50 protein-coding genes and 1 riboswitch are annotated in these 56,623 nt (G+C 59.2%); of the genes, 32 read left to right on the top strand and 18 right to left on the bottom strand.

Going from position 1 to position 56,623, the window contains the following annotated elements; all coding sequences use genetic code 11:
* Positions 1-512: 512 nt before the first annotated feature.
* The 3 genes from VE934_RS01045 (at position 513) to VE934_RS01035 (ending at position 2,720) form a co-directional block, all read left to right on the top strand.
* A complete protein-coding gene (locus VE934_RS01045; RefSeq protein WP_324883440.1) occupies positions 513-1,334 on the top strand; it encodes an alpha/beta hydrolase in 822 nt (273 codons plus the stop codon).
* A 266-nt stretch (positions 1,335-1,600) separates the two neighbouring features.
* Positions 1,601-2,239: a hypothetical protein gene (locus VE934_RS01040; protein ID WP_324883438.1), complete on the top strand. Its 639-nt coding sequence runs from the start codon at positions 1,601-1,603 to the stop codon at positions 2,237-2,239.
* 115 nt (positions 2,240-2,354) lie between these two features.
* Complete coding sequence (locus VE934_RS01035) at positions 2,355-2,720, top strand: hypothetical protein (protein WP_324883436.1); 366 nt, start codon at positions 2,355-2,357, stop codon at positions 2,718-2,720.
* Here VE934_RS01035 and VE934_RS01030 read toward each other — a convergent pair.
* The 4 genes from VE934_RS01030 to dnaA all read right to left on the bottom strand — a co-directional run bounded on the left by VE934_RS01030 (position 2,717) and on the right by dnaA (position 10,345).
* Positions 2,717-4,702, bottom strand: coding sequence for a DUF2075 domain-containing protein (locus tag VE934_RS01030; RefSeq protein WP_324883434.1), 1,986 nt, complete (start codon positions 4,700-4,702; stop codon positions 2,717-2,719). The genes VE934_RS01035 and VE934_RS01030 overlap by 4 nt on opposite strands.
* 50 nt (positions 4,703-4,752) lie before the next feature.
* Positions 4,753-7,380, bottom strand: a complete 2,628-nt coding sequence (gyrB, locus tag VE934_RS01025; RefSeq protein ID WP_324883432.1) for a DNA topoisomerase (ATP-hydrolyzing) subunit B — start codon at positions 7,378-7,380, stop codon at positions 4,753-4,755.
* A gap of 181 nt (positions 7,381-7,561) precedes the next feature.
* Positions 7,562-8,668 carry a DNA polymerase III subunit beta gene (dnaN, locus tag VE934_RS01020; protein ID WP_324883430.1) on the bottom strand — a complete coding sequence of 369 codons (1,107 nt, stop codon included), beginning with the start codon at positions 8,666-8,668 and terminating at the stop codon, positions 7,562-7,564.
* A 282-nt stretch (positions 8,669-8,950) separates the two neighbouring features.
* The gene (gene dnaA / locus VE934_RS01015; protein ID WP_324883428.1) at positions 8,951-10,345 is read right to left on the bottom strand and encodes a chromosomal replication initiator protein DnaA; all 1,395 of its coding nucleotides are present in this window, start codon (positions 10,343-10,345) and stop codon (positions 8,951-8,953) included.
* Positions 10,346-10,674: 329 nt separating this feature from the next.
* Between dnaA and rpmH the strand changes: the two genes are divergently transcribed.
* The 7 genes from rpmH to VE934_RS00980 all read left to right on the top strand — a co-directional run bounded on the left by rpmH (position 10,675) and on the right by VE934_RS00980 (position 16,540).
* Complete coding sequence (gene rpmH / locus VE934_RS01010) at positions 10,675-10,809, top strand: 50S ribosomal protein L34 (protein ID WP_007862708.1); 135 nt, start codon at positions 10,675-10,677, stop codon at positions 10,807-10,809.
* A 54-nt stretch (positions 10,810-10,863) separates the two neighbouring features.
* On the top strand, positions 10,864-11,274 hold the full coding sequence (locus VE934_RS01005; protein ID WP_324883692.1) for a ribonuclease P protein component: 411 nt from the start codon (positions 10,864-10,866) through the stop codon (positions 11,272-11,274).
* 65 nt (positions 11,275-11,339) lie between these two features.
* The gene (yidD, locus tag VE934_RS01000) at positions 11,340-11,609 is read left to right on the top strand and encodes a membrane protein insertion efficiency factor YidD (protein WP_414693792.1); all 270 of its coding nucleotides are present in this window, start codon (positions 11,340-11,342) and stop codon (positions 11,607-11,609) included.
* Positions 11,606-13,330, top strand: coding sequence for a membrane protein insertase YidC (yidC, locus tag VE934_RS00995; protein ID WP_324883418.1), 1,725 nt, complete (start codon positions 11,606-11,608; stop codon positions 13,328-13,330). Before yidD ends, yidC begins: the two co-directional genes overlap by 4 nt.
* A gap of 40 nt (positions 13,331-13,370) precedes the next feature.
* Positions 13,371-14,819 (top strand): tRNA uridine-5-carboxymethylaminomethyl(34) synthesis GTPase MnmE, encoded by a 1,449-nt coding sequence (gene mnmE, locus VE934_RS00990; RefSeq protein ID WP_324883416.1) that lies wholly within the window; start codon positions 13,371-13,373, stop codon positions 14,817-14,819.
* 104 nt (positions 14,820-14,923) lie between these two features.
* A complete protein-coding gene (locus tag VE934_RS00985; protein ID WP_324883414.1) occupies positions 14,924-15,415 on the top strand; it encodes a cyclic nucleotide-binding domain-containing protein in 492 nt (163 codons plus the stop codon).
* 285 nt (positions 15,416-15,700) lie between these two features.
* The gene (locus tag VE934_RS00980) at positions 15,701-16,540 is read left to right on the top strand and encodes a hypothetical protein (protein WP_324883412.1); all 840 of its coding nucleotides are present in this window, start codon (positions 15,701-15,703) and stop codon (positions 16,538-16,540) included.
* A 144-nt stretch (positions 16,541-16,684) separates the two neighbouring features.
* Here VE934_RS00980 and VE934_RS00975 read toward each other — a convergent pair whose 3' ends face one another.
* Positions 16,685-18,694 carry a monovalent cation:proton antiporter-2 (CPA2) family protein gene (locus VE934_RS00975; RefSeq protein WP_324883690.1) on the bottom strand — a complete coding sequence of 670 codons (2,010 nt, stop codon included), beginning with the start codon at positions 18,692-18,694 and terminating at the stop codon, positions 16,685-16,687.
* A gap of 71 nt (positions 18,695-18,765) precedes the next feature.
* On the opposite strand from VE934_RS00975, the gene VE934_RS00970 reads away from it, so the two are divergent.
* The 4 genes from VE934_RS00970 to VE934_RS00955 are packed head-to-tail and all read left to right on the top strand — an operon-like array spanning position 18,766 to position 21,862.
* Positions 18,766-19,758, top strand: coding sequence for a KpsF/GutQ family sugar-phosphate isomerase (locus tag VE934_RS00970; RefSeq protein ID WP_324883410.1), 993 nt, complete (start codon positions 18,766-18,768; stop codon positions 19,756-19,758).
* On the top strand, positions 19,758-20,369 hold the full coding sequence (locus VE934_RS00965; protein ID WP_324883408.1) for a KdsC family phosphatase: 612 nt from the start codon (positions 19,758-19,760) through the stop codon (positions 20,367-20,369). The genes VE934_RS00970 and VE934_RS00965 overlap by 1 nt, the downstream gene beginning before the upstream one ends.
* The gene (lptC, locus tag VE934_RS00960) at positions 20,366-21,043 is read left to right on the top strand and encodes an LPS export ABC transporter periplasmic protein LptC (RefSeq protein WP_324883406.1); all 678 of its coding nucleotides are present in this window, start codon (positions 20,366-20,368) and stop codon (positions 21,041-21,043) included. The genes VE934_RS00965 and lptC overlap by 4 nt, the downstream gene beginning before the upstream one ends.
* Positions 21,044-21,064: 21 nt before the next feature.
* Entirely contained in the window at positions 21,065-21,862 is a 798-nt protein-coding gene (locus VE934_RS00955) for an SDR family oxidoreductase (RefSeq protein WP_324883404.1), read from the top strand.
* A 74-nt stretch (positions 21,863-21,936) separates the two neighbouring features.
* On the opposite strand, the gene VE934_RS00950 is transcribed toward VE934_RS00955, so the two are convergent.
* From VE934_RS00950 to VE934_RS00940, 3 genes are all read right to left on the bottom strand, one after another.
* On the bottom strand, positions 21,937-22,398 hold the full coding sequence (locus VE934_RS00950; RefSeq protein ID WP_324883402.1) for an RNA-binding protein: 462 nt from the start codon (positions 22,396-22,398) through the stop codon (positions 21,937-21,939).
* A gap of 467 nt (positions 22,399-22,865) precedes the next feature.
* A complete protein-coding gene (locus VE934_RS00945) occupies positions 22,866-23,093 on the bottom strand; it encodes a zf-HC2 domain-containing protein (protein ID WP_324883400.1) in 228 nt (75 codons plus the stop codon).
* A 9-nt stretch (positions 23,094-23,102) separates the two neighbouring features.
* A complete protein-coding gene (locus tag VE934_RS00940) occupies positions 23,103-23,666 on the bottom strand; it encodes a sigma-70 family RNA polymerase sigma factor (RefSeq protein ID WP_324883398.1) in 564 nt (187 codons plus the stop codon).
* 234 nt (positions 23,667-23,900) lie between these two features.
* On the opposite strand from VE934_RS00940, the gene VE934_RS00935 reads away from it, so the two are divergent.
* From VE934_RS00935 to VE934_RS00920, 4 genes are all read left to right on the top strand, one after another.
* Positions 23,901-24,191: a DUF2282 domain-containing protein gene (locus VE934_RS00935; protein ID WP_324883396.1), complete on the top strand. Its 291-nt coding sequence runs from the start codon at positions 23,901-23,903 to the stop codon at positions 24,189-24,191.
* Positions 24,192-24,258: 67 nt separating this feature from the next.
* Positions 24,259-25,134, top strand: coding sequence for a DUF692 domain-containing protein (locus VE934_RS00930; protein WP_324883394.1), 876 nt, complete (start codon positions 24,259-24,261; stop codon positions 25,132-25,134).
* Positions 25,131-25,979 carry a DNA-binding domain-containing protein gene (locus VE934_RS00925; RefSeq protein WP_324883392.1) on the top strand — a complete coding sequence of 283 codons (849 nt, stop codon included), beginning with the start codon at positions 25,131-25,133 and terminating at the stop codon, positions 25,977-25,979. The genes VE934_RS00930 and VE934_RS00925 overlap by 4 nt, the downstream gene beginning before the upstream one ends.
* The gene (locus VE934_RS00920; protein ID WP_324883390.1) at positions 25,976-26,443 is read left to right on the top strand and encodes a DoxX family protein; all 468 of its coding nucleotides are present in this window, start codon (positions 25,976-25,978) and stop codon (positions 26,441-26,443) included. The genes VE934_RS00925 and VE934_RS00920 overlap by 4 nt, the downstream gene beginning before the upstream one ends.
* 84 nt (positions 26,444-26,527) lie before the next feature.
* Here VE934_RS00920 and VE934_RS00915 read toward each other — a convergent pair whose 3' ends face one another.
* Together VE934_RS00915 and VE934_RS00910 are read right to left on the bottom strand one after the other, a co-directional pair.
* Positions 26,528-27,193 carry a glutathione S-transferase family protein gene (locus VE934_RS00915; RefSeq protein WP_324883388.1) on the bottom strand — a complete coding sequence of 222 codons (666 nt, stop codon included), beginning with the start codon at positions 27,191-27,193 and terminating at the stop codon, positions 26,528-26,530.
* A 162-nt stretch (positions 27,194-27,355) separates the two neighbouring features.
* Positions 27,356-28,558, bottom strand: a complete 1,203-nt coding sequence (locus tag VE934_RS00910) for an ammonium transporter (RefSeq protein ID WP_324883386.1) — start codon at positions 28,556-28,558, stop codon at positions 27,356-27,358.
* A gap of 154 nt (positions 28,559-28,712) precedes the next feature.
* Positions 28,713-28,839: riboswitch (yybP-ykoY riboswitch) on the top strand.
* A gap of 80 nt (positions 28,840-28,919) precedes the next feature.
* Between VE934_RS00910 and VE934_RS00905 the strand changes: the two genes are divergently transcribed.
* From VE934_RS00905 to otnI, 7 genes are all read left to right on the top strand, one after another.
* Positions 28,920-29,486, top strand: coding sequence for a TMEM165/GDT1 family protein (locus tag VE934_RS00905; protein WP_324883384.1), 567 nt, complete (start codon positions 28,920-28,922; stop codon positions 29,484-29,486).
* 207 nt (positions 29,487-29,693) lie between these two features.
* Positions 29,694-30,848, top strand: a complete 1,155-nt coding sequence (gene metX, locus VE934_RS00900; protein WP_324883382.1) for a homoserine O-succinyltransferase MetX — start codon at positions 29,694-29,696, stop codon at positions 30,846-30,848.
* Complete coding sequence (gene metW, locus VE934_RS00895) at positions 30,842-31,441, top strand: methionine biosynthesis protein MetW (RefSeq protein ID WP_324883380.1); 600 nt, start codon at positions 30,842-30,844, stop codon at positions 31,439-31,441. The genes metX and metW overlap by 7 nt, the downstream gene beginning before the upstream one ends.
* Positions 31,442-31,572: 131 nt before the next feature.
* Positions 31,573-32,478, top strand: coding sequence for a chromate resistance protein ChrB domain-containing protein (locus tag VE934_RS00890; RefSeq protein WP_324883378.1), 906 nt, complete (start codon positions 31,573-31,575; stop codon positions 32,476-32,478).
* On the top strand, positions 32,478-33,848 hold the full coding sequence (gene chrA / locus VE934_RS00885; protein ID WP_324883376.1) for a chromate efflux transporter: 1,371 nt from the start codon (positions 32,478-32,480) through the stop codon (positions 33,846-33,848). The genes VE934_RS00890 and chrA overlap by 1 nt, the downstream gene beginning before the upstream one ends.
* A gap of 45 nt (positions 33,849-33,893) precedes the next feature.
* Positions 33,894-35,726 carry a SulP family inorganic anion transporter gene (locus VE934_RS00880; protein WP_414693788.1) on the top strand — a complete coding sequence of 611 codons (1,833 nt, stop codon included), beginning with the start codon at positions 33,894-33,896 and terminating at the stop codon, positions 35,724-35,726.
* Positions 35,727-35,733: 7 nt separating this feature from the next.
* The gene (gene otnI, locus VE934_RS00875; RefSeq protein ID WP_324883373.1) at positions 35,734-36,567 is read left to right on the top strand and encodes a 2-oxo-tetronate isomerase; all 834 of its coding nucleotides are present in this window, start codon (positions 35,734-35,736) and stop codon (positions 36,565-36,567) included.
* Here the strand turns inward: otnI and VE934_RS00870 are convergent.
* Entirely contained in the window at positions 36,542-37,363 is an 822-nt protein-coding gene (locus VE934_RS00870; RefSeq protein ID WP_324883688.1) for a DUF72 domain-containing protein, read from the bottom strand. The two genes, otnI and VE934_RS00870, sit on opposite strands and share 26 nt — an antisense overlap.
* A 173-nt stretch (positions 37,364-37,536) precedes the next feature.
* On the opposite strand from VE934_RS00870, the gene VE934_RS00865 reads away from it, so the two are divergent.
* A complete protein-coding gene (locus VE934_RS00865; RefSeq protein WP_324883371.1) occupies positions 37,537-39,009 on the top strand; it encodes a M20 family metallopeptidase in 1,473 nt (490 codons plus the stop codon).
* Positions 39,009-39,935, top strand: coding sequence for a lysophospholipase (locus tag VE934_RS00860; protein ID WP_324883369.1), 927 nt, complete (start codon positions 39,009-39,011; stop codon positions 39,933-39,935). Before VE934_RS00865 ends, VE934_RS00860 begins: the two co-directional genes overlap by 1 nt.
* A gap of 65 nt (positions 39,936-40,000) precedes the next feature.
* On the opposite strand, the gene VE934_RS00855 is transcribed toward VE934_RS00860, so the two are convergent.
* The 3 genes from VE934_RS00855 to VE934_RS00845 form a co-directional block, all read right to left on the bottom strand.
* Entirely contained in the window at positions 40,001-41,164 is a 1,164-nt protein-coding gene (locus VE934_RS00855) for an MFS transporter (protein WP_324883367.1), read from the bottom strand.
* 3 nt (positions 41,165-41,167) lie between these two features.
* Positions 41,168-41,902 (bottom strand): 16S rRNA (uracil(1498)-N(3))-methyltransferase, encoded by a 735-nt coding sequence (locus VE934_RS00850; protein WP_324883366.1) that lies wholly within the window; start codon positions 41,900-41,902, stop codon positions 41,168-41,170.
* 97 nt (positions 41,903-41,999) lie between these two features.
* Positions 42,000-43,157, bottom strand: a complete 1,158-nt coding sequence (locus VE934_RS00845) for an aminoglycoside phosphotransferase family protein (RefSeq protein ID WP_324883364.1) — start codon at positions 43,155-43,157, stop codon at positions 42,000-42,002.
* A 110-nt stretch (positions 43,158-43,267) separates the two neighbouring features.
* On the opposite strand from VE934_RS00845, the gene VE934_RS00840 reads away from it, so the two are divergent.
* The 3 genes from VE934_RS00840 (at position 43,268) to rsmA (ending at position 48,012) form a co-directional block, all read left to right on the top strand.
* Positions 43,268-45,730: an LPS-assembly protein LptD gene (locus tag VE934_RS00840; RefSeq protein ID WP_324883362.1), complete on the top strand. Its 2,463-nt coding sequence runs from the start codon at positions 43,268-43,270 to the stop codon at positions 45,728-45,730.
* Entirely contained in the window at positions 45,723-47,126 is a 1,404-nt protein-coding gene (locus VE934_RS00835; protein WP_324883360.1) for a peptidylprolyl isomerase, read from the top strand. The genes VE934_RS00840 and VE934_RS00835 overlap by 8 nt, the downstream gene beginning before the upstream one ends.
* A 91-nt stretch (positions 47,127-47,217) precedes the next feature.
* Complete coding sequence (rsmA, locus tag VE934_RS00830) at positions 47,218-48,012, top strand: 16S rRNA (adenine(1518)-N(6)/adenine(1519)-N(6))-dimethyltransferase RsmA (protein ID WP_324883359.1); 795 nt, start codon at positions 47,218-47,220, stop codon at positions 48,010-48,012.
* Positions 48,013-48,252: 240 nt separating this feature from the next.
* Here the strand turns inward: rsmA and VE934_RS00825 are convergent, their stop codons facing one another.
* The 4 genes from VE934_RS00825 to VE934_RS00810 form a co-directional block, all read right to left on the bottom strand.
* Positions 48,253-48,654 (bottom strand): barstar family protein, encoded by a 402-nt coding sequence (locus VE934_RS00825; protein ID WP_324883357.1) that lies wholly within the window; start codon positions 48,652-48,654, stop codon positions 48,253-48,255.
* Between the two features lie 44 nt (positions 48,655-48,698).
* On the bottom strand, positions 48,699-49,112 hold the full coding sequence (locus tag VE934_RS00820) for a ribonuclease domain-containing protein (RefSeq protein ID WP_324883355.1): 414 nt from the start codon (positions 49,110-49,112) through the stop codon (positions 48,699-48,701).
* A gap of 181 nt (positions 49,113-49,293) precedes the next feature.
* Positions 49,294-51,606 (bottom strand): NADP-dependent malic enzyme, encoded by a 2,313-nt coding sequence (locus VE934_RS00815; protein ID WP_324883353.1) that lies wholly within the window; start codon positions 51,604-51,606, stop codon positions 49,294-49,296.
* A 327-nt stretch (positions 51,607-51,933) separates the two neighbouring features.
* A complete protein-coding gene (locus VE934_RS00810) occupies positions 51,934-52,137 on the bottom strand; it encodes a hypothetical protein (RefSeq protein ID WP_324883351.1) in 204 nt (67 codons plus the stop codon).
* Here VE934_RS00810 and VE934_RS00805 point away from each other — a divergent pair.
* Together VE934_RS00805 and VE934_RS00800 are read left to right on the top strand one after the other, a co-directional pair.
* Positions 52,136-53,818 (top strand): ShlB/FhaC/HecB family hemolysin secretion/activation protein, encoded by a 1,683-nt coding sequence (locus VE934_RS00805; protein WP_324883350.1) that lies wholly within the window; start codon positions 52,136-52,138, stop codon positions 53,816-53,818. The genes VE934_RS00810 and VE934_RS00805 overlap by 2 nt on opposite strands.
* A 21-nt stretch (positions 53,819-53,839) precedes the next feature.
* Positions 53,840-56,623, top strand: a 2,784-nt coding sequence (locus VE934_RS00800) for a filamentous hemagglutinin N-terminal domain-containing protein (RefSeq protein ID WP_324883348.1), incomplete at its 3' end; no start/stop codon positions are given.

Below are 56,623 nucleotides of genomic sequence, written 5' to 3'. Positions count from 1 at the left end.
GGGGATCCATGCCCGCTGACCGTACTGCCCGGTCCACCAGCAAGCAGTGGCTCGCTTGCATCACACTGCGCCGCCAGTTTGCCTCCCACACTGGTCGGCGCCACGCCCACCACGTCGCTACTATATTGATAGCTATCCGCGCCCGCCGTTACTGGGCAAAGCGCCCATTTGACTAACAAACACCAGCGGGACGCCCCATCTCTGTCATCCCCGACTCGATCGGGGATCCATGCCCGAAGACCCGTAACGTCGGGTCTGCCAGCAACCCGGATCTCGCCCACATCACGCCGCACCACTGGTTCGCTCCCACACACTCGGCCCGCCCCCACCGCACGCTCCTATATTCATAGCTATCCGCGCCCGCCGTTACTGGGCAAAGTGCCGATTTAACTCACAACCCCCAGCAGCGCCCTCCATTCCCGTCATCCCGGACTTGCCCCGGGATCCATCCCCCAAAGACCTCCAGCCGTGCATAGAATCGTCCCCAGCCCCCATCAACGCAAGGACGCCCCATGCAACGCCGCCTTTTCTCCACACTGGCCCTGGCAACACTCGCACTCAGCGCCATCTTTGCCAGCCCGCCGGCTGACGCGCAACAGCCGCAGCGCATAGGCGTCCTGATGCTCCACGGCAAAAACCCGGGCAGCGCCCAGGACCCCAGCTTCGCCCCGCTCAAAACCACACTCCAGCGTGAAGGCTGGCTGGTAACGCTTCCCGACATGCCCTGGTCGCGCTTTCGCTACATCGACGGCCATTGGGACAAAGCCATGGCCGAAATAGGCGGCCACATCAAAACCCTGCGCGACAACGGCGCAACCAAAATCGTTGTGGTGGGCCACAGCATCGGCGTGCCCGCTGCCCTGAGCCATGCCGCCCGCGGCGGCGATGTGCAGGCCCTGGTGCTGCTGGCGCCCGGCCATGTTCCCAAAAATTACTACAACGTGCCCTTTATGAAAGTGGTGCGCGACAGCGTTGACGAAGCGCGCGCTCACGTTGCCGCAGGCAATGGCGACACCACAGGGCGCTTCAACGACATCAACCAGGGCAGACCACTCCAGGTGACAACAAGCGCCAAAAACTTTTTGTCCTACTTCGACCCAGTGTCAGACGCGGAGATGGGCGTCACAGCCCCGCGCGTGCCAGCCACCACACCCGTGATGACAGCCATCGGCCAGAACGACTCCCTGTTCCCTTATATTCGCGCCTACTACGTCGACAAATTGCCGGCAAATCCCAAAAACAAGTATCTGGAAGTAGGCGGCGGCCACACGGACACACCCCGCATGGCCAGCGACGAAATCATCCAGTGGATCAAGACGGCAGTGGCTGAATAGAAAGCTCGCCGAGCCCCGTGCCCCTCCCGCGTCATCCCGGGCTCGACCCGGGATCCATGCCTCATTCACAACGAACGGCCCAAGCGGCATACCCACCCTCGGTAAAAAACATAGCCTCAATCTTGTGCCCATCCACGTTCACAAAGCCAGGATACGGCGGCTCCAACCATTGGGAAGACTCAAAGGGTTAGGGAGACAAAAACCATAGCGAAGAAAAGTGCACTGCGGTATCGTTCAGCCACAAATACAACGCAGGGGAGATCATGATGGACTTGAACGAGCGCGAATTCATGCACGAACAGGAGCGCCAAAGTCCTTTCAGTCCTCCGCCTGAACGATTCGGCACGGCGAGCAAAGTCCTAGTCTTTATCGTTGTGCTTTTCCTGCTCTACAAGCTGACAGACTGGAAGCTAGGCCAGCGTTCCGCCGACCCCGTCATCCCACCGGCGCCGACAACTGGAGCGACGGTTTCACGATCCGCCGAATATGCAGCGCCATCTACCTTGCAAACACCGAGGGAATCAAATCCACAGGAAGCGCAGGAAAACATACGTACTGTCTCCAAATGCATTGTCGATGGCAAAACCAGTTACGGAGACGCAAGCTGCGCCGTCGGTGCGAAAGCTACCCAGCTTGTCACCAAAGAAAATCACAATCTCATGGCAGCCGTGCGCGTACCAGCGACACCACCAGAAGATGTGCCCGCCCCGCCTCAATCTGTAATCACTCAAAACGAGCCTGGGGTTGGGCCTGCGGTCATAAAGGCCGAATGCAATGCTTTGGAGGAGAGAATTAAATATCTCGATTCGCTGGCGCGTCAACCGCAAAGCGGACAAACGCAGGACTGGATTCGCGAAGAGCGAAAGAGTGCGCGGGATCGACAGGTACGGATCCCCTGTAGATAAGAGGATCAATCATCTAATCTTGCCTCTCCCATACGCGACCCCAGGAAAAGCCCTGGGTCACAAATCACGGTGAGGCAACTACGCTCGAGCGTGCAATAACTCCAACGCACACATCATGAGCAACGCCGTCACAGAGCTTCCCGGCTGGGGCGAGATGCCCACACGTCCTGGGCTTTATCTATCCCTTTCACACGGGAGAGACTTTCCACAACAAGCAGTCAAGCAAAGAGGTTTCGCGGGACCAAAGATCGGACCGCTTCTCTACGTACAGACGCACTACGCGCAACGACTTGTGCTTCGCTTCGCAAACAAGCGAGACACGATCAAATATTTTCCGAGCGCCTCTGCCACTGTGGGCGAGTTGGATGTGGTTGAAGGGACTTTGGTCTATGAAAACAAGTGCTATGGAGATTGGGATGTTTGCTATATCGCACAGCAATTCTGCAGAGTCAAAGCAAAGGTTGGCCGCACCAAAACCTAGATGACTTGGAATCCAATGCGCTCTAAATAGTCGAAGGTTGGATCGTAGTAAGTGGAAGAGCGCGTTGCATCGCTCAGATCTCCTTCGGGAATAACGAGAACCATCCCCTGTCGTGCTCGCGTGAGCAAAACGCGATAAGCGTTTTTCAGATAGGTCTGGCGATCACTCTTACGAATGCAATTCCAACGGCTTCCCACAAACGAATAGTGCTGCCACCCTTCCGGCGCAAAGCGAAAGTCGGCGTCCCAAACGACGCAGGACCAATCTAACTCAAGGCCCTGCACATGAAACTCAGTTGCAACGTCTTCGAGGTAGTAGGACGACCGGATATCCTCTTTGCCGTCCAAAAACCAATGAATGGGGTCCATCGGAGATCGGACATCAATGGCATGAGGTTTTAGCCGTTGTGCCTGCGATGAAACCACCATTCCATACCGCTCCGATCCCCTGGCGCGACCTCGCATCCAAGCCTTCGCTCGACTCAAACTGCGTGTAATAACAATTGGATATTTGGATTCCACTTTTCTAAGCGTCTGCCTAGCCACATCTGCTTCCAGGTCTAGTATCTGTTTGACAAGCGTCGACACGTGCTCAGCTCGAAATGACCGCATTGAAACACCGAGATGTAGGTGTTTTTCGAAGTGCACATTTGCCCTGTTCGCCACGTCACTGACCGCATGCCCCGCGCCATACTCTTCATCATTCAGCTCCGGCGATATATGGACATGCCACTCGCGAAAAGATCGATTAAGCGAAGCAACCCATTCGGCAATGCCTGCCTCACCGGTGTTGATCTCCTGCCCGCCGCCAACCAAACAAACGACCACGGCCCAATCACTATGTCGGTCTAAGCACGACATCAGAAATTCTGGCTCTGATTGCTTAAAGTCAGGTCGCTGCTTTTTACGAAGCATAAATGCGGCCGTTTGCTCAAGATTCCACGCGCGCTGAGCCTCATCAAAAATCGCTACGTGCTCGATCGGTGGACTGGCTAAGTTCACCAAACAGTCGTCACGAAAATGATGAACGTTTTGGATAAACGCCTTGACTCGACTCAAGGCCTCGCCCTTTTTCAACTTCCCACCCGCAGCCTTAATACGACGCACCTCGTCCCGCGCTAAAGCCTCCCTAAGTATGTCGACCAAAGGGCCATTTCCAGACAAAAACACGCTATAGAGTTCGCTGTCTTTATCAATATGTTTCGTCGCTATGTTGAGTCCTACGAGCGTCTTACCCGCACCCGGCACGCCTGTGACAAAACAAATCGACTTCCTCGACAACTCCCGGGATGAGCGAATGATCTCAGCGACGGTCTCAGATGTTTGGCTTAAGTTGATCGCTCCTGCGTCGCTGCGGGATATTTCTGAGACATCGTGCCCGCTGTAGAGGGCGACAGCGGCTTCAACGATTGTTGGGGTTGGGTGATATCTGCCAAGATCCCATTGCAAAGGGTCAATCTTTGGCCCATCACAAAACAACAATGTCTGTTCAAAGATGCCGCCGAGCTGAGAAGGCGCTGCATGTATCGGCAGCAGCACCAAATCATAATCTTGCGTTGTTGAAATTGAATATACTGCGTCCTTAGCCCGTGTCGCTACGAGTACCGGCGCAATGGGCTTGTCATGTGTCGTTTCATGAAAGTTCTTAAGGTCTAGGGCGTAGTCCCAAACCTGATCTGTGGCGCTAGCGGTGAAGTCCTTCTCACCCACCTTGAACTCGATGATGAAAACGACATGATCGATTAATACAACAACGTCAATTCGCTTACCAAGCCGAGGAACCGCATATTCAAAATACACCTTCCCACGACCTTGATAAGGCTCAAGGGGACCACGAAGGAGATTGATCTGCTCCAACCATGCATCTCGTTGCGACGCTTCGATCGAGAACCCACTATTTCGTGCGAGATTGCCGAGAATTTCGTCCGAAGATCGAGCTGGGAAATGCTCGATCAGATCCGCGTAATAGGCTCGGCTAGTCACAACGCTCGAGCTATTGAGTTTGCAATTGCAAAGACGGATCGATCGATCGCCTAAACGTCGATATTCGCAGCCCGCAACGCATTCGTCTCAATAAACTCGCGGCGCGGCTCCACCTCGTCACCCATCAGCATCGTAAACACGTGATCGGCTTCAATCGCGTCGTCGATCTGTACGCGCAGCAGGCGGCGCACGGTTGGGTCCATGGTGGTTTCCCACAGCTGAGCCGGGTTCATCTCGCCCAGGCCTTTGTAGCGCTGGCGTGCGGTGGCGCCTTCTGCCTGGGTGATCAGCCAGGCCATGGCTTCGCGGAAGGTTTCTACTTTTTCTTCCTTCTGGCGCTCGCCTTCGCCGCGCAGCACTTTGGCGCCTTCGCTCATCAGGCCCTTGAAGGTGGATGCCGCTTCGGCCAGGGCCGCGTAGTCAGCGCCGTGCACAAAGTCTTGTGTCAGCACGCTGCTTTTCACGTTGCCGTGGTGGCGGCGGCTGATGCGCAGAATGGGTTTGTCGTTGCGGGCGTCAAACTCACCAGCCACTTCGGCTGTAGGCAACTGTGCCTGCAGCATCACAGCTGAGCGCTCGGCGTCTTCCACGGTGTCCAGGTTCAGGGCAACACCGTCCGCAATGGCTTTGAGCGCTTCTGCGTCCATGTAGCCACGCAGGCGGCCAATCACCGACTCAGCCAGCTGATGCTTGCGTGCCAGCTCGGCCAGTGTGTCGCCAGTCAGCAGCGTGCCCTTGCCTGCTGCAGGGTCAGCGCCGGTTTGCACCGATGCGTCTTTGAGCGCAATCTTCAGCAAGAAGCTGTCGAGTGCCGCGCTGTCTTTCAGGTACTGCTCTTCCTTGCCAGACTTGACCTTGTACAGCGGTGGCTGCGCAATGTAGATGTGGCCGCGCTCGACCAGCTCGGGCATCTGGCGGTAAAAGAAGGTCAGCAACAGTGTGCGGATGTGGGCGCCGTCAACGTCAGCGTCGGTCATGATGATGATGCGGTGGTAACGCAGCTTGGCCACGTTGAAGTCGTCATTGCCGGTGGTGCCGCCGGCCTTGCCGATGCCGGTGCCCAGGGCGGTGATCAGCGTCAAGATTTCGTTGCTGGTCAGCAGCTTTTCATAACGCGCTTTTTCAACGTTAAGAATCTTGCCGCGCAGCGGCAAGATCGCCTGAAACTTGCGGTCACGTCCCTGCTTGGCAGAGCCGCCGGCGGAGTCACCCTCGACGATGTAGATTTCGCACATGGCCGGGTCTTTTTCCTGGCAGTCAGCCAGCTTGCCGGGCAGGCCCATGCCGTCCAGCACGCCCTTGCGGCGCGTCATGTCGCGCGCCTTGCGGGCGGCTTCACGCGCGCGCGCGGCTTCAATGATTTTGCCGACGATGATCTTAGCATCGTTGGGGCGCTCTTGCAGGTAGTCGGCCAGCAGCTTGCTGACGATGTCTTCCACCGGGCCGCGCACTTCAGAGCTCACCAGCTTGTCTTTGGTCTGGCTGGAGAATTTGGGCTCGGGCACCTTGACGCTCAGCACGCAGGTCAAGCCTTCGCGCATGTCGTCGCCGGTGACTTCAACCTTGGCTTTTTTGGCCAGCTCGCTGTCGTCAATGTATTTGTTGATAACACGTGTCATCGCGGCGCGCAGGCCGGTCAGATGGGTGCCGCCGTCGCGCTGCGGAATGTTGTTGGTAAAACACAGCACCTGCTCGTTGTAGCCACTGTTCCACTGCATGGCAACTTCAACACCGATGTTGGTGTTCTGGTCGCTCTGACGGTCGCCCATGGCATGGAAGACGTTGGGGTGCAGGACTGTCTTGCCCTTGTTGATGAAGTTGACAAAGCCTGTGACGCCGCCGGCGCCAGCAAAGTCGTCTTCTTTGCCGCTGCGTTCGTCCTTCAGGCGGATCTTCACGCCGTTGTTCAAAAAGCTCAGCTCGCGCAGGCGCTTGCTCAGAATCTCGTAATGAAAATCGTTGTTCTGCTGAAAGATATCGGTGTCTGGCAGAAAGTGCACCTCGGTGCCTCGCTTTTCAGTGTCACCCATCACTTGCATGGGAGAGACCTCAACACCGCCAACCTTTTCAATGATGCGGTTTTGCACAAAGCCTTTTGAAAACTCCATCACATGGACTTTTCCTTCGCGCCGAATCGTCAGGCGCAGCATTTTTGACAATGCGTTCACGCAGCTCACGCCCACGCCGTGCAAGCCGCCAGACACCTTGTAGCTGTTCTGGTTGAACTTGCCGCCGGCATGCAGCTCGGTCAGGGCAATTTCGGCTGCAGAGCGCTTGGGCTCGTGCTTGTCGTCCATCTTGATGCCGGTCGGGATGCCGCGGCCGTTGTCCACCACGCTGATGGAGTTGTCCAGATGGATGGTGACCATGATGTCGTCGCAATGGCCGGCGAGCGATTCGTCAATCGAGTTATCAACCACCTCAAACACCAGATGGTGCAAGCCTGTGCCATCCGACGTGTCGCCGATGTACATGCCAGGGCGCTTGCGCACAGCCTCCAGGCCTTCCAGAATCTGGATCGAGCCTTCGCCATAACCTTCAGACGCGCCGGCCTGGTTGGTATCAATTTTGGGCTGGAAATTGGAGCTTCCCTCGCCGCCTTCACCGGAATTGACACCTTCATTTCCGCGACCTGGTTCGTCGGGAGTAGCTTCGTTGGTTTGGTTTTCTTGGGTCATAACTAACTTTTACCTGCGGTGAAACTATGTTTTCTCAATCTCTTGAATGACCAAACCCGCTTTTTCAAGCGGGTTCAGCTTTACTTGTCATCCCGGACTTGATCCGGGATCCATGCCACATCGACCTTATTGCGGTTTGTGAAACATGGATTGCGGGTCAAGCCCGCAATGACCCTCATCATCAAATCCGCATTGGCATCACAACGTATTTAAACGCTGCGTTGTCCGGAATGGTCAACAGCGCGGAGCTGTTGGAGTCAGCCAGCTCAATCTTTACCATGTCCTGCTCCATGTTGGCGAGAGCGTCGATCAGGTAGGTCACGTTAAAGCCAATCTCGATGGCGTCACCGCCGTAGTCGATGTCGAGCTCGTCGACAGCTTCTTCCTGCTCGGCATTGTTGGACGCCACACGCAGGGTGCCGGGTTCGATGTTCAGGCGCACACCCTTGAACTTCTCGCTGGTGAGAATCGCCGTGCGCTGCAAAGACGCCAGCAGTGGCACCCGGCCCAGGGTGATGATGTTCTTGTGGTTTTTGGGGATGACACGGTTGTAGTCGGGAAACTTGCCCTCAACCAGCTTGGTGACAAACTCCATGCCTTCAAAACTGAACTTGGCCTGGTTACCGGCAAACTGCATTTCGATCGCGCCTTCTTTGTCGCTGAGCAGGCGCTGCATTTCCAGCACGGTCTTGCGCGGCAAGATCACTTCCTGGCGCGGCACTTCCACATCGAGCGTGGCCGATGAGAAGGCTAGGCGGTGACCGTCGGTGGCGACCAGGCTGAGCTGTTTGCCTTCGGCGACGAACAGGATGCCGTTGAGGTAGTAACGGATGTCATGCACCGCCATCGCAAACGAAACCTGATTCAGCAGCTCTTTAAGAACTTTTTGCGGCACAGAAAAGCTGGGGCCAAAGTTGGCGGCTTCCTGCACCAAGGGAAAGTCTTCCGCCGGCAGCGTCTGCAGCGTGAAGCGGCTCTTGCCACCTTTGAGGATCAGCTTGTTCTGGGCCGACTCCAGCGACACGGTCTGGTCGCTGGGCATGGAGCGCAGGATGTCGATGAGCTTGCGGGCGCCCACCGTGGTGGTGAAGTTGCCGCTGTCGCCATCCAGCTCGGCCGTGGTGCGGATCTGGATTTCCAGATCGCTGGTGGTCAGCTGCAATTGCGAGCCCGTCTTGCGGATCAGCACGTTGGCCAGAATCGGCAGGGTGTGCCGACGCTCCACGATGCCTGCAACCGATTGCAATACCGACAAAACTTTATCCTGAGTGGCTTTGAGAACAATCACTGTCTTAACCTCTTATTTCTTTAATTCAAATTAGTAGTAGTAGATAAGGGCAGCACATTTCTGTGGACATCCCTATTTTCTTCTTTTTGATCAACTACTTGGCGCTTGTTTAACCTTGTGGTCAGACATCCCCCCAACCCTGCTGCCCAATATGAACAACTTTTGAGAATCCACTGTCCCTGTGGATAAGCCATGGGTTGTTCAAAAGTTGTCCCCAGTGTTGTCAGACGCATCTGAAACTTGGGAAAAGCGGCTGAGGTCATGTCCGTTTGCGGATTCATCTCAGCCTTTCAGGGTTTGTTCCAGCACATGCAGTTGCTGGTTGAGCTCAGTCATCTGCTGACGCTCTGCAGACATCTTGCGCACGGCGTGCAGCACAGTGGTGTGGTCACGGCCACCAAACAGCTCACCGATCTCTGGCAGGCTCTTCTGGGTGAGCTCCTTGGCCAGGTACATGGCAATCTGGCGCGGCCGGGCAATGCTGGCGGGCCGCTTTTTGGAATACATGTCAGCGACTTTGATCTTGTAATAGTCAGCGACGGTTTTCTGGATGTTCTCAACCGAGATTTGCCGGTTCTGGATGGACAGCAGGTCGCGCAGTGCCTCGCGCGCGAGCTGGATGGAGATTTCCTTGAGGTTAAAGCGCGAGTAAGCCAGGATTTTGCGCAGCGCGCCTTCCAGCTCACGCACGTTGGAGCGCACGTTCTTGGCAACAAAAAACGCGACCTCTTCCGGCATGACGGCGCTTTCGGCCTCGGCCTTGCGGATCAAAATGGCTACGCGCATTTCAAGCTCAGGGGGCTCGATGGCAACCGTCAGGCCCGAATCAAAACGCGAAACCAGGCGCTCATGAATGTCCGTCAGGCCCTTGGGATAGGTGTCGCTGGTCATCACGATGTGAGACTTTTTGGTCAGCAAGGCCTCAAAGGCGTTGAAAAACTCTTCCTGGGTGCGGTCCTTGTTCGCCAGAAACTGAACGTCGTCAATCAACAGCAAATCCAGCGAGTGGTAACGCTCTTTGAACTCGTCAAAAGTCTTGCGCTGATAGGCCTTAACCACATCCGAAACAAATTGTTCAGCGTGGATGTAGAGAACTTTGGCGGCGGGGTTGTCTGCGAGCAGTTTGTTGCCGATGGCGTGCATCAAATGGGTCTTACCCAAACCGACGCCACCATAGATAAAAAGGGGGTTGTAAAGCTGGCCCAGGCTGCTGGACACGTGCATGGCCGCAGCGCGGCCCATGCGGTTGGCAGTGCCTTCAATCAGGGTTTCAAACGTCAGCGCGGTGTTGAGGCGGTTTTTGAAAGGCGCACCTGCGGCATCCTCAGGCACCCCCAAACCGGCAGGCTCAACCACACCCGTGCCTTCGAAGCTACGCGTAAGCGGAGTCGATCGCGTGGTGGTTTCCCGCTGAGCGAGCGCTAACTCAAGGTGAATATTGTGGCCGGAAATTTTCTCAAGCAAGGCCGAAATACGGCCGGCGTATTGCGCCCGGACCCAGTCCAACTTGAAGCGGTTGGCGACTTGAATGGTGACTTTGGAGAGGTCGGCGGCGACCTCTGCGACCAGCGGACGGATCCAGGTATTGAACTGCTGCTCGGGCAATTCCTGCGCCAGATGGTCAACGCAGCTTTGCCACAAGTCTTCGCTGGAGATGTATGCGGCGCTCTCACTCATGGGCTGAAGGGGCGAGGCGGCTGCCGCTGCAAGCACATGCCTGCTTGTGGATATTATTAATTTTTGGCACCCGTTATTGTAGGCGTCTGAGGTAGTTATCCACAAAAATTTTCGTTCGGGTTTTAACCTAGAATGCGCCCACTTGGCCGCCGCCGCTCATCTGACCCTTTACCGCCAATGAGACGTCTAACTTGTTGCCACGCCTCATAAATCTGCGATAATCATGGGTTTCCCTGATTCACAGCGGGATTCATGGCGGCGTTTTGCACGCGTGAAACTGGCGTGAAGACTATTTAAGCAGGGAGCTTTTCAAGCCCGTAGGACCCATCATGAAACGCACATACCAACCTTCCAAAGTCAAGCGCGCACGTACGCACGGCTTTCTGACACGCATGAAAACACGTGGCGGCCGCGCAGTGATTGCTGCTCGCCGCGCCAAAGGCCGCAAGCGCCTGGCTGTCTAACAAGCCTGTTTCTGCTGGCTGTTGCTTTCGAGCAGATGCTTGGCTGCAGCACCCATGCAGCGGCTTAAAACCCGACCCCAGTTCCAGGCAGTTCTTGCCGGTGCCATTGTTGCCAGGACAACGCATTTCGCATTGCACCGCAATGCGCTTGATGCCATGAACGCGCTGACCGTGCCCGCCAAAACCCATGACACCCCGGATTTGTTTCCGGCCCAGGACACCTGGGTTGGCGCGATGGTGCCCAAGCGCTGGGCCAAACGAGCCGTTACGCGCAACGCCATCAAAAGACAGATTTACACCTTGAGCGCAGACCTTTTGCACGATTTGCCGCCTGCCGCCTGGGTGATTCGCCTGCGCCGTGATTTCTCGCGCAAAGAGTTTGTCAGTGCCAGCTCGGACGCCCTCAAGCTGGCCGTTCGTACCGAAGTATCTGTATTGATGCAATCAGGAGCCCGGTCCGCATGAGCACCCAGTCCACCCTGCTTCGCGCCTTTCGGGCCGTGGCCCGCCTTCCCCAGAAAACGCTGGTGATGCTGGTCAAAGGCTACCGCCTGTTGCTCAGTCCTTCGCTGGGCTCGTCCTGCCGCTTTGAGCCAACCTGCTCTGCCTACTCCCTGCAAGCCCTGCAGCAGCATGGCGCCACCAAAGGCAGCTACCTCACGCTTTACCGCCTCGCCCGTTGCCACCCCTGGTGCAACGGCGGCTTTGACCCGGTGCCTTCATCGGCAGGCCGGACTTCCCTTTTCACCCGTCTGGTCACGCCCGTGACCTCGCTCTCCTCTAAAAAGAAACTGTCATGAACGACATCCGTCGCACCATCCTGTGGGTGATTTTTGGTTTTTCCATGATTCTGCTGTGGGATCAGTGGCAGGTTTTTAACGGCAACAAAGCGACCTTTTTCCCCTCCCCTGCCAAGCCAGTTGCCAGTGCCGTGGCGCCAGCCAGCGCGGCCGCCGGGTCTGCAAGCGTGCCAGCGAGCGTCGGTTCCGTCCCTGTGCCTACACCCGCTGCTACGCCAGCGGCGGTTGTGCCCGGCGCGCTGCCGGCCGCAACGCCTTCTGCCACCAAAGAACGCCTGCTCGTTAACACAGATGTGCTGGCACTTACTTTTGATACTGAGGGCGGCACGCTCGTAGGATCGGCTTTCACTCAATACAAAGACGCCGGGGAAAAAGAAGCTGGCTTCGTTTTGCTGGATCAAAGCGCTGCGCGCGTCTATATGGCGCAATCAGGTCTGGTTGCTGGCGCCACGGGCGGCAGCTTCCCTACCCACAAAACCTTGATGACCGCTGTTCCGGGCGAACGCACGCTCAAGGACGGCCAGGACACGCTGGAAGTCAAGTTTGAATCGGCCGATGTCGGTGGCGTCAAGCTGGTCAAGACCTATACCCTCAAGCGCGGTGCGTACGACATGGCGGTGCGCCACGACATCGTTAACACCGGCGCGGCACCCGTGGCTCCACAGCTGTACATGCAGCTGGTGCGCGACGGCAATCCGCCACCCGGCGAGTCGTCGTTTTATTCCACTTTCACGGGTCCGGCCATTTACACCGAGGCCCAGAAGTACCAGAAGGTGGAATTCAAGGACATTGAAAAGAACAAGGTCGATGTTGAAAAAACTGCCACCAACGGCTACATCTCCATGGTCCAGCACTATTTTGCAACCGCATGGATTTTGGCTGACGGCATGCAGCGCGAGATATTCTTCCGCAAGGTAGATACCAACCTGTATTCCGTGGGCATGATCACGCCGCTGGAAGCCATTGCTCCTGGCACAACCAAGTCCGTCAGCGCCACGTTTTTTATTGGCCCCCAGGTCGAGAAACAGCTGGAAGCGATTGCGCCGGGGCTGGAACTCGTCAAAGACTACGGCTGGCTGACCATTCTTGCCAAGCCGCTCTACTGGTTGCTCGACAAACTGCACGGCTTTATTCACAACTGGGGCTGGGCCATCGTGGCTTTGGTGCTCTTGCTGAAAATCGCGTTTTACTGGCTCAATGCCAAGGCCTACGCCAGCATGGCCAAGATGAAGGCTGTCAATCCGAAAATCATGGAAATGCGCGAGCGGCTCAAAGACAAGCCGCAAGAGATGCAGCAGGCCATGATGAAGATGTACAAGGACGAAAAAGTCAACCCAATGGGTGGCTGCTTTCCCATCATGGTTCAGATCCCGGTGTTTATTGCGCTCTACTGGGTGCTTCTGAGCTCGGTTGAAATGCGCAACGCACCATGGATCTTGTGGATCAAGGACTTGTCCGCCCCTGATCCGTATTTCATTTTGCCCATCGTCATGACCCTGACGACGATGTTGCAGACCGCGCTGAATCCCACACCGCCGGACCCGATGCAAGCCAAGTTGATGTGGTTCATGCCGCTGATCTTCAGCGTGATGTTCTTCTTCTTCCCGGCCGGTCTGGTGCTGTACTGGATCACCAACAACATCCTGTCGATCGCGCAGCAGTGGGTTATCAACACCCGCATGGGTGTGCCGCCGCAGTTCAATTTACCCAAATTCAAGTAAAGCAAAAAGGGCCGCTTTGCGGCCCTTTACCATTGCGGTCATGCTTCCCCGCCACCACGACCCCATAGCTGCCATTGCCACCGCACCAGGGCGTGGCGCCGTGGGTATTGTGCGGGTATCGGGCAAGGATTTGGCGCCACTGGTGATAGCCGTTTGTGGCCGCACGTTAAGCGCGCGTCAGGCTACTTACCTCCCGTTTCGTGATGCCGCGGGCCAGCCCATAGACCAGGGACTGGCGATTTTTTTCCCTGCGCCGCATTCGTATACCGGTGAGGACGTTCTGGAACTGCAGGCACACGGCGGACCAGTGGTATTGCAGCTGTTGCTGGCGCGCTGCCTGCAAGCCGCAGCCGGGAACGATGTCGCCACCGGGCGCCCTCGCGTGCAGGGCCTGCGGCTGGCTCAGCCCGGTGAATTCACGGAGCGGGCGTTTCTGAACGACAAAATGGATCTCGCGCAGGCCGAAGCCATTGCGGACCTCATCGACGCCAGTACGGAAACAGCGGCGCGCTCCGCCGCGCGATCGCTTTCGGGCGAATTTTCCAAAGAAATTCATGTTTTGCTGGACAAGCTGATTCACCTGCGCATGCTGGTGGAGGCAACGCTCGATTTCCCCGAGGAAGACATCGACTTTTTGCAAAAAGCAGACGCTCAGGGTCAACTAAAGCGGCTGCAGGAAACGCTTGCAGCGGTGATGCAGCGGGCCAGCCAGGGCGCGATTCTGCGTGAGGGCATCAAGGTGGTCATCGCTGGCCAGCCCAACGCGGGCAAAAGCTCGCTGCTCAATGCGCTGGCTGGTGCCGAATTGGCCATCGTCACGCCGGTTGCAGGGACCACGCGCGACAAGGTCGTTCAGCTGATTCAGATCGACGGTGTACCCCTGCATGTGGTGGATACAGCTGGCCTGCGTGACAGTTTGCTGCCGGAGATCGATCAGGTTGAAAAAATCGGAATCGAACGCGCCTGGACGGAGATTCAAACTGCGGATGCCGTGCTGTTTCTGCACGATCTGACGCGTCAGCAGACACCGCACGATGTGCGGATTGCCAGCAACTACATCGCGTCTGATGCAGAAATAGCGGCAGCCATCAAGCAAAAGTTGCCCGCCAGTACGCCGGTTATTGATGTGTGGAACAAGGCGGATGCGGTTGAGGCCGCGGCGGGCCTGGCGCCAGCTTCAGGCGTGTTGATCTCAGCCAAGACGGGGGCCGGTTTGCCGGAACTGAGGCAACGGCTCCTAGCGCTGGCGGGCTGGCAGGCGGCTCCAGAAGGCGTGTTCATGGCCCGGGAGCGCCATGTGCTGGCCTTGCGCGATGTGGATGTCCGGTTGAAACAGGCGTCGGCGCAACTTGGTGCGAACATCCCAGCTTTAGACTTGCTCGCGGAAGATTTGCGGCAAGCCCAAAACGCACTCAGCGGCATCACCGGCCAGTTCACCCCCGACGATTTGTTGGGGGAAATTTTCTCCAAATTTTGCATCGGCAAGTAGGCCCCGCAGCGGTCCCGTACGTCTCGGAAATCAATGTATCAGGTGTAAGCGGGCGTTAACGTCCCTTGCAGTGTCAAGGCCATGGAGGGTATCTTCCGTTCACCATGAACGCCCCACTCCTGTCCCCCCTGCGTTTTGACATCCAGAGCCTGGTTCAGGCCATGGCACACAGCCACGCGAGCGATGCCCTCCGTTGCCAGCTGAGCCCGCAGCAGTGGGAAGTTTTGGGCGGGTATATCCAGCCCTTTTCGATGCAGCAGGGCCAGACGCTTATTGAACAGGGTGCGGTCGATCAAACGCTGTATTTCGTTGAAAGCGGAACCCTGAGTGTTCACTATGAAGACGATAAAGGCCGGGTTCGACTGGCCATGGTGGGCGCCGGCTCCGTGATTGGCGAGGGGGCGTTTTTCTCGCGCTTGCCGCGCAGCGCCTCGGTACAGGCCACCAACGCGTGCAAGGTCTGGTGCCTGACCGCGTTGCGGTTCAGGGAGCTGGCCAACCGTCACAGCCCGATTGCGCTTGAGTTGAGCATGGCTCTGGGTGGCGTGCTTGCCAAACGTTTTTACAACCGCCCCAAACGGGTGGCGGTGACCTGAGACGGCCCGGCCGGCGACGCAACATGTGCGATACCGGCGTGACAGGCACCAGCGGGCGGCTGGCAAAGTCGCAGGAAAGGCTTGCCCACGCGCGCTCTCGAAACACGAAAAACGTGACTTATTGCAGGCTTGGGTCGGTATTCGATCCTGCCACTGGTACGCGCCCGGGTTTGAGGACCAAAACCCCGGCATGTTTCAGTAAACTGCCCAGTAAGCGCGGCGTTTACGCAACCCTCTTTTCATCGATCGTTGCCAGGCAGCCATCATCTCAACAGGTACCCATCCATGTCACTCTTTAGCTGGTTCTCTGGTTCCCCCGTCGCTGTCAAGGAAGACAGCTCGGGGCTGAGCCGCGACGACCGCACGCGCCCCGCCCCCGGCGTTCGCGCAAAACCGGCGGTGTCCATGCCGCCGGTGAGTACCCCATCTGCAGGGACGGCGGCCAACGGAGACCGGCCCAGTGAGCGCAAGTCGCATCGCCATGCCAGGCGCGAGCAGCTGTATGTGGCCGTGCGGGAGGCCATGATTCGCGCCGGCGTGCTGTCGGCAAGCTACAAGTTCAAGGTGTTGTCGCTGGACCCACGCGGCGAGCAGTTCATGGTCATGATGGATCTGGCACAAGAGTTTGGTGACCAGATGGAGCGGCTGACTGAAATCGAAGTCATGATCGCTCAAAGCGCCAAGCAGCGTTACAACATCCGGGTGACAGCGGTGTACTGGCGCATGAATGAGATGGTCTCCGTGGCGCGGCCCGCTGCCGTTGCTGCCGCGGCAGCATCAGCGCCCGGACTCAGCCGGGCACGCCCGGTGTTTACGGAGTCTGACGCGGAAGTGCACAGCACCGTTCCACCCGAACCCGAAGCCGCCACTACCCAGGCGCCAGCACCGTCAAGGTATGAGCCGATCCAGGCCGATGAAGTCGCTGCGTTTAAGCAAGCGGTTGCCGCTGCGGCAGCGCTTGGGGCTGTATCGCCGGAAAAAGCGATGGTGCCAGTCAAGGAACCGGCCAGTCGGAGCGGCCCCCGCTCCTACACTTTGCTGACCGGGTTTGAGGACACTGAGATGCCCGACTCCCCGGCTGTCATGCCAGCCTTGAGCGCGACGCAATACGGTGATCTCAACTGACTGCGTGTACGGTTGGTGATCTGAATCTCGCGCGCCGCAAAACATGCGGGCGCAGCACATAAACAAATCGGCATTTTGCCCTTGATTAACGGGCGAAGCGCGCTATGCATTTGATAGCTTTCTGCCGGGCGCAGCTGGGCCCGTTTATGCCAGCCCGGGCTTGCCGGTCGCTCCACGCAGCAGCATTTCCTCAGCCACCGCAAGCGCCTCGGGTTTGCCGGACAGCACCAGCGTGTCGCCGTCGGCCAGTAAAGTTTGCAGGTCGGGGCTTGAGGTTTTGCCGTTGCTGCGCCGCAAACCGACGACGCGTACCGCAATGTCCTGCAAGGACAAGGCACCCAGGGTTTGACCGCCGCTTCGACTGCCCGCCGGCAGGGTGATGGTCGAGAGCCGCTCCTGGTCCACCTCGCGAACAGTGTTGTCGTCGGCACCGTGAAAGTAGCCACGCAGCAGGTTGTACCGCGCGTCTCGCTGATCCTGCACCAGCCGGATCACGCGCCGCATGGGAACGCCCACCAGCGCCAGCGCATGGCTCGCCAGCATCAGGCTGCCCTCAATCGCTTCGGGCACCACCTCGGTCGCTCCCGCAGCCTGCAGCTTTTCCAGATCATGGTCGTCCACGGTGCGGACAATCACCGGAACAGTCGGCGCATGAGCCCGAATGTTTGCCAGCACCTTTAAGGCGCTGGCGGTGTCAAGATAAGTGACCACTACAGCGCTGGCGCGTGCCAGACCCGCTGCCATCAGGGCCTGCAGGCGAACCGCGTCGCCAAACACAACCGAGTCGCCAGCGGCGGCGGCTTGTCGGACCCGATCAGGGTCAAGGTCCAGAGCCATGTAAGGGATGCCTTCGCCGTCGAGCATGCGCCCCATGTTTTGCCCGCAACGGCCATAGCCGCAAATGATCACGTGTTTGTTGACGTTGATGGACTTGCGGGCAATCGAGGTCATTTGCAAAGACTGCTGCAGCCATTCGCTGCTGACCAGGCGCATCACGATGCGGTTGCTGAACATGATGATGAAGGGCGTAGCGAGCATGGATAGCACCATGCTGGCCAGAATGGGGTTGAGCAGGTCTGGCGGGACCAGGCTGTTTTTCTGCGCCAGGGTCAGCAGCACAAAACCGAATTCGCCAGCCTGCGCCAGGTAAAGCCCGGTGCGCAGTGAGACACCGGCCGTGCCCCCCAGCGCTTTGGCCAGCACGGTTACCAAAACCAGCTTGAACAAGACCGGCAAGGTCAGCAGCAGCAGCACCATGGGCCAGCGCTCAAGGACCAGCCGCCAGTCGAGCAGCATCCCGATGCTGATGAAGAAGAGGCCGAGCAACACATCATGAAACGGACGAATGTCCGTCTCCACCTGGTGCTTGTATTCCGTTTCCGAGATCAGCATGCCGGCGATAAAAGCGCCCAGTGCCAGGCTCAGGCCCGCCAGTTCCGTCAGCCAGGCAAGCGCCAGGGTCACGAGCAAAAGGTTGAGCACAAAAAGCTCTTCACTTTTTCGCCGCGCAACAATCGTGAGCCACCAGCGCATCACACGCTGGCCACCGGCCAGCAGCAAACCCACCAGCACGGCGGCCTTGAGCCCGGCGAGGGCCAGCGCCATGAAGAGCTTGTCGGGCGAAGAGCCTAGCGCGGGAATCAGCACGAGAAGCGGCACCACAGCCAAGTCCTGAAACAGCAGCACGCCCATCACACGCTTGCCGTGCTCGGACTCGAGTTCCAGCCGCTCGGACAGCAGCTTGACCACCACTGCTGTACTGCTCATGGCAATGGCTCCGGACAGCGCCAGCGCAGCCTGCCACGGCATGTTCCAGAGGGTAGGCGCGAGCGCGGCCAGAAACAGCGACCCGAAGGTGGCCAACACAATGGTGGACACCACCTGCAGAAGCCCCAGACCAAACACGTGGCGCCGCATCGAGCGAAGTTTGGGGAGGTTGAACTCAAGCCCGATGACAAACATCAGGAAGACCACGCCGAACTCGCCGAGGTGGCGCACACCGTCCGAGTTTTGCGCCAGTGCGAGCGCGTTGGGCCCAATGACCACGCCCACCACAAGGTAGCCGAGCATGGGGGGCAACTTCAGCGAGCGGCATGCAACCACGCCCAGCACGGCGGCCAGCAGATACAGCAGCGTGAGTTCCAGCGCGGTCATGCGTCGATGGTAGCTGATGGGCATTGCTTTTTGCCTCTTCTGGCAGGCACCCGCCTCTATAGAATGCGGGCATGAGCTTTGAACCCGAGACGTTTGACCCCGCGCACGCATTGGCCCTGGCCCACAGGACCTTTGAAATAGAGGCGGCAGCCATCCTCGGTTTGCGGGAGCGGGTCGGTCCGGAATTCGCTCAGGCGGTAAAGCTCATTCTGAAATGCAGCGGCCGCGTGGTGGTGATGGGCATGGGTAAAAGCGGGCACATCGGCCGCAAGATCGCGGCCACGCTCGCCTCAACCGGCACCCCTGCCATGTTTGTTCATCCTGCAGAAGCCAGCCATGGCGATCTGGGCATGATCACTCCATCGGATGTGGTGCTGGCGATATCCAACAGCGGCGAAAGCAAGGAGTTGACGGCCTTGCTGCCAGCGTTGCGTCGTCAGGCGGTACCTTTGGTGGCCATCACGGGTGAGCCTGCTTCGACCTTGGCCGAGTGCAGCAATGTGACACTCAACAGCAGCGTGGCGCAGGAGGCCTGTCCCCTTAACCTGGCGCCCACAGCGAGCACAACGGCGCAACTAGCGCTGGGCGATGCACTTGCGGTTGCTTTACTCGATGCACGCGGTTTCAAGGAAGAGGACTTTGCCCGCTCCCACCCTGGTGGCGCGCTGGGCCGCAAGCTGCTGACCCATCTGAATGACGTGATGCGTATAGGTGATGCCGTTCCAGCCGTCACGCTGCAGACGGGCTTCACCGGCCTGATGCGCGAGATGAGTAGCAAGGGTCTGGGTGCCTCTGCGGTGGTTGACGATCAGCGCCGTGTGCTGGGAATTTTCACCGACGGCGATTTGCGCCGGCTGATTGAAAAAGGAGTGGATCTGCGCGCCAGTACGGCCGCGGATGTGATGCACCCCAACCCGCGTACCTTGCGGGCAGATGCGCTGGCGGTGGAAGCCGTGGCGCTGATGGAGCAATACCGCATCACCAGCGTGCTGGTGGTTGACGAAAGCGGCGCACTGTGCGGCGCACTCAACAGCAACGATTTATTGCGCGCCAAAGTCATCTGATGGACGTTTCAACCTTGACGCCGGGCGCGATCACTCCCGCTTTGAATTTTCCGCCGCAGTTGCTGCTGTTGGCGCAGGGCGTAAAGGTCGCCTTTTTTGACGTGGATGGCGTGCTGACCGATGGCGGGTTGTATTTTGCCGAACGCCAGTCACACGACGGGCAAGGAGCGTCTGCGCTGGCGGGGGAAACAATCAAGCGATTCAATTCACTGGACGGCCACGGTCTGAAGATGCTGCAAAAAGCCGGAATCACGCCAGCCGTGATCACGGGTCGAGACAGCGTTGTGTTGCGTGCGCGTCTGCAAGCGCTGGGCATTGTTCATTGCCACTTTGGTACGGAAGACAAGCGTCCAGCGGCTGAGAAAACACTGAAGGAGCTTGGGCTGGACTGGGACGCCGCGGCTTTTATGGGTGACGACTGGCCAGACTTGCCGGTCATGCGCCGCGTTGCCTTCAGCTGTGCGCCGGCGAATGCGCATGCCGAGGTCAAGGCTGTGGCGACTTACGTAACACAGGCCACTGGCGGTAATGGCGCGGTGCGTGAGCTCTGCGACCTGCTGCTGGTTGCCAGCGGCCGATACGTGACACTTCTTCAGGAGTACGCCCAATGAGCGCCGCCACGCGCTGGTGGCCGCGGCAGGCTATGGATCTGGACTGGCGCCGCATGCTGGACAACGCCTCGCGCGTGTGGGAGCGCACTGCGATTTACATCCCTGTGCTGTTGATGGGCCTGCTTGCGCTGGGAACCTATTGGCTGGTGAGAAACACGCCCACCTCACTCGTGCCAGAGGCGCGCCGCGCAGTGTCGGCTGAGCCTGATTACTACATGCGCAAATTTGGCATCAAGACCTTCGATGAGGCGGGCCAGCTGAAAAGCGATGTTTCAGGAGCGGAGCTACGCCACTATCCGGACACCGACACGCTGGAAATCGACCGCGCGGTGATCCGCAGCTACAGCCTTGAAGGGCGCCTGACCACATCAACTGGAGACAAGGCCTTGAGCAACGGCGATGGTTCAGAGGTTCAATTGATCGGCAATGCGCTGGTGGTGAGAGAGGCTTTCAAGGATGTTGACGGGAAGGAAATCCCCCGTCTGCAGTTTCGCGGGGAGTTTCTTCACATCTACGTGAACGAAGAGCGCGTGAAATCGCATTTGCCTGTAGTTGTCAACCGCGGCAGCGACCAGTTTGAAGGCGATACGTTTGCCTTCACCAATCTCGACCGGGTGGCTGATCTTCAGGGGCGCGTCAAAAGTATTCTGGTGCCGCGTAAAGCGGCACCCTGACACTCCGCCAATAAGCGCCTCATGCCAAAACTCGTTTTCATTACCGGCGCCTCCAGCGGAATCGGCCAGGCGCTCGCCCTGCGGTTTTATCAGGCGGGCTATCACCTTGCCCTTGCGGCACGTCGCACCGCCGAAATTCAGGCGTGGGCTTTGTCGCACGGCGTTGATGCCGCCACCTTCAAAATCTACAGTGCGGATGTGTCTGACGTGGACAGCATCACTGCTGCTGGCAAGGCGTGCATAGCGGCGCAAGGGGTGCCTGACGTCGTTATTGCCAACGCGGGTATCAGCATAGGCATGGACACGGCGGTGCGTGGCGATATTGACGTGATGGCACAAACATATGCCACCAACAACATTGGCCTCGCCGCCACTTTTCACCCTTTCATCGACGCGATGGCGGAGCGCGGCTCGGGCGCCCTGGTAGGCATTGGCAGTGTGGCCGGCATTCGCGGCTTGCCGGGCCATGGCGCTTATTCGTCAAGCAAGGCTGCAGTGATCAGTTATTGCGAAAGTTTGCGCGGTGAGCTGCGGTCCACAGGCGTGAAAGTCGTCACCCTCAGCCCGGGTTATATCGACACGCCACTGACGCAGCAGAATCGATATGCCATGCCCTTTTTAATGCAGCCGGACGCGTTTGCGAACAAGGCGTTTGCAGCGATTGAATCTGGAGCCAGTTACCGGGTGATCCCTTGGCAAATGGGGGTCGTGGCCAAGCTGCTTCGCTTGTTGCCGAATGCCTGGTTTGACCGGGCATTGGCTGGCAGGCCGCGCAAGCACCGTCAAATTTCTGGACCGGAAAAGCAAAAAGGCTCCTGAATCCTGGATTCTGGAGCCTTTGAAGCGTCTCAGACGGGTCTGAAACGCTGGCAATAAAGCCGGGTTACGAGGGCTTAGTAGCCGCCGCGTCCACCACCACCGCCGCCGCCGGAACGGCCACCGCCGCTACCACCGCCGCCGTAAGGACTGCGGAAACCGCCGTCGCTACCGCCGCCGCCGGAACGGCCACCGCCGCCACCACCGCCGCCGTAACCACCGCCGCCACCACCACCGTAGCCGCCACCACCGCCGCCGCCGAAGCCGCCGCCGCTACGTGGAGGACGAGCTTCCATTGGACGTGCTTCGTTGACGACAACGCTGCGGCCGCCCAGAGGCTGGCCGTTCATGCCGGTAATTGCGGCTTGAGCTTCAGCATCGCTGCCCATTTCCACAAAGCCAAAGCCTTTGGAGCGACCGGTGTCGCGCTCCATCATGACTTTAGCGCTGGTAACAGCGCCAAACTGGCCAAAAGATTGTTGCAAGTCTTCGTCGCGGACGGAATACGGCAGGTTGCCGACGTAAAGTTTGTTGCCCATTAAGGGACTCCTCTAAAACACAATAACAAAAGCGATGGGGTCCCGAAAGCACAACAAATCTAAAACGTACCGCTGTAGCGCGCGAAACTGACCGATCACCAAACCTGTGTGGATGTGATCCACACCCGCATATTATGCGTCAGATACGCTTAGCACAAGCAAGCATCGTTTACACCTAGGCCTGTCACATGCCCGTCCGCCTTGGCTCACGGAGCATTTTGAGTCTGCAAGCCTTGGCTGGCCTTGTTATTGGCATTTCAATATCCGGGCTGTGTCTGGCAGAGACACGAACTGAATGACGCTCGGAATACGCAAACCGTTAAGTTCGTGCACACTTGCATTCCGTCCGCGCCAAGTTTCGGCGCATCAAGCGTCTCCGATCGACGGGATGCATGCATTCGATTGTTTTACACAAAGCCACAAGTGCCGGGATGGGACAGCAACCAAGGCCAACCATTCCGGACGCCTCAAAGCCTGGGCTCAACAGTGTCGGCGGCATTCAGGTCTTGACGCCAGCGGTCCATAGCCAGGCGCATGGTGAGCATCTGGTTTTCAAACTCTGGACAGCTTCTGCACGCCATGAGGTGCAATTTCAGCGCCACGGCGTCTGGGAGACTCAACGCACGGTCCTCCCGCGCCACTAAAAGGGCGGCGGCTTCTTTGCATGTGCGCCTCAGCGGGATTTGCAAGCTCATGGGGCAACTCTAGCTGGTACTGCGGAACCAGTGAATATTGAGACACTCGCGCAAGCGCAGGCGCGCACGATGAAGCTGGACATACAGATTGGTCGGCGTCAGCGAGAGTTCCTTACATACTTCTTCGCAGGAAAGCTCCAGCCATTCACGCATCAGAAAGAGGCGGCCCAGTCCGGCCGGCATCCGCTCCATGCAGGCGTCGAGCACCTCAAAAAATTGGCGTTGCTGCAGCGTCTGATGTGGATCGCCCCAGTTGCCCGGCGAATCCGCAAAATGGCCGTCGGCTTTAAAGGCAATCCTGTCGAGCTCATCAGCTTCATTGTCTGCCCCATGGTCCGGCATGGCCACTTCGCGCGCGTTGCTGCGAATCATGTCGATGACTTTGTGTTTCAGAATTCCGATCAGCCAGGTTTTAAGTTGCGATCGGTTGGCAAAGGCCTGAGGCTTGGCCAGGGCGGCGAGCAAGGTTTCGGACACCACATCTTCAGCCCACGCTTCGTTGCGGAGCTGCAGTCTTGCAAAGCGCATGAGATACATGCGGTGTTCAACAAGCTGGTCTTCGTATGACGGCATGTCGCGCAGTCTAGCCCAGCCCTGCGCACCCCGTCACCTGACAAGCGCGGTTAACTTGCGCGTTAAGAGACCGAGACCCGTTGGTCATATGGGCCCTAGCAATGAGCAGAATATTTTTGTGTAAGCTGAAACCTGTAAGAAAAGCGAAGACTGCCTGACTAACCCTCAGCCAGACAGAAGACTTCTGCACTGGTTGGACCTTTCACACCGTTAAACCCTCTGGAGATTTTCAAAATGAACCAACGCGCCATGATCGCTGCTGCTGCAGCCTCCCTGCTGTCCACCATGCTGGTTGCAACGCCTGCCGTTGCCCAGGACAAAGAAAAATGCTACGGCATTGCGAAAGCGGGCCAGAACGACTGCGCCAATCTGAGCGGCAGCCATTCCTGTGCCGGGCAGTCCAAAGTCAACGACGACGTTACCGAGTGGAAATATGTGGCCAAAGGTACTTGCGCGGGCATGAAAGGCTTGACAGCTGATGCGGCCAAGGCGAAGGCCAAAACCATGACCGACAAAAAGAGCTGAAGCCACTTTTGAATGAGTCATTCGGGTGTCTCGCGGCAACTCGTCGACGATAGACCGTAAAACTCCCATGGCGCATTCAAGCTCTTACGTCACTGGCATTGGATGGCGGCATCCCCACTACGAGGGGCTGCTTGAGTCAAAGCCCGAGCTGGACTTTATTGAAGTCCACTCGGAGAATTTTTTTGGACAGGGTGGCGCTGCCTTGGCGCTGCTGCAGCAGGCGCGACGGACCTACGATGTCAGCCTGCACGGCGTGGGCCTCGCACTTGGATCTGCTGCCGGTGTGGACCCTTGGCATCTGGACAGGCTTGCAGGGCTGGTTGAGCGCATTGAGCCGGTCCGCGTCTCAGACCACGCGTGTTTTGCGCGCGGCCCTTTCCGCGGCGCGACGGTTCATGCGGGTGATCTGCTGCCCATCCCTTTTCACCAGCGTTCACTCGACGTGTTGTGCGCCAATGTGCAGCAGGTGCAGGAGCGGCTCAAGCGCCCCCTGCTGGTCGAGAACCTGTCAGCCTATGTGAGCTTTAACAGCTCGGCCATGAGCGAGACAGCGTTTCTTTCCGAGTTGGTCAAACGTACCGGCTGCCAGCTGCTGATCGACGTCAACAATATTTACGTCAACGCGCTAAATGACCGGCTTGCCGGTGGCGGAGCGGACCCCGTGCGAGCCTGTATGGACTGGCTGAACCAGATCTCCCCAGAGGCGGTTACAGAGTTGCATCTGGCCGGGCATCAGGATTGCGGCGACATCGTGATCGATGACCATGGAAGTCTGGTTTGTGATTCGGTATGGCAGATTTACCGCCATGCCCAGCATCAGTTCGGCGGCATTCCGGCTCTGATCGAGTGGGACACGGACATTCCGTCCTTGCAGGTTTTGCTCGATGAAGCGTGCCGGGCCCGAGCTGTCGTGTCAGCGCCTGCCGATGTAGCGATGACATGAGTCAGCAGGTCTCAAACTCCCCCGAACAACTAGCCCTGCTGCAGGCGGTGTTGGGCGCTGGCGATGATTCGCCTCTGTCACCCTTGTTTGCGCGAGGCAGTGCGCAACAGGAGCAACTTTGGCAGCGTGGTCTTCAGGCCTATCGGGCCAACGGCCAGGCGCTGGCCGAGCGCGTTTTGCTGGGCGCTTACCCGGTGCTGGCGCAGCTGATGGGCGACGAAAGCTTTGCCATGCTGGCCCGGCATTTCTGGGCGGAGCACCCGCCTCTGCGTGGTGACATGGCTTGCTGGGGTGATGGCCTGGCGGACTTCATCGACGCTGCGCTGCAACTCTCTGACAACCCCTACCTCGGTGATGTGGCGCGGCTGGAGTGGCTGATGCATCAGGCGGCCAGCGCTGCCGATGTTGATGCCGACCTTGCGTCCTTCGCTCTGCTGACCTCAGCCGACCCCGCCCTGGTGACACTAACCTTGGGTGCTGGCGTGGCATTGCTGGCCAGCGGCTATCCCGTTGTCAGCGTTGTCAATGCTCATCTGCTGGGCAGCCCCACCTTGGCGCATGCCGGGCAACTTCTGCAGGAGGCTCACGCGGAAAAGGCATTGGTTTGGCGCCAGGGCTTTAAACCCTGCACCCGAGCGGTCTCGACTGGCGAATACATGGTGCTGCGCCAGCTCATGGCCGGACAGTCCCTGCTTCAGGCTCTTGAGGCGACCGACGCAACGCCGACCTTCATACAAAGCGAAGCTCTTCCTTTCGATTTCAGCGGCTGGCTGGGCGACGCCGTTCGCAACGGGCTGATCTGCGGAGCACGTTCAATACCAATAACAAAAGGAGAAGAAGGATGACAAACCATCAACCCGCGTGGCTTGGGCGCGGATTGAGTGCGTGGGACCAACTGACCCGCGCCTTGAACTGCCTGCAGCCGCTGGCTGCCTTGCTGGCTCGGCTTTACATTGCCCAGGTGTTTTTTCTCTCTGGCCTCACCAAGCTGCGCGACTGGGAAATCACGGTGGCGCTGTTCACTGACGAATACAAAGTACCTTTGTTGTCCCCTTCCGCGGCTGCCTTCATGGGCACAGCCGGTGAGCTGGTGCTACCGGTCATGCTCGTGCTGGGACTGGGCGGTCGCTTTTCCGCTCTCGGACTTTTTGTGGTCAATATAGTTGCTGTGATCTCACTCAGCGAGATAGCGCCCGCTGCCTTGCAGCAGCATATCTTCTGGGGCTCGCTGCTTGCTGCTCTGGCGATTTACGGACTGGGCCCGTGGACGCTGGACCGATGGATTTCGCCCCGACTCAGGCGTTCCTGACCGAATGTTGAGAGCGAAATCAGCCGTTTGCCCAGTAACCACGGGCGAAGTCAGCTATAAATAAGATAGCAATTCCCGGCGTCATCAAGTGGCCGGCAGTGCCGCTTTGAAAACCGCCAGTTGCGCAGCGAAGGCCCGTTGGTAGGCTGGACGCGCTTCGCCGCGGGCCACATAGCCAGCCAGGTTGGGGTATTTCTCCAGCAACCCTGATCCGTCCAACCTTCGTAGAACCGTCACCATCAGCAGATCCGCGGCGCTGAAAGCATCGTCTAGCCAGTCGGCATTGCCGAGCCGCCTCGAAAGTTCGCCCAGCCGAACCTGGACGCGCTCCTTGAGGACAGGCAAACGCTCTGCATACCAGGGCTTGTCGCGATCCAGGATGGTGGCCATGCTGCGCTCGACGATGGGCGGCTCCACCGTATTCAGCGCGGCAAACATCCACGTGATGGCGCGTGCGCGGGCATTCGCATCAGCAGGCAGCAAGCCGGCGTGGCGCTCTGCGATATGGAACACGATGGCTCCGGACTCGAAGAGCGCAAGATCGCCTTCTTCGTACGTGGGGATCTGTCCGAAAGGATGAAGGGCCAGGTGGGCGGGCTCTTTCATCGTGCTGAAAGAGACAAGGCGGACGTCATAAGCTTGTCCCACCTCCTCAAGCGCCCAGCGAACGCGCATGTCACGCGCCAGCCCCCTGCCGCGATCGGGCGAGCGTTCAAAAGCCGTGATGGTGGGGGTTGTGGGGCCGGGCATATGGTCTCCGTGTGTCTTGTTGAGTGAGCGAACAGGGAATTTACCGCTCATCTCTTCGACGATCAGGACAAGACTGAATCGACATCATCGGACGATTTATTTGCCACCTCAAAAACAAAAGCCCGGGCAGTGCCGGGCTTTTGTTAACTTCGGACGGAAAACCTACCAATTAACTTCGCGGTCTGGCGTCGATCCGATGCGGTGAATCGACAGGTCGGCCCCTTCGTATTCTTCTTCCTGGGTCATGCGCAGGCCCACGGTGGCTTTGAGAATTCCGTAGACCGCCACGCCAGCCAGCAAAGCCCAGGCAACGCCCATGGCTGTGCCGATGAGCTGCGCGCCCAGGGTCACGCCGCCAAGCCCGCCGAAGGCCTTGGTGCCAAAGATGCCCGCAGCCACACCGCCCCAGGCGCCGCACAGCCCGTGCAGCGGCCAGACGCCCAGCACGTCGTCAATCTTCCAGCGGTTTTGGGTGAGTGTGAACATCAGCACGAAGACCGCCCCCGCGACGCCGCCGGTAGCCAGCGCGCCCAGCGGATGCATCAGGTCAGACCCCGCGCACACGGCCACCAGCCCGGCCAGCGGGCCGTTGTGCACAAAGCCGGGGTCGTTTTTGCCCAGCGCCAGCGCCACCAGCGTGCCGCCAACCATAGCCATCAAGGAGTTGACCGCCACCAGGCCGGAGATTTTGTCGATGGTCTGGGCGCTCATGACATTGAAGCCAAACCAGCCTACGGTCAAAATCCATGCGCCCAGGGCCAGGAAGGGAATGCTGGAAGGCGGGTGCGCCGAGATGCCGCCATCCTTGCGGTAGCGGTTGCTGCGCGCGCCCAGCAAAATCACGGCAGGCAATGCCAGCCAGCCGCCAACCGCATGGACCACGACAGAGCCGGCAAAGTCGTGAAACTCGGCGCCGGCCACAGAAGCAATCCAGGCTTGCACCCCAAAGCGCTGGTTCCACACCACGCCCTCAAACAGTGGGTAAACCACGCCGACGATCACAGCCGTGGCCACCAGTTGCGGGTAAAACCGCGCGCGTTCGGCGATGCCGCCCGAGATGATGGCCGGAATGGCAGCGGCAAAGGTCAGCAAAAAGAAGAACTTGACCAGCTCGTAACCATTCTTCGCGGCCAATTGCTCTGCCCCTACGAAAAAGCTGGTGCCATAGGCCACGCCGTAGCCGATGACGAAATACACCACGGTGGAGACAGAAAAATCCACGAGGATTTTGACCAGCGCGTTGACCTGATTCTTTTTGCGGACGGTGCCGAGCTCAAGAAATGCGAAACCGGCGTGCATGGCCAGAACCATGATCCCGCCCAGCAGGATGAACAAGGCATCTGAGCCCTGTTTTAGTGCGTCCATAAGTCCCTCATCAATAAAAATGTTGAATTTGGTGCGAAAACCCGGAATGTTTTCGAAAGGCACCAAAAGCAAGCAATAAGCGCGCCAGTTAAGTGCGCACCATAATGGAATTTGATCCGGCGCAATGTTTCATTGGTGGCGACCGGCTAGACTGAGCCTTGTCATGGGGGTGTAGCCACCCTGCACTTTTGCAAGGGGCCTGCGTCACCACACTTGTCCGGCCTGTCCTCTGTTGTGACGCTGGACATGGCGCAAGCGGTTTCAAAATTTGCCTGAAGCTTCGCGAGACCTTTGACTGCATAGCCTCCGATTCAGGCCGGGGATGCCGTGCAGTCATGGGTATTCGGCCGGGGGTTTTTTTATGCAAGCTTTTCTCGTATCAACGGGCATCGTTACCCTCGCCGAAATGGGTGACAAGACGCAATTGCTGGCCCTCGTACTGGCCGCACGTTTTCGCAAGCCCTGGCCCATCGTGTGCGGCATCTTTGTTGCCACCCTCGCCAACCACGCCCTGGCTGGGGCCTTGGGCGCATGGCTCACTGCGCTGATCAGCCCGCAAACCCTGCGCTGGATTTTGGGTGCCACCTTCCTCGCGATGGCCATCTGGATGCTGATTCCGGACAAACTGGACAGCGATGCTGCAGAGCGACAAGCGCCGCGCTTTGGCGTTTTCGGCACCACCGCCCTACTCTTTTTTCTGGCGGAAATGGGCGACAAAACCCAGATCGCCACGGTGATGCTGGCAGCAAGATACGAGGCCTGGTTTGCAGTGGTTGCGGGCACCACGCTGGGCATGATGCTCGCCAACGCTCCCGTGGTTTGGCTGGGCGAGCGTGTCACGCGACTGGTACCGCTGCGTGTTGTGCATGTTGTATCGGCGCTTATTTTTGCGGGGCTCGGTGTGGCGGCGTTAGTGATCGAGGTTTAACGGGACCTAGGGGCTTGGCTTTCTAGTCAAGCAGGTGCCGCGGATCTGGCTCTGCCAGGCCGCAGGCGCAGCGGCCCCCCTGGGGGTATACTTATTTAGCGCCGATTTGCCAGCTTGCGGGCGCTTTAAAAGTACAGCTAAAGACGAACTCCATCACCCGGACTCGCTTTTAGCGATGCCGGGTTTTCTTTTTTTCGGGCCGTAATCTTGACGCTTGTTGCCACGCCACAGTCCATGCATTTCGCTGACGCCTTGCCACTGCAAAGCGGTGCGGCCATCCGTGCCTATGACCTGAGTTACGAGACCTACGGAACGCTCAATGCAGACAAATCCAATGCGGTGCTGATCTGCCACGCGCTAAACGCTTCGCATCACGTTGCCGGCAGCTACCTCGACGCCCAGGGCGCCGTGATCGAAAAATCCGAGGGCTGGTGGGACACCATGATCGGACCCGGCAAGTCGGTCGACACCAACCAGTTCTTCGTCATCGGCGTGAACAACCTGGGCTCCTGTTTCGGTTCCACCGGGCCCATGCAGATCAATCCCGACACCGGTGAAATTTACGGCGCCGACTTCCCTGTGGTGACCGTGCAGGACTGGGTGGATGCACAGGCCAGGCTCATGGATGCGCTGGGCATTCAGACCTTGGCAGCGGTGATGGGCGGCAGCCTGGGTGGCATGCAGGCCCTGAGCTGGACGCTGCAGTACCCGGACCGCGTACGCCATGCGGTGGTGGTGGCGAGCGCACCCAACCTGACTGCCGAAAACATTGCATTCAACGAGGTCGCGCGTCGCGCCATCGTGACAGACCCGGATTTTCACGGCGGCCACTATGGCCGGCACGGCGTGCTGCCGCAACGCGGTCTGCGCATTGCCCGCATGATTGGGCATATCACCTATCTCAGTGACGATGTGATGAACGAAAAGTTTGGTCGCCAACTCCGCGAATCTGTACAGGCGCATGCGAGCGGTTACAAATTTTCCACCCAGGAAGTCGAGTTCCAGATCGAAAGTTACTTGCGTTATCAGGGTGACAAGTTCAGCGAATACTTTGACGCCAATACCTATTTGCTGATCACACGAGCGCTCGACTATTTTGATCCGGCCCACGCTTTTGGGGGTGACCTTTCGCGGGCGCTGGCGAAAGCGACGGCCAAATTTTTGCTGGTCAGCTTCACCACCGACTGGCGGTTTTCGCCGACCCGGAGCCGCGAGATCGTCAAGGCCCTTCTCGATAATCAGCGCGACGTGAGTTATGCCGAGATCGATGCGCCCCATGGGCATGATGCCTTTTTGCTTGATGACCCACGTTACATGGATGTGGTGCGCTCCTATTTTCAGAGCAAGGTGGCCGCATGCTGAAGACTGACGAACAGCCCTCTGCTGACCAGCTGTCCATTGCGCGTCTGGTGCCCCATGGTTCGCGCGTGCTGGACCTGGGCTGCGGCGATGGCGCGCTGCTGGCGCATCTGATCCGCGAGCGCGGGTGCACCGGCTACGGCGTGGAGATCGACGATACCAACGTCCATGCCTGCGTGGCCAGAGGCGTCAATGTGATACAGCTCAACCTTGAAGAAGGCCTGGCGATGTTCGCCGATGAGAGCTTTGACGTTGTGCTGCAAATTGACACGCTGCAGCACCTGCGCAACGTCGAGGTCATGCTGCGCGAAACCGCGCGGGTCGGGCGTATTGGCATCGTGGCCTTTCCCAACTTCGGCCACTGGCCCAACCGGCTGGCCGTGATGCGCGGGCGCATGCCGGTGACCAAGGTGCTGCCCTACCAGTGGTACGACACGCCGAATATCCGCGTCGGTACGCTACAGGATTTCGAAGCGCTCGCGCAGCAGAATCACCTGAAGATTCTGGACACCTTTGGTTTGCAGGATGGCCGTGAAATCCGCTTCTGGCCCAATGCACGAGCCAGTCGGGCCGTGTTCAAGTTTCAGCGCGATTAGCGCCGTTCTGCGCCGTTTTCGGCCCTGGCGTTCTCTGCTGATAAGATTCAGGCATCGGGATTTCAGCCTCCCGAATCTTCATAGATAGACGGTGTCCCGTCCAAGCGCTGGCAACCGACTTGGAGTTTTCCGTGGACACCTCAAACCTTTCCGTTCCGTTTTGCAGACCTGACGAGCTTGCTTCCCGCCTGGGTCGCGCAGACGCCCCGCTGCTGCTTGACGTGCGGCCCGACAAAAAATTTCTGGATAGCAAGTACCTGATGGCTGGCGCGCAGCGTTGCGCACCGGGCATGGTTGCCGAGTTTGCGGCGAGTCAGTCACCCCGCGAGGTGGTGGTTTACTGCGTGTACGGACACCATGTGAGCGCAGGCGCTGCGGCAACCCTGCGCGCTGCAGGCTGGAATGCGCGTGCAGTGGCTGGCGGCATGGAGGGCGGCGAAGACGGCGTCGATGCTGCCAAGGACATCGCCCAGTGGCGCGTGCAACGCCCGCCCGTGATCGCCAAGCGACCGGACCTGGGTGTGACGGGTGAGCGTCCGTCGAAATGGATCACGCGCGAGCGGCCCAAGATTGACCGTGTCGCATGCCCCTGGCTGGTACGCCGGTTTATTGACACACGCGCCGAATTTTTTTACGTGCCGACCGCAGAGGTCATGAGCCAGGCCAAGCGTCTGGGAGCCGTGGCGTATGACATTCCGGGCGCACCGATCTCGCACGAGGGCGATCGCTGCAGTTTTCATGTGTTGATGGCGGCATTTGGCCTGCAAGACGCCGCGTTGGACCGACTGGCGCGCATTGTCCGTGGTGCAGACACTGATCAGCATGGTCTGGCGCCGGAAGCCGCGGGTTTGCTGGCGCTGTCCCTCGGTCTGTCGCAACTGCACAAGGACGACCACGCCATGTTGGAGGCTGCGATGCCTTTGTATGACGCGCTGTATGCCTGGTGCCAAAGCGTGGTGGCGGCGGGGTGGCAGGGCAAGCCGGCAGAAACCCACAACTGGCGTTCGGTAGAGCCAGTACAGGCAGGAGTCGTTTGATGACATCGAGCCCCAGTGTCAAACCGGTGACCGTTTCGTTTCGCGAGGCCTTGCGCTTCTGGCTCCGCCTCGGCTTCATCAGCTTTGGCGGTCCGGCGGGCCAGATTTCCATCATGCACCGTGAGCTGGTTGAGCAAAAACGCTGGATTTCGGAGAAGCGGTTTCTGCATGCGCTGAACTATTGCATGTTGCTGCCGGGACCCGAGGCGCAACAACTGGCCACTTACATTGGATGGCTGATGCACCGCACCTGGGGCGGCGTGGTGGCTGGCGTGTTGTTTGTGCTGCCCTCGCTGTTTATCCTCATCGCGCTGAGCTGGATTTATGTGGCGTTTGGCGACGTGACTTTGGTCGCCGGATTGTTTTACGGCATCAAACCCGCCGTGGCCGCGATTGTGCTGCAGGCGGTTCACCGCATCGGCAGCAAGGCGTTAAAGACGCCCATAAAAACGCCATTACCCTGGGTGGTGGCTCTCGCCAGCTTCATCGCGATTGCTATTTTGAACGTGCCTTTTCCGTGGGTCGTGCTGGCCGCCGCGCTGACGGGCGTGCTCTGTGCGAAGTACGCGCCTGGGCAGTTTGCAGCCGGTGGGGCGCACGGTGCAGCCGCCGCGGCTTATGGCGCTGCGCTTATTGACGACGATACGCCGACACCCGAGCACGCGCGCTTCAAAAAATCGCGGCTGGCCAAGGTGCTCGCGGTGGGCGCGATGCTCTGGTTGTTGCCCATGGGGGCGCTGGTGGCGTGGCAGGGCTGGAGTGGCGCCTTGAGCCAGATGAGCTGGTTTTTCACCAAGGCAGCGCTTCTGACTTTTGGGGGTGCCTACGCTGTGTTGCCGTACGTCTACCAGGGCGCGGTTGAACAGTTTGGCTGGCTCACGGGTCCGCAAATGATTGACGGGCTTGCGCTGGGCGAAACCACACCGGGGCCGCTGATCATGGTGGTGGCCTTTGTGGGTTTTGTAGGCGGGTGGACCAAAGAAGTGCTGGGGCCTGACGCCCTTTTTCTCGGCGCTGCACTGGCCGCGAGCCTCGTGACCTGGTTCACCTTTTTGCCCTCCTTCATTTTCATTCTGGCCGGCGGGCCGGTGGTGGAATCGACCCACGGCAAGTTGCATTTCACCGCGCCGCTGGCTGCGATCACTGCGGCCGTGGTCGGCGTCATCGCCAGTCTTGCTCTGTTTTTTATAGCGCATATCGCTTTTAAAACAGGAACAGCGGCCAGTTTTCCGGCCAATGTGGAGTGGCCTTCCGTGTTGCTCATGGTGGCGGCGGCAATTGCGCTGCTGCGCTTCAAGGTGGGTGTCATCCCGGTGATTGCTGCGAGCGCGTTGGCGGGTCTGTTGCTCCGCTGGGCGGGGCTGGCTTAAGGCTGCTGCGGCGCGGCACAAGCAGGCCGCGTTATGCTCAGGCCCATGCAAGGGCACCCAGAAAAAACCGGAGCTGCGGCAATGCCGAATCTGCTGGAGCGCCTGTTTGGCAGCTGGGTGCGCACCGTATCGCCGCTTACCCTGCGCGCTGACTTGCTGGCCGGCTTGCTGGGCGCGGTGCTGGTTCTCCCGCAGGGCATTGCGTTTGCGACGCTGGCTGGCTTGCCGCCAGAGTACGGCCTGTACACCGCCATTATTCCCGCCATCATTGCTGCGATGTTTGGCTCCAGTTGGCATGTCGTCTCTGGGCCCACCAACGCCAACTCGCTGGCCTTGTTCGCGATGCTTTCTCCCCTGGCCCTGGCCTTCAGTCCGGCCTACATCCAGCTGGCCCTGGCAGTGACGGTGCTGGTGGGCGTTATGCAGTGGCTGATCGGAACCTTGCGCCTTGGGACCTTGGCCAACTTCATTTCCCCGGCGGCCTTGTTCGGCTTTACCTCGGGCGCCGCTGTGCTGATCGCGGCGTACGCGCTGCCGGACCTGCTCGGGCTGTCAGCCCCATCTGCGCGCGGTGCCCTTGCCGTGCTCGCGCATGTCGCTTCACAACTTGCCGCCGTACAACCTTCAGCGCTGGTTGTGGCGGGGGCGACGATGGCGGTGGCTTTGCTCATGCGGCGCTGGAGATCAAACTGGCCTTTTATGCTTGCAGGCCTCGTGGTGGCTACGGCGGTGGGCTGGGTTTGGAACCGATATGCAAACGACGGCGGCGCTGCCCTGCGCATGGTGGGTCAGATCGCAACGCCCTGGCCCAAATTTGCGATACCGCAGATCAGCTGGTCGTCGCTCCCCGAGCTGCTGGGCCTGGCGTTTGCGCTGACCATCGTCGCGCTGGGCCAGGCGATTTCGATTGCCAAGGCGGTGGCGGAAAGGTCTGGCCAGCGCATTGATGCCAACAGGGAGTTCCGCGGCCAAGGCCTCTCCAACATCGTGGGCGGCTTTTTTTCGTCCTACGTGTCCTGCGGCTCCATGAACCGCTCCATGCCGAATCTGGAGGCGGGTGCGCGCACACCGCTGGCCTCGGTTTTTTCGGCGTTGTTGCTGCTGGCACTCGTGGCGGTCAGCTCGTCCTTGCTGGCGCAGATTCCCATGGCTGCCTTGGCTGCGTTACTGGTGCTGGTGGCGGCCTCGCTGCTGGACCTGAAGCGCTGGAAACAACTCTTCAACTTGAGCCGCACGGAGTTTGGCGTTGCACTGGCCACGATGGTGGCCACGGTCACGATCCGGCTCGAGATGGCGATTTTGCTGGGCACCTTGCTGTCGCTGATGTCTTTTCTGTACCGCACGTCAAAGCCGGCGATGCGCAGCATGGGCTTTGACAGCGAACAGCCAGACCGGCAGTTTGTGGTTCTTGCCGACGCTTCGCATCCACTGCCCGAATGTCCTCAGCTCAAGCTGCTGCGCATGGAAGGCGAGGTTTATTTCGGCGCCACGCAGCACGTGGCTGATACCCTGCATGCACTGCGTCACATGCATGACCCGCAGAAGCATCTGCTGGTCATGGGCAAAAGCATGAACTTCATCGATCTGGCCGGGGCAGAGCTCTGGGAGGACGAGGTGACTGCACGGCGTGCATTGGGGGGAGATCTTTACTTTCATCGTCCGCGCCCCGAGGTGATTCAGATGTGGCAGACCACAGGCTTCACCCGCTTGCTGGGCCCCGATCACCAGTTTGCCGACAAGCGCAGCGCCATCGCAACAATCTTTCCCAAGCTTGACCCGCAGATCTGCAGGCAGTGCACGGCCAGGATATTTTGGGAGTGCCGCAGTGTGCCTGGCCCGGATACAAGCTCCCCTGATAAACGCCAGACCACCCTTTGAACCTGCCATGCCCCAGTTTGCCGCCAACATCAGTTTGATGTACACCGATTTGCCTTTCCTGGACCGCTTTGAAGCTGCGGCCCAGGACGGGTTCAAGGCTGTGGAATACCTCTCCCCTTACAACTGGCCCGCGCAGGAACTCGCGGTCCGATTGAAAGCCCATGGCTTGCAGCAGGTGCTGTTTAACGCGCCGCCGGGCGGGGTGGATTCAGCCAGCATTGACTCGGCCTGGAACGCTGGCGAGAAAGGCACCGCGTGCGTGGCCGGGCGTGAGGATGAATTTCGTGCGGGTCTGGCATTGGCGCTGACCTATGCAGAGGTGCTGGCCTGTCCCCGCATTCATGTGATGGCCGGCCAGGTGCCCGAGGGCATGACACGGGAGGCGGCGCAGACCACCTATCTGGACAATTTGCGCTTTGCCGCCAATCAAGCCGCGCGGGTTGGCGTGGACGTCCTGATCGAGCCCATCAACACGCGGGACATTCCGCGCTTCTTTTTGAACCGGCAGGATCATGCCCATGAGATCCTGGCGGAGGTGGGTTCGCCTCACCTCAAAGTGCAGATGGACCTGTACCACTGCCAGATCGTGGAGGGCGATGTGGCCATGAAACTGCGCAAGTACCTGCCCACCGGCAATGTGAGTCACCTCCAGATTGCCGGTGCGCCCGGGAGGCACGAGCCCGACATGGGTGAGCTCAACTACGCCTATCTGTTTTCAGTGATTGACGAGCTGCAGTACCCGGGCTGGATAGGCTGCGAGTACCGGCCGCTAAACGGCGGTGAACCAGGCGGTACCTCGACCGGTCTGGGCTGGCTCAAGCCTTATCTGCAGCCGCCTTGAAACCCAGCCGCTGCAACAAAGCCATGGCGGCGGCGGGCGCCCGCTCTTTGGCGCCGTTGATGAAAAACACAAAGACGTCGCGGGGTTTGCCGGCAGTAGGCAGCGCAGACACGCGGGGCAGCTCGGGCGGCTCACCACCGCTTGCCCAGAGACGCGCGGTCTCGGCCCATTCGTCCAGCGCCTTGGGCGCGTAGCCGCTTTTGAGGCGCGCCTGACTGCGCATCAGCCGTACGTAAACAAAATCGGAAGTCTGATCTGCAAACGAAGGATAGTCGTCCGAGTCGCAAAAAACAGTGGCGCATTGGTACTTGCGGGCCAACTTCAAATACGCTCCCGACATAAAGCTGGGATGGCGTACATCGAGCACGTGCCGCAATTTGCGGCTACCGGCTTTTTTGGGCAACAGTGCCAAAAAGGCTTCAAAGTCTTCGGCTTCAAATATTTTGCTCGGCATGAATTGCCAGACGAGGGGGCCCAGTTTGTCCCCCAGCTCTTCGATGCCGCTGTCCACAAAACGCGTAATGGACTCCCCAGCTCCGGCCAATTCGCGGCGGTTGGTCGCAAAGCGGTTGGCTTTGAGCGAAAAGACAAAGTCGTCAGGGGTCTCGGCGCGCCACTTCGCAAAAGTGGGTGGCTTGAAGGTGCTGTAGTAGGTGCCGTTGACTTCAATGGCCGTCAGCTGCCGGCTGGCGTAGCCCAGCTCTTTGCTGTGCACAAGGCCCGCCGGGTAAAAGTTGTCGCGCCAGGGCGCGTAGGTCCAGCCGCCTATACCAACGCGAATACCCGGGTTCATCATTTCGATGCTTTTCAAGCACACGCTCCTTCACAGTGTTTTGCGTGTCACCATGGTTGCAGAAAAAGGCCTGGCTTGCCACCTTCCTTCGGTTTTGGGCTGGTGGCGGCTGGCGGGCACGAGTACAGTACGCACAGTCCGGCGGTTTGTCCGTCGGCTCACCCTCCGGAGTCCCTATGAACGCCCCTCTGCACCGCGAAATTCCTGCCGGAATCCTGAACGCCGATGCCGCCCTGTCGCAAGTGAATGCGCAGTGGGACGGTGACATCGTGAAACAAATCTCCGACTACATCACCATCCCGTGCAAGTCACCGACATTCGACAAGGATTGGGCCAGTCACGGGTATATCGACACCGTCATGCGCAATGCCGCCAGCTGGGTGGAGGCACAGAAAGTTGAAAGGCTTACGCTGGAAGTCGTGCGCCTAGAGGGTCGCACGCCGGTGCTGTTTTTTGAAGTGCCCGCCACCAAAAGCGACTCCACAGAAACAGTCTTGATGTACGGCCACCTGGACAAGCAGCCCGAGTTCAACGGCTGGCGCAGCGACCTGGGTCCGTGGACGCCCAAATACGAAGATGGCAAGCTGTTTGGCCGCGGTGGGGCTGATGACGGTTACGCGGTGTATGCCAGCATCGCAGCGATTCAGGCCCTGAAGGCTCAAAACGTGCCGCATCCCCGCATCGTTGGCCTGGTGGAAACCTGCGAGGAAAGTGGCTCGTATGACCTGCTGCCTTATGTTGACGCTTTGCGCCAGCGGCTGGGCGATGTGGGTCTGGTGGTGTGTCTGGACTCAGGCGCCGGCAACTACGACCAGTTGTGGCTGACGACCAGCCTGCGCGGAAATGCAGCCGGCGTGCTGAAAGTTGAAATCCTCACCGAGGGCGTGCATTCGGGCGACGCCAGCGGCCTGGTGCCGTCCAGCTTTCGGATCCTGCGGCAGGTGCTGGACCGGCTTGAAGACAGCAAAACCGGCCGCCTGCTGCCGCAGAGCCTTCACTGCGAGATTCCGGCTGACCGGCTTTTGCAGGCCAAGGCCACCGCGAAAATCCTTGGCGATGAGATCTACAAGCGCTTTCCGTGGGCGCACTACGACTGTGAGGGCGCCAACACCTTCGCCCTGCCCACCACCACCGATCCGGTAGAGGCGCTGCTGAACCGCACCTGGCGCCCCACGCTGAGCGTGACGGGTGCTGAAGGCTTCCCTGCGCTGCAGGATGCGGGCAATGTGCTGCGCCCGTACACCGCCTTCAAGCTCTCGCTGCGTTTTCCGCCGCTGATAGATGCCAGCGCGGCCGTGCAAGAGCTTAAAACCCTGCTTGAAGACAACGCACCGTACCAGGCCAAAGTCACGTTTGAAAGCAATGGCGGCGCCACCGGCTGGAATGCTCCCAGCACAGTGCCCTGGTTTGAAAACGCGCTCAACGACGCCTCGCAAAGTTTTTTTGGCGCACCCTGCGGGACCATCGGTCAGGGCGGAACCATCCCGTTGATGAACATGTTGAGCAAGGGCTTTCCGAAGGCGCAAATGATGGTGTGTGGCGTGCTGGGTCCCCGCAGCAATGCGCACGGGCCGAATGAATTTTTGCACGTGCCCTACGCCAAGAAACTCACTGCGGCCGTGGCCGCTGTCATCGCCAAAATGCCATGATGCAAGCCCAATCGGATCACGACATGAACAAACCTGTGCTGGCGCCCTTTACGGCAAGGGATGGGGAAAACCTGGCCCTGTATGAGTGGCCTGCGCAGGCCTGGCAGCGGGACAGCGATTTGCCGCCGCGGGGGGTGGTGCTGATTGTTCACGGACTGGGAGAACATGCGAGTCGCTATGACCATGTGGCGCGTCAGTTGCTCGACTGGGGCTTTGCGGTGCGAGCGTATGACCAGCGTGGCCACGGTGAATCGGGTGGCGTACGGGGTGGTTTGGCCGGCGATGCCCAGTTGCTGGAGGACCTGGCGGAGGTGGTGGATGACACACGCGATCGCGCGTTGCGCTTGCCGCGTGGCCCGGTTGCGGCAGGTGAGGCTGTCCCGCTGCCGCTGATCTTGCTGGGCCATAGCCTGGGGGGCCTCGTGGTCGGTCGGTTTGTCTCGCTGAAGATTCGCCCCGTGGAGGGACTTGTCATGTCCTCGCCGGCGCTGGACCCGGGTCTCAACAGGGTTCAAAAGCTGTTGCTGGCTACCCTGCCCGCTGTGGCACCCAATTTGCGCGTCAGCAACGGTTTGAATCCTGAATACATTTCTCACGACCCGGAGGTGGTCCGGAAGTACCAAGCCGACCCACTGGTGCACGCAAAGATCTCGGCCAGGCTGGCGAAGTTCATTGCGACCGCAGGCCCTGCCACCGTGGCCGCCGCATCGACTTGGAGCACCCCGACGCTGCTCATGTATGCCGGTAGCGACAAACTAGTCAGCCCCGCGGGTAGCCGGGCGTTTGCCGAGGCGGCGGCCAGCAACGGCGCTGCCCGCGCGCTCACGACCCGGTGTTTCGATGATCTCTATCACGAGATATTCAACGAGCTGGACGCCGAGCCCGTGTTTGCCAGCCTGAAGGCATGGCTGGACGCCCGGTTCTGATTAAAAAGAGCAGTTTGCCCTTTTGTTACGGGCGAGAGCTGCTATTGATTTGGTAGCAAACTGCTTTAGCGAACCCGGCGTTGGAGAACGGCGAGCCAGCCCAAGGCCAGGCCTGTCAGACCTAGAGGCAGCAAAGAGCCCAGGTTCAGCAGCGTCCAGCCCTGGGTGGTAACCAGCACGCCGGACGCCAGTGAGGACAGAGCCAGTACCACGAACACGCAGAAATTCAGCGCCCCTTGCGCCTTGTCTTTTTCTTCGGGTCGATACGCCGTCAAAGCCAGTGTGGTGCTGGCCGTGAACAGAAAATTCCAGCCGAGTCCCAGCAAAAACAGCGCCACTAGAAACTGGTGAAAGTTGACGCCCGAGAGCGCAACCATCACGCAAAGGATGTTGAGCAGGAGGCCCACCCACATGATGGCAAGTGTGCCAAAACGCTTGATCAGATGCCCGGTGAAAAACCCCGGCGCAAACATGCCGATCACGTGCCATTCGAGCACCAGTGCGGCGTCGGAAAAAGGCAGCCCGCAGACCTGCATGGCAATGGGTGTGGCCGCCATCAACAGGTTCATCACCCCAAAGCCCAGTGCGCCAGCCGCAGCGGCCACGATGAAGGCGGGCTGTCGCATGATCTGCAGCAATGGGCGCCCGCCTGCTGCGGATGTTTTGGCCGGCGCGGGCGGAAAGTGCAGGAAGCCCATCAATAGCATGGCCAGCAATGCAACGCCCGCCAGCGCCAGGTAGGCGCCAGCGAATGGAACGTCGGTCAGGGTTCGTGTGCCCGCGGCGAGGTTGGGCCCGGCGATCGCGCCCAGCAGGCCGCCAGCCATGACCAGTGAGACCGCTTTCTCGCGGAATGCGGGCAGGGCCAGCTCGGCGGCTGCAAAGCGGTAAAGCTGTGCATTGGCGTTGTAGTAACCCGCCACAACCGTGGCTGCCACTAACAGCCAGAAGTTTCTGCTGTAAGCCGCGTAACAGCACAACAGGGCGGAACCAAATGCAACAAGCAGCCCAAGTTGAAACGATGCTTTGCGACCGAACCGTTTTTGAGTCAGCGCGACGAGCGTCGTGGAGAGCGCGCCCCCAACCACGTAGCCCATGACCGGCAAAGTAGCCATCCACCCCAGCGGGGCAAGAGCCAGGCCCACCAGGCCGTTGATGGCAATGAAGGTGACGTTGTTGGTCAGAAACAGGCCCTGGCAGATGGCCAACAACCAGAGATTGCGGTTCATCGCTTAAGCCTCCAGAGTCAGCAGTGCGAGGCAAGCAAGCGGCGCTGTTTCGGCCCGAAGAGTGCGCTGCCCCAGGGTGACGGGAACAAAGCCCGCAGCGATGGCGGCGTCCTCCTCGGCGGCACTGAGCCCCCCTTCAGGGCCGCTCAGCAGGGTCACTCCGCCGGGCTTGTCCTCTGTAGCTCGAGCCAGTGAGCGGGTGCCGGTTCGCAGAGAGAGCAACAATCGTGCGGTGGGTTGCGTGGTCGGTTCATTCAGTCCTGCAACCCAGGCGCTCAAAGTGCCGATCTCGTGGATCTCCGGCACACGGTTGCGGCCACACTGCTCGCACGCAGCGATGGCCACACCGCGCCAGTGCGCCAGTTTTTTGTCGGCCCTCTCGGCTTTGAGCCGCAACACGGACCGCTCAGCCATTACCGGCGTGATGCTGGCCACCCCCAGTTCGGTCGCTTTTTCAACCAGCCAGTCCATGCGCTCGTTGGCGGGCATGCCGATAACCAGATGCACCGGTCGGTTAGCTTCGCGCTCCACGGGGTCATGGGCCTGGACCAGGACCTGCACATCGCTGCGTCCCATGCGCTCGATGGTGGCCACAAACTCGCCACCCTGGCTGTTGAAAAGCGTGATGGGGTCGCCGGGTTGCAGACGCAGAACTTGCACATGCCGTGCGGCGCGTTCCGGCAGAGCGATGGAGTCCCCGGTGCGCAAAGCCAGGTCGGCAAAAAACCGCGCCGTCATGAATGCAAACCTAGCCGGGTCGCGGATACGCTATCAAAATAGTAGCTGATGGCGCCCGTGTTTAAACGGCTCCGACCCGATTTCATGCGTAAACGAGTCAAAACGTGTAGCCCACGCGAGTCTCATTGCCCTCGATCTCATCAAGCAACACCATCAGCGGCCCTAGCTGCCGGTAACGGGCACAGGTGGCGCGCGCGTACTGAATAAATCGTGGTGTGTCGGCCAGGTACTTCGGTTTGCCATCGCGCAGAGTCAAGCGCGCAAAAATGCCCAGAATCTTCAAGTGACGCTGCAGGCCCATCCATTCGACAGCGCGGTAATACTCCCCAAAATCCTCGCCTACCGGCAAGCCGGCCTTGCGCGCCTGCTCCCAATAACGCACCGTGATCTCGAGCACAAAATCTTCAGGCCAGCTGATAAAGGCGTCGCGCATCAGGCTGGCGATGTCGTAGGTGATGGGACCATACACGGCGTCCTGGAAATCGAGGACGCCAAGCCGTCCGTCGGCGGCAGAATTTTCCGACGGGCCGCCCCTAGGAAAATTAGCCCCCTCGGGGGGCAGCGAAGTACGCGAAGCGACAAGCGTGGGGGCCACATTTGCCACCATCAGATTGCGCGGCATGAAGTCGCGATGGACATACACCCGGGCGCCGCCCAGAGAATTCAGGTTGCTGGCCTTGATCTGCGCAAACAAGTCATCGAGCTTGCCCTGCAAGCTGCTGTCCAGTGCGATGCTGCGGTGCTTCTGTACGTACCACTCAGGAAACAGCGCCAGCTCTCGGGACAGAAGGGCGTCATCGTAGTCGGGCAGTACCCCCGGGCGCGATGCCAGCTGCCAGGTGACCAACGTGCTGACCGCTTCCCGGTAGAGGTCGTAGGCCAATTGCGAGCGATCCGATTCCGGTTGTTGCTCAATGACATCGAGCATGGTTTTCGCGCCAAGGTCACTTAGCAGCATGAAACCCAGCGCTTCGTCCCAAGCCAGAACCCGGGGCGCATTCAACCCGGCGTCGGCCATGAGCGCAGCCACATGCACGAACGGCTGGCAATTCTCTTGCGCCGGCGGTGCGTCCATGATGATGCAACTGCCACCGGTATTCGTGCTGATCCGGAAATAGCGGCGAAAACTGGCGTCGGCTGATGCCAGCTGAAGCGTCTCGGTTTTTAGAGCATGGGTTTGTGTAATGGCCGCAAGCCAGACGGCAAATGCCTTGGCGCGTTCCGGGTCTGTCCACAGGATGTTAGGGGCGCTCATGCAGGCTTTACGGCCGCTTTACGGCGATTAATCGAAAGAGGGGGCTGGGGGTCGGTGCGCATAGGATAATCGTGCCTGCATTTATAAACGGGTTTTATCTCACACTTCCGATGCATCGCGCATCCCGCTCCCATTTTATTCACTCACCTGTGGCGCATGCCGTGTTCAGCCTCGTGTCTTGTACGGTGCTGGGCCTGGGGCATGGAAGCGCCGCGCATGCGCAAAGCCCTTCCGGCGTTCCCGAGCCTGATCGCCAGGCACCGCTGGTACTGAACCCTGGCGAACTGAAAAGCTCGCCCATGTTGGCCGAGGAGCCTCCGGGCGGGCCGGGCGTTGAGCTGCCCACGTTTGTCACTGGCGATCGCCTGTCGGGTCGCCCGGAGCAGGAAACCGTCATTGACGGCAATGCCGAGTTGCGGCGAGGCGGCTCATCCATACGCGCAAACCGGATCGAATACGACCAGCCCGCCGACATCGTCAAAAGCACGGGTAATGTGCGGGTCAACAGCAATGGCAATCTGTTCAATGGCCCCAACCTCGAAATCAAGCTTGACACGTTTGAGGGTTTTTTTCTGCAGCCTGATTACCGGTTTTTGCAGAACAATGGGAATGGCTCGGCAGACCGGGTCAACTTCATTGACGACAAGCGTTTGATTGCCTACAACGCTACGTTCACAACTTGCCAGAGGGAAGACACGCCCGGCTGGAGGCCGGCTTGGATTGTCACTGCCAGCAGTATCAAGTTCGACAAAGAGGCTGAGGTCGGCGAGGCTTCTGGTGGGGTTCTGCGTTTCATGGGCGTGCCGATTCTGGCCGCGCCCACGTTCAGCTTTCCGCTCAGTGACAAGCGAAAGTCTGGCTTGCTACCACCGACTTATGGAATTGATACCGTCAGTGGCGTTCTCTTGTCCACGCCGTATTACTTCGATATTGCGCCAAATCGCGATGCAACTTTTTCGCCAACCTTCATGGCGAAGCGCGGGGTAGATTTGGCGGGTGAATTTCGTTATCTTGAAAGCAACTATCAAGGGCAGTTGCGGGCTAGTTTGATGCCTAATGACAGATTGCGTAACAAGAATCGCTGGTCGTATAACTACCTGCACAACGGCATATATGACACCGGTCTTAGTTCAGTCAAAGGGGTGGGGCTCAACCTGAATCTGAATCGGGTTGGAGACAATAATTACTGGCGTGATTTTCCTGTCGGCAACTCATATTTGACGCAGCGTTTGTTGACGAACGAAGCCAGCGCAACCTGGGCGAAGGGGGATTTTTCCACGGCTGCCCGCCTGCTTAAGTACCAGACGCTGCAAGACGTTAGCTCTCCGATTGTTCCTCCATATAACCGTCTCCCGCAGATCACGGCAAATTACACCCGCATTAACGCGCCTGTGTACAACCTTAGCGGGCTTGACTACTCGGTTAGTACCGACTACACCCGATTTGAATCAGATCGCCGGCTGACGGGGCAGCCCAATGCCAATCGCGTATTTGCACTAGCGCAAATCAGCCGGCCAACCATCAGTCCGGGCGGATACATCACGCCCAAGTTGATGCTCCATACGACAACCTACCAGTTCGACGGGCCGCTCGTCAACGGTGCGCGCTCTGCTTCGCGCACCGTGCCGACTTTCAGTCTGGACAGCGGCTTGACGTTTGAACGTGAGACCAGTTATTTCGGAAGCCCTTATCTCCAAACCTTGGAGCCGCGAGCTTTTTATGTGCGGACGCCCTACCGTGACCAGAGTACATTGCCGAACTACGACTCAGGTCTCAATGCATTTAACTTCGCCACTCTGTTCACTGAAAATGAGTTCGGGGGTGCTGACCGTATATCTAACTCGAACGTGCTCACCACCGGACTGACGTCCCGGCTACTCGACCCCGATACGGGAGCTGAAGCCTTGCGCTTCGGCGTGGCTCAGCGATTTCGGTTTTCTGAGCAGCGGGTTGCCCTGCCCGGAGGCAAACCGGTGAACGAGCGTGCCAGCGATCTTCTCTTCGGCGCCTCCGTTAACTTGACTCCCGCTTGGTCGCTAGATGGCACGGTCCAATACAACCCCAAGACAGACATCTCCGAGCGCGCGACTTTTGGTGGCCGCTACAGTCCCAGCAATTACCGTGTAGTCAGTGCTGCTTTTCGTCGCACCCGCAATGTGAGTCAGCAGGTGGACATAGGATGGCAATGGCCGATCAACGACTTGTGGGGTGACAAGGGGAAAGACCTGGGTGTCGGGCGTGGGCAGGGTCCGGGCCGCTTGTACACCGTAGGGCGGTTGAACTACAGCGTGCCGGACAAGAAATTTGTGGATATGGTGCTAGGTCTTGAGTACGAGAGCTGCTGCTGGATCGGTCGAGTGGTACTGGAGCGTAGTAGTCAGCTAGGTCGAGTGGAGCCAGTGCCGAGTCAACAAAGCCGCGTGGCCAACAGCACGCGCTTGTTGTTCCAGCTAGAGTTCATTGGGTTTTCTCGAATAGGCTCTAATCCTCTGAAAACCTTGAAGGCGAACGTTCCCCGTTATCAATATCTGGGCGAGAGCACTACACCTAGCCGTTTTACCAACTATGACTAAATCATTTATTCCAAACCTCCGCCTGCCTCTGATTGCCGCAATGATTGCAACGCTCGGTGCACCCGCTCTCCTCGCACAGGTGCAGACGCAGCGTTCTCCTTTTCAACTACGTTTGCCGAATTTGGGCGGACCCAGCGCCGCTGCTGGCGTTGCTACCGGCGCTCAGCGACAGGCCGACTACATTGTGGCGGTTGTCAACTCCGAACCCGTGACCAACAACGAGGTGCGCGCAAGGATGTTGCGCACCGAGCAGCAGATGAGGCAGCAGGCAGCGCCCGTGCCCCCGCGCCCCGAATTTGCTCGCCTGGTGCTGGAGCGCATCATCAACGAGCGCGCGCAGCTACAGCTTGCAAGAGAAAATGGCGTTCAGGTAACCGAAAGCGCGGTCGACGACGCCGTGGCTAATGTCGCCCGGCAAAACCAGCTCTCGGTTGACGAGCTGCGCCGGCGAATGACGGCAGATGGCCTCGCCTTCAGCCAGTTCCGCGGGGATTTGCGCAATGAACTTTTGTTGACCCGTGTTCGTGAGCGTGAGCTTGAAGGCCGTGCAAGGATCAGTGAGCAGGAAATCGATCAGTTCCTGCGTGATCAGGAAAGCGGGACCGGGGCTTCTGCGATGGAGATAAATTTGGCGCAGATTCTTGTTGCCGTCCCCGATAATGCAGGCGCTGCAGAACTTGCAACTCTTCAGGCGCGTGCCCAGCTCGCAGCCGAACGCGCCCGCTCTGGCGCAGACTTCGCCGGGCTTGTTAAGGAGTTCTCAAGCGTACCGGGGCGGGGGGGTGACGGCCAGATGGGCCTGGCAGCAGCGGACCGTTATCCGCCGCTTTTTGTAGAAGCCACGCAAACTGTGCCGATCGGAGGCGTGACCGGCCCCGTGCGCAGCGGTGCAGGTTTTCATGTCCTCAAAGTGATCGAAAAAAAGCGGGCGGGCATGCCTGGTGCAGCCGTGAACGAGACGCGTGCCCGCCACATATTGCTTCGTCCCAGTGCGCAACTTACGGAAGCCGCTGCGATTGCACGACTGGCCGACTTCCAGAAGCGAATTGCAGCCGGCCAGGCGGACTTTGCGGCGCTCGCTCGTGAACACAGTCAGGACGGGTCCGCAAAGGAGGGTGGCGATCTGGGTTGGGCCAGCCCGGGAATGTTTGTGCCGGAGTTTGAAGAGCGCATGAACAGTCTTGCACCGGGACAGATGAGTGACCCACTGGTTTCCCGTTTTGGGGTTCATCTTTTACAGGTGGTAGAGCGCCGCACCACCAAACTCGCGCCGCGTGAGCAACGCGAGGCAATTCGCGAGATGCTGCGAGAAAAAAAACTGGATGAATCCTATTTGACTTGGTCGCAGGAGGTGCGAGGTCGCGCGTATGTGGAGTACCGGGAACCGCCTCAGTAGGTATGGGACCTAAGTTCGTCACTGCCTCCTATGGGGGCCGCTGCGCCAACAGCCCGGCAAAGCCGGTTTCAATTACCATCTTCAGAGTAACGTGAAACACATCCCGCGCAAGCGATTCGGGCAGCATTTTCTCGTCGATCAGCTGATCATCGAAGCCATCGTCGATTTGATTGCGCCGCGTCCCGGACAACGTGTCGTGGAAATTGGGCCGGGTATGGCTGCGTTGACGCAGCCGCTTGCAGAAAGGCTGGGGCAACTTACCGTGATTGAGCTGGACCGCGATCTTGCGGTCCAGTTACGTCAACACCCTCAGCTTCATGTCATCGAATCTGACGTGTTGAAGGTGGATTTTCTTCAGCTGGCACAGTCCCTTGCCGAACACACTCCGGCTCCTGGACCCAAGCTTCGTGTGGTCGGCAACTTGCCCTACAACATCTCGACGCCTATTCTTTTTCATTTGCTTGATGCGGTCGACGTGATCGAAGATCAGCACTTCATGTTGCAAAAGGAAGTGATTGACCGCATGGTCGCACGACCCGCTACGGGGAATTACGGCCGTCTGAGCGTGATGCTGCAATGGCGCTATGCGATGGAGAACGTGTTGTTTGTGCCACCGCAAAGTTTCGATCCACCGCCTCGCGTGGACAGCGCCATCGTCCGGATGGTTCCCCACGCTGCGCCTGAAAAGGTTGACGTGCAACTTTTGAGTGAACTGGTCAAAGTGGCTTTTAGCCAGCGTCGCAAGTTGCTGCGGCATTCGTTAGGGAAATGGCTGGAACTGCGGGGATGGACCCAGCCGTTTGATCTTCAGCGTCGTGCGGAGGAGGTTCCGGTTGCTGAGTATGTAACTCTCGCCCAGGCGCTCGCTTCTAAATCGCCCGGATGATGCGGGTGCGTCGTTTCCAGCGATAAAAAAAGCCCGTCAACTAACGGGCCTTTTTATTGGGCGTGGCCGACGGTCAGGCGGCTGCCAACCAGTATCCCGCGTTAAACGGACTGCTCATGCGCAGCGCCAGGGGCGACACGTCTAGCAGTTTGTCGGTTGGCATCGGCTCTTCACCGTCTGCGCTGTTTGCTTGCTGGGCCTCATTCGCCCGATCCCCTTGGCCAATGTCTGGGGAGCGGGCTACAGAAAAGAATAGAAACATCTGAACGGGACCTTTCGGTCTGCCCAGTAATCTGCGGCATCCCGGAAGATGTCGAGCAGCTGTTCGCGCGCCTCTTTGTCAAATTTTGCGTTGGCAGGAATCTGCTCCAGCAAAACAATAAAACCGGGCTGCGGGCCGGACTTGTGAACCAGGTCCGTCATGCAGTCGTAAAGCGCATCAAAGTTTTTACCAAAATGCGCAGGGAATGTGTACTGTGCCGCAATCATGTCCAGCACATCCTGTTTGCTCTGGGCATTGCCCAGATTTGCATACAGAAAGTGTTGGCCCAGATGTGTGGCGGCCTCCTGCAAGTCCTGCACGCGAAAAGCGCGTATGGACTGCACGATATTGGGTCTAACAGTACGAAGTGGCATATCCATCTCCGCGTCTCTTTCTTAAGTCAAAAACTCAAAGTTGATGATCACTACTGCTGAACCGTCTGCACGATGCGGCGAAAACTCGCGTAATGATCATCGGTGTAATAACAAGCATCGGGTGTGGTGGGTGCAAAACCACCACAAACAATGCGCCGGGCGCCCCGACTTTGATTTCCAGGTGTTTTGACGGTGTATTCGCGGTAGTACCCGCGATTTTTGGGCGGGAGGATTTTTTCCCGATTGCCAAACACCGAGCCGTCCTTGTCGTACTTGAACGGCCCCCCCTGATAAATCTTCTGAACCATGTCGCGCCCCTGCACTGGCAACTCGGATATGGCAACAGTTCCGACAACGGGGGCCAGCTCCTTGGCCTCAATCCCCCCGGTTACGAATCCCGCGCTAAAAACAGCCAGCACGACTGCCGCGGTCAACCGCCAACCAGCCCTACTTTTTCGCAACATGAAAATGTCTTTCTTGAACATGCCCCAGCAAAGCTGGCCACGTGTCCCGGGTTAACCCCTAAATTTCAAGAGACAGAGTTTGACTCATTCCAGCGGAAAACGCAAGTACCTGCTCAAAAACTAGGCAACCTGATGTCGGTTCCAGGCCCGGGTAAGTTAGCGCTAGCTGTCAATTAACGCCTTATCGGCCAGCGTTCGCGTCGGCCACGGTCAATGCTGTCATATTGACAATCCGGCGCACGGTCGTGCTGGCAGTCAAAATGTGCATGGGTTTGCTGGCGCCCAGTAGCACAGGGCCGATGGCGATGTTGCCGCCAGCCGCGGTCTTAAGCAGGTTGTAAGCGATATTCGCCGCATCGATGTTGGGCAACACCAGCAAGTTGGCCTGTCCGGCCAATGTGCTGTTGGGCATCACAGCTTCCCTGGCTGCCGCGTCCAGGGCAACATCGCCGTGCATCTCGCCGTCAACTTCCAGCCACGGCGCGTTGGCGCGCAGCAACTCAAGGGTTCGGCGCATTTTCAGCGCGCTGGGCAGATTGGATGAGCCGAAATTGGAGTGCGACAACAGAGCTACTTTGGGGTTGATGCCGAAGCGCAACATTTCCTCCGCGGCAAGCGTTGTGATTTCCGCAAGCTGTTCAGCGGTAGGGTCATAGTTGACGTGTGTGTCCACCAAAAATATCTGGCGATCGGGCAGCATCAAGCCGTTCATGCACGCATAGGTGCAAACGCCAGCACGTTTGCCGATGACCTGGTCTAGATAGTCGAGATGATGGGAGGTGGTGCCCCAGGTACCGCAGATCAGTCCGTCCACGTCGCCCTTGTGCAGCAGCATGCCGGCAATCAGCGTCAGGCGGCGACGCATTTCGATCTTCGCCATTTGGGCGGTCACGCCCCGGCGCTCTGTCAGTCGGTGATAGGTTTGCCAGAAGTCCCGGTACCGGTGGTCCTGCTCGACGTTGACAATGTCATAGTCCAGCTCTTCCTTCAGGCGCAAACCAAACTTTTCAATGCGTTGCGCGATGACTTTCGGTCGACCGATCAGGGTCGGGCGCGCCAGGCCCTCGTCCACAACGATCTGGCAGGCGCGCAGCACGCGCTCCTCTTCGCCTTCGGCATAGGCCACGCGCTTTTTTTCGGCTTTTTTGGCGGCTGCAAAAATGGGCTTCATCGTTGTGCCGGACGCGTAGACAAAACTCTGAAGCCTTTCGCTGTAAGCGTCCATGTCAGTGATCGGTCGCAAGGCCACACCACTGTCTGCAGCTGCCTGTGCGACGGCCGGCGCAATTTTCATCATCAGGCGCGGATCAAATGGCTTGGGGATCAGATACTCCGGCCCAAAGGCGAGCTGGGCTCCCGCATAGGCTGCAGCAACCACCTCACTTTGTTCGGCCTGCGCGAGTTCTGCGATCGCATGCACGGCTGCGATTTCCATCTCGACCGTAATGGTTGAAGCACCGGCATCGAGGGCGCCACGGAAAATGTAGGGGAAGCACAGGACGTTGTTGACCTGATTCGGGTAGTCGGTCCGGCCTGTGGCCATGATGGCGTCGTCGCGGACTGACTTGACGTCCTCGGGCGTGATTTCCGGGTTTGGGTTAGCCAAGGCAAAAATGATCGGCTTGGCCGCCATCTTTTCGACCATTTCTTTCTTGAGCACGCCGCCTGCAGAAAGGCCCAGAAATATGTCAGCGCCTTCGATAATGTCGCTCAGGCTTCTCGCGTTTGTCTTTTGTGCAAACTGGATCTTGTCTTCGTCCATCAGTTCGGTGCGGCCTTCATAAACCACACCAGCGAGATCCGTCACGAAAATGTTTTCGCGCGGGATCCCCAGCTTGAGGAGCAGGTTGAGGCACGCCAGCGCTGCGGCACCGGCGCCGGAGGTAACCAGTTTTACCTGCTTCGGATCTTTTCCAACAACTTTCAGCGCGTTCAACATCGCTGCACCGACCGTGATGGCTGTTCCATGCTGATCGTCATGGAACACCGGGATTTTCATGCGCTTGCGCAGCTCGCGCTCTATATAGAAACAGTCGGGTGCCTTGATGTCTTCCAGGTTGATCGCGCCGAAGGTTGGCTCAAGTGAGGCAATGATGTCGACAAGGCGCGCCGGATCCTTTTCGTCAATCTCAATGTCGAACACGTCGATACCGGCGAATTTTTTGAAGAGGACGCCCTTGCCTTCCATGACCGGTTTGGACGCCAGGGGGCCAATATCGCCCAGACCTAGAACGGCCGTCCCGTTGGTGATCACTGCGACCAAGTTACCCCGGCTGGTGTACTTGAAAGCTGCGTTGGGGTCCTTGACGATTTCCTCGCAAGGTGCGGCAACGCCTGGAGAGTAGGCCAACGCCAAATCGCGCTGGTTGATCAACTGCTTGGTTGCTGCGACCGCAATTTTCCCTGGCGTTGGAAACTCGTGGTATTCCAGTGCTGCGCGGCGCAGCTCCTCACGTTTTTCCTGACTGTTGGGAACGGCGGTTTCTAGGGGCATGTCTTGTCTCCGAAGGGCGATCACTTGGGATCGCTGGTTTTTATTGGGTTCGCGATTGTAGGCCGAGCGCCGGGAAAACCCTAGTAAGTGGATCTACGCAATGTCGGGCCTCAGCCGACTCCCTGAAACGGATGATGCAGGATGGCGGAAATAATGTGCATTTCGCACAAATTAGATGCTCTTGACGACAAAAGCGCGCGATTAATGATTATCGACTGATGATCACCTTGCTGTATAGATGTGACATTGTTTTGCCGTTGTGGACTCTACAGCCCACGTTCTAGGCTGTACCTGACTGTCCAAATCTGCGGCGCAGCCAGGGATTGGTCACAGATTTGCAAAAATCCTTTGTAACCGATCAAATGAAAGTCTTTGTAAAACATTGAGTTGCGAGCAGAATCGAAGGTTGGGTATCCAAAGCAACACCAGCCGAAAAGGCGCTGCCCATTTGCTGGTCGTGCCATTGAAAAAACAGCGGGACATTTTGAATTCCTCCATTGCATCTTCTTTTGCTGCGGTCTGGCTATTCATGCTGGCAGCGTCCGCCTGTCCGGGTGTTTTTGCACAGCAACGCCAAAGACCCGACGCCGGTACGCTTCAAGAGCCGCTGCGCCAGATCCCGTTGTTGCCGCTTCCCGGCGCGCCCCAGATCGGTCTGCCTGATGCAAAGCCCGCGGTAAAAGCAGCGCCGTCGGTTCGCATCACGCCCACTGCGTTTCGCTTTCAGGGCAATACTGTTTTCGACGGTGACACCCTCGCCGCTGTTGTCGCAGAACGGATCAACCAGCCAACCGATCTGACCGGGCTTCAGGATGTCGCCTCTCTCATCAGCAAGCACTATCGGTCCCGCGGCTACCTTCTCACTGAAGCCTATCTGCCAGAACAGGCTTTCCAGGCTACCGGAGGAACCGTAACCATTGCAGTGATTGAGGCCCGTATCGGCAACGTGCGCGTTCGGCTGGATGGCGAGCATGGCCCGGCATTGTTTGCGCAAGGCATCGTGAGCGCCAACCTGCCCTCGGGAGCCTTGATCACCGAGAACATGCTGGACAAACCGGTGCTGTTGTTGCGTGACCTGGCGGGCATGGACGCCAGCGCGACTGTTGAGCCCGGTGCAACCACGGGACAAGCCGACGTTACGGTAACCCTCCGCCCGCAGGGCTTGCTGGTGGATGGGTCGGTGAGTCTCGATAACTCCGGGGCCCGGGCGGCGGGAGCGCTCCGCATGACCACCAGCCTGAATGTCAGCAATCTGGCTGGGCGCGGGGACGTTTTCAGCGCGCGTGTGCAGGCCAGCGAGTCGTATCGCAGCGAGCTTTACCGCGTCGCTTATGGAGTGCCTGTCGATACGACCGGAACCCGATTGGCGGTCAGCGCCGCGCACACCCGTTACAACCTCGGCAAACAATTCGCAGCCCTGGGCGCAACCGGGCGTGCGGATGTGCAAGACATTTCATTGTCCCGAGCCCTGGTTCGCTCCCGGGCAAGCAATATGTATGGCCTGGTGAGCCTCGAGCACAAAAAATTCAGCGACGAAATTTCGATGCCTGCCAACGAGAGCAAGCGGCGCATCGTTTCCGTACGCCTGGGGCTGCTGGGAAACTTCTCGGACGAGACAGGCGCGGGTGCCTCCAGCAGCTACGCCTTGGGCGCAACCCTTGGCCGCGTGAAGCTTGACGCCGCGAGTTTTGGCTTTGATCAGGGTGCTGGCGGTCCGCAGACTGCCGGAGGATTCAAAAAATATAACCTTGAATTCCAGCGCACTCAGTTTTTCAACAATCCCGCCAGCATTCATGTCAATTTTCAGGCCCAGCTGGCATCCAAAAATCTGGCTTCGGCTGAAAAAATGGCGCTGGGTGGCCCAACTGGCGTGCGGGGCTATCCCGTAGGCGAAGGTGTCGGCGACGCCGGCGTGCTGCTGAATCTGGAGACCCGTTACCAACTGCCTGCTCCTTTGACGCTGTTTGGCGAGCCGGTGAGCGTTGCTGCCTTTTATGACTACGGCACGGTCAAGTTCAATCAGGACAACACCGCCACGGGTGGGGTCAACCGGCTTGCCCTGGGGTCCGTCGGGGTCGGTGTGCTTGCAGGGCGTGTCAATCACTTCCTCATCACAGCGTACCTCGCGTGGCGCACCACCGACCTGTCGCCCACCACGGGCGACCCGGATCGCGCACCACGGGCCTGGGTCACTGCCCAGAAGTGGTTCTAGATCCGACAGCCACAAGTAGCCATGCATACGCCTCCAGCCAAACACTGCACCTACCGTCCCTGGGCGGTCCGTACGGTAGTGGTACGCCTGTCACGCAAGCTCACGGCTACTTACCGTATTCGCATCGGGCGTGCGTTGTCGCATCTTCTGGCTGTCATGCTTTCAGGTATCGCTCCGCAGGTGATGGCGCTACCAGCCGATGGCACCGTGGTTGGTGGGCAGGCAACGATCACCACACCGACTGCCAACTCCATGGTGGTCAATCAGGTCAGCGACAAAGCCATTCTGAACTGGCAAAGCTTCAATATTGGGGCCGGTCAGTCGATGCAATTCGTGCAGCCCAGCGCTGCCGCTGTTGCCTTAAACCGCGTCATTGGCAACGATGCGTCGAAGATATACGGTTCACTTCGCGCCAACGGACAGGTTTTCCTGATCAACCCTTCGGGTGTCATGTTTGCTCCCGGCGCACAGGTTAACGTCGGCGGCTTGGTCGCATCCACCTTGGCCATTGGCAATGAAGATTTCATGGCGGGCCGCTACACCTTCAGCAGTTCAGGAGGCAGTGGCAGCGTGGCCAATCACGGCAACATCACGGTGGCGCGGGGTGGGTACGTTCTGCTCGCGGCGCCCAGCGTCAGCAACACGGGGTCCATTACTACCGATGCCGGTGCGACTGGCCTTGTTGCTGGCTCCCGGGTCACGCTGGACACATCCGGCGCCGGACTGGTCCGCTTTTCTGTGGATGCGGCGGCAGTTGACGCGGTAGCCGCCAACAGCGGCGTCATTACTGCCCAGGGCGGGCAGGTCGCGGTGCTGGCCAGCGCGTTGGGTGATGCCATGGCCACCGTCGTTAACCAAAGTGGTGTGATCCGCGCTACATCAGCGACCGAGAGCAACGGCATGATTGTGCTCAGCGGGGGTCGCAATGGTGTGGTACATGTTTCCGGCGAGCTCGATGCCAGTGGCGGCGCTTCAGGTCAGACCGGTGGCACGGTCAAGGTACTCGGCGACAAGGTGGTTCTCGCCTCTGTCGCCAGCATCGACGCGTCGGGTTCCTCGGGTGGCGGCACGGTGCTGGTTGGCGGAAACTATCAAGGCAAGGGTGCGGAGCAAAACGCGGCGGTGACACTGGTGTCTTCGGGCGCGACCATCGATGCCAGCGCGACCCGTTCCGGCGACGGCGGTAAGGTGGTGGTCTGGGCCGACGGCGCTACCGGGTTTTATGGCGCCATCAAAGCCACAGGGGGAGCGGACGCAGGCAATGGTGGCTTTGCAGAGGTGTCTGGCAAACAGACCCTTGCATTTGATGGTGCTGCCAATTTGAGTGCGCCACGCGGCAGCGCGGGCACCTTGCTGCTTGACCCCCTGAATATCGTTGTCAGCGCCGCAGGGCCGGCCACCTATGCGGATGTCAGCACATTTGCAGCCCAGGCCGGCACCACCCAAACGGTTTCCACGGCGACCCTCAATGCGGTTGCCGGCAACATCACGCTGCAGGCAAGCAATGACATCTCCCTGAACACGGCGTTTACCGTCGTTGCGGGCAAGAGCGTCAGTTTTGAAGCCAACAACAACATCAATATAACGACGGGCAACACACTGGCCACTTCGGGCGGTGGCGCCATCACGCTCAAGGCTGATGCCGACGGGCTGGGCGGAGGCAATCTGGCGCTAGGCGCAGCCCTCACCTCGCAAGGGGGGGCCATCACCCTGTCGGGCGCTAACATTACCGGCACGGCTGCCGGCACTGTCACTTCGACGGGTGCGAGCAACACGAACGGCGGCGCGGTCAATATCACGGCGACTGGCACCGTCAATCTGGCTGGCGCCATAACCACCACGGGCGGCACGGCCACGGCAGGCAATATTGGGCGCAACGCTGGGGCGGTCAGCATGACAGGCGCGGGCGTCACGGCGGCAGCGATTAGCGCCAGCGGCAGTAGCGGCGTGACAACAGGCGACCGGTCGGGAGGTGCTGGCGCGGCGGTGAGCATCACATCCACAAACGGGATCACCCAGACCGGCACCATCGCGGCCAGCGGGGGAGCTGGTGTCAACAACGGCGCAGGCGGCAACGCCGGCACGATCACTATATCCAACAGCGGCACGGGCAACATCAGCACCGGCGCGCTGACGGTGCAGACCGGCAGCGCTGCTGGCACGGGGGCAGGCGGCGATGCCAGCGGCACCCGGGTCAGCGTGACCAACACGGCAGCGGCGGGCACGCTGACGACAGGGGCGATAACCACGACGGGTGGCACAAAGGGTCATGGAGGCAACGTGGTGCTGAGTTCGGCAGGAACGGCCGCAAGCGGCAACATCACCACATCAGGCGGCACGACCCTGACGGGCAACAGCGGGCGCAACGCAGGCACGGTCAGCATCACAGGTGCCGGTGTCAACCGGGGTGCCAGCACCATCACAGCCAGTGGCTCGGCCGGTGTGGGCACCAGCCAGACCGGAGGCAACGGTGCGGCAGTCAGCGTCACCAGCACAGACGGCGTGACGGGCACGGGCCTGATCTCTGCCAGCGGCGGTGCCGGCTCAGCCACCAACGGCGCAGGTGGCAACGCGGGCTCAATCGCGATAGCCAACTCTGGCGCAGGCGCCATCACGACCGGCGCGCTGACGGTGCAGACCGGTGCAGCGGTAGGCACGGGCTTGGGCGGCACGGCGGGCTCAGTAAGTGTGACCAACAACGCTGCAGGCGCCAATGTCACCACAGGGGCGATCAACACCGCTGGCTTTGCCAAAGGGGCAGGCGGGAACATCAGCATCAGCGCAGCCGGCGCTGGTGTGCTGAGC

This window comes from Polaromonas sp. (assembly GCF_035638815.1).
Taxonomy (GTDB): Bacteria; Pseudomonadota; Gammaproteobacteria; order Burkholderiales; family Burkholderiaceae_C; genus Polaromonas.
This window is presented reverse-complemented; position numbering and strand designations above follow the sequence as displayed.

What these genes read in the sequence shown, in the direction of transcription:
- VE934_RS01045 (WP_324883440.1), top strand. Translation starts at nt 513, where the DNA reads ATGCAACGCCGCCTTTTCTCCACACTGGCCCTGGCAACACTCGCACTC.
- VE934_RS01040 (WP_324883438.1), top strand. Translation starts at nt 1,601, where the DNA reads ATGGACTTGAACGAGCGCGAATTCATGCACGAACAGGAGCGCCAAAGT.
- VE934_RS01035 (WP_324883436.1), top strand. Translation starts at nt 2,355, where the DNA reads ATGAGCAACGCCGTCACAGAGCTTCCCGGCTGGGGCGAGATGCCCACA.
- gyrB (WP_324883432.1), bottom strand. Translation starts at nt 7,380, where the DNA reads ATGACCCAAGAAAACCAAACCAACGAAGCTACTCCCGACGAACCAGGT.
- dnaA (WP_324883428.1), bottom strand. Translation starts at nt 10,345, where the DNA reads ATGAGTGAGAGCGCCGCATACATCTCCAGCGAAGACTTGTGGCAAAGC.
- rpmH (WP_007862708.1), top strand. Translation starts at nt 10,675, where the DNA reads ATGAAACGCACATACCAACCTTCCAAAGTCAAGCGCGCACGTACGCAC.
- VE934_RS01005 (WP_324883692.1), top strand. Translation starts at nt 10,864, where the DNA reads ATGCAGCGGCTTAAAACCCGACCCCAGTTCCAGGCAGTTCTTGCCGGT.
- yidD (WP_414693792.1), top strand. Translation starts at nt 11,340, where the DNA reads ATGCTGGTCAAAGGCTACCGCCTGTTGCTCAGTCCTTCGCTGGGCTCG.
- yidC (WP_324883418.1), top strand. Translation starts at nt 11,606, where the DNA reads ATGAACGACATCCGTCGCACCATCCTGTGGGTGATTTTTGGTTTTTCC.
- mnmE (WP_324883416.1), top strand. Translation starts at nt 13,371, where the DNA reads ATGCTTCCCCGCCACCACGACCCCATAGCTGCCATTGCCACCGCACCA.
- VE934_RS00985 (WP_324883414.1), top strand. Translation starts at nt 14,924, where the DNA reads ATGAACGCCCCACTCCTGTCCCCCCTGCGTTTTGACATCCAGAGCCTG.
- VE934_RS00980 (WP_324883412.1), top strand. Translation starts at nt 15,701, where the DNA reads ATGTCACTCTTTAGCTGGTTCTCTGGTTCCCCCGTCGCTGTCAAGGAA.
- VE934_RS00975 (WP_324883690.1), bottom strand. Translation starts at nt 18,694, where the DNA reads ATGACCGCGCTGGAACTCACGCTGCTGTATCTGCTGGCCGCCGTGCTG.
- VE934_RS00970 (WP_324883410.1), top strand. Translation starts at nt 18,766, where the DNA reads ATGAGCTTTGAACCCGAGACGTTTGACCCCGCGCACGCATTGGCCCTG.
- VE934_RS00965 (WP_324883408.1), top strand. Translation starts at nt 19,758, where the DNA reads ATGGACGTTTCAACCTTGACGCCGGGCGCGATCACTCCCGCTTTGAAT.
- lptC (WP_324883406.1), top strand. Translation starts at nt 20,366, where the DNA reads ATGAGCGCCGCCACGCGCTGGTGGCCGCGGCAGGCTATGGATCTGGAC.
- VE934_RS00955 (WP_324883404.1), top strand. Translation starts at nt 21,065, where the DNA reads ATGCCAAAACTCGTTTTCATTACCGGCGCCTCCAGCGGAATCGGCCAG.
- VE934_RS00950 (WP_324883402.1), bottom strand. Translation starts at nt 22,398, where the DNA reads ATGGGCAACAAACTTTACGTCGGCAACCTGCCGTATTCCGTCCGCGAC.
- VE934_RS00945 (WP_324883400.1), bottom strand. Translation starts at nt 23,093, where the DNA reads ATGAGCTTGCAAATCCCGCTGAGGCGCACATGCAAAGAAGCCGCCGCC.
- VE934_RS00940 (WP_324883398.1), bottom strand. Translation starts at nt 23,666, where the DNA reads ATGCCGTCATACGAAGACCAGCTTGTTGAACACCGCATGTATCTCATG.
- VE934_RS00935 (WP_324883396.1), top strand. Translation starts at nt 23,901, where the DNA reads ATGAACCAACGCGCCATGATCGCTGCTGCTGCAGCCTCCCTGCTGTCC.
- VE934_RS00930 (WP_324883394.1), top strand. Translation starts at nt 24,259, where the DNA reads ATGGCGCATTCAAGCTCTTACGTCACTGGCATTGGATGGCGGCATCCC.
- VE934_RS00925 (WP_324883392.1), top strand. Translation starts at nt 25,131, where the DNA reads ATGAGTCAGCAGGTCTCAAACTCCCCCGAACAACTAGCCCTGCTGCAG.
- VE934_RS00920 (WP_324883390.1), top strand. Translation starts at nt 25,976, where the DNA reads ATGACAAACCATCAACCCGCGTGGCTTGGGCGCGGATTGAGTGCGTGG.
- VE934_RS00915 (WP_324883388.1), bottom strand. Translation starts at nt 27,193, where the DNA reads ATGCCCGGCCCCACAACCCCCACCATCACGGCTTTTGAACGCTCGCCC.
- VE934_RS00910 (WP_324883386.1), bottom strand. Translation starts at nt 28,558, where the DNA reads ATGGACGCACTAAAACAGGGCTCAGATGCCTTGTTCATCCTGCTGGGC.
- VE934_RS00905 (WP_324883384.1), top strand. Translation starts at nt 28,920, where the DNA reads ATGCAAGCTTTTCTCGTATCAACGGGCATCGTTACCCTCGCCGAAATG.
- metW (WP_324883380.1), top strand. Translation starts at nt 30,842, where the DNA reads ATGCTGAAGACTGACGAACAGCCCTCTGCTGACCAGCTGTCCATTGCG.
- chrA (WP_324883376.1), top strand. Translation starts at nt 32,478, where the DNA reads ATGACATCGAGCCCCAGTGTCAAACCGGTGACCGTTTCGTTTCGCGAG.
- VE934_RS00880 (WP_414693788.1), top strand. Translation starts at nt 33,894, where the DNA reads ATGCAAGGGCACCCAGAAAAAACCGGAGCTGCGGCAATGCCGAATCTG.
- otnI (WP_324883373.1), top strand. Translation starts at nt 35,734, where the DNA reads ATGCCCCAGTTTGCCGCCAACATCAGTTTGATGTACACCGATTTGCCT.
- VE934_RS00870 (WP_324883688.1), bottom strand. Translation starts at nt 37,363, where the DNA reads ATGATGAACCCGGGTATTCGCGTTGGTATAGGCGGCTGGACCTACGCG.
- VE934_RS00865 (WP_324883371.1), top strand. Translation starts at nt 37,537, where the DNA reads ATGAACGCCCCTCTGCACCGCGAAATTCCTGCCGGAATCCTGAACGCC.
- VE934_RS00860 (WP_324883369.1), top strand. Translation starts at nt 39,009, where the DNA reads ATGCAAGCCCAATCGGATCACGACATGAACAAACCTGTGCTGGCGCCC.
- VE934_RS00855 (WP_324883367.1), bottom strand. Translation starts at nt 41,164, where the DNA reads ATGAACCGCAATCTCTGGTTGTTGGCCATCTGCCAGGGCCTGTTTCTG.
- VE934_RS00850 (WP_324883366.1), bottom strand. Translation starts at nt 41,902, where the DNA reads ATGACGGCGCGGTTTTTTGCCGACCTGGCTTTGCGCACCGGGGACTCC.
- VE934_RS00845 (WP_324883364.1), bottom strand. Translation starts at nt 43,157, where the DNA reads ATGAGCGCCCCTAACATCCTGTGGACAGACCCGGAACGCGCCAAGGCA.
- VE934_RS00840 (WP_324883362.1), top strand. Translation starts at nt 43,268, where the DNA reads ATGCATCGCGCATCCCGCTCCCATTTTATTCACTCACCTGTGGCGCAT.
- VE934_RS00835 (WP_324883360.1), top strand. Translation starts at nt 45,723, where the DNA reads ATGACTAAATCATTTATTCCAAACCTCCGCCTGCCTCTGATTGCCGCA.
- VE934_RS00825 (WP_324883357.1), bottom strand. Translation starts at nt 48,654, where the DNA reads ATGGATATGCCACTTCGTACTGTTAGACCCAATATCGTGCAGTCCATA.
- VE934_RS00820 (WP_324883355.1), bottom strand. Translation starts at nt 49,112, where the DNA reads ATGTTGCGAAAAAGTAGGGCTGGTTGGCGGTTGACCGCGGCAGTCGTG.
- VE934_RS00815 (WP_324883353.1), bottom strand. Translation starts at nt 51,606, where the DNA reads ATGCCCCTAGAAACCGCCGTTCCCAACAGTCAGGAAAAACGTGAGGAG.
- VE934_RS00805 (WP_324883350.1), top strand. Translation starts at nt 52,136, where the DNA reads ATGCTGGCAGCGTCCGCCTGTCCGGGTGTTTTTGCACAGCAACGCCAA.
- VE934_RS00810 (WP_324883351.1), bottom strand. Translation starts at nt 52,137, where the DNA reads ATGAATAGCCAGACCGCAGCAAAAGAAGATGCAATGGAGGAATTCAAA.